Below are 57,671 nucleotides of genomic sequence, written 5' to 3' on the forward strand. Positions count from 1 at the left end.
CGCGGGCGAGAGCCCCGCCCGCCGATCGACGAAGGTTCGGAAACCTTGGGGTGGAGAACCCCGGGCGGCGCGGCGGGACCGCGACGCGCAGCCCGTGCGCCCACTCGCCGCCGCCTGGCGTGAGTCCCGCGGCCGGAGCGGCCCCGCCGGAGCGGCCCCGCCGGAGCGGCCCGCCGGGTCGGGCCCGCCGGTGCGTGCCCCGACGCGCTCCGGGACACCCGCTGACGTTCCGCTCACGTTTGGCTAACGCCCGTTCCCTTAGCGGAGGTTGCTACGGTCGGCGCCTCAGCCAGCAACCCACTTGCCACGTGCCCCCAGCCCTGTTTCCACGGGCGGGGCCGGGAGGGCAGTCACGTGTCACGTCAGATGCTCACCGTCTCCGCCGACGGCACAGGCGACTTCCGCACCATCGCGGAGGCGGTCGCCCGCGCGCGAACCGGAGCCGTCGTCAGCATCGAGCCCGGGCGGTACGAGGAGGCCCTGGTCGTCTCGGTCGCCATCACCCTCGTCGCCGCGGAAGGCCGTGGAACGGTCGAAGTCGCTCCGCGGCGCGGAGTGGCGCTGACCTTCACCGGGGACGCGCTGATGGTCAGCGACCTGGTCCTGCGCGGCCACGACGACGAACTGCCCGTGGTGGACGCCCCGCGCGGGCAGGTCGCCATGGACCGCTGCGACGTCCGCGGCTCGGCCTGGACGGCCCTGTTCGCGCGCGGCAGCGGCTCGCTGGCGCTGCGCCAGTGCCACGTCAGCAATCCGGCGGGTGCCGGTGTGGTGTCCACCTCTCCCGCGGAGACCTTCGTGGAGGACTGCTCCGTCGAGCACCTGGGCACCTCGGCGGTGGTGGCCGGTGAGCAGGGCCGCGTCACGGTGCGCGGCAGCCGGTTGCGTGACGCGCGCGGCAACGGTGTGCTGACGAACGGGCAGGCCGTCATGCACCTGGAGGACTGTGAGATCACGGGCACCGACAAGCCGGGTGTGGCCGTCGAGGAGGACAGCGCGGTCACCTTCACACGTGGCACCGTGCGCGAGGCGGTGGTGGGCGTGCTCGTCCACAGCACCAGGACCGCCGTCCTCGAGGACGTCACCGTGGTGGAGACCGGCGGCCACGGGTTCGTCGTGGGCGCGGGCAGCGCGCCCACCCTGATCCGATGCCGCGCCGAACGCACCTCCGGACACGGTCTGCTGGTGTCCGAGCGGGGCCGGGGAACGTACTCCGACTGCACGTTCACCGGGGCGAAGGACGCCGCGATCCGCGTCACCGGCTACGCGTCGCCGTCCCTCGCCGGGACGGTCGTCCAGGACGCGCAGACCGTCGGAGTGCTCCTCGACGAGGACTCCACGGCGGAGTTCGACCGCCTGCGCGTGCTCGACGCCAAGGGCGCGGGCATCGTGGTGCGCTCGGGTGCCAATCCTCTGTTGCGTCGCGCGACCGTGGCCCGCAGTGGAGGGCACGGTGTGGAGGTCACCAAGGACGGGCGCGGCCGTATGGAGGAGTGCGTCGTCGAGGAGAGCGGTGGATCCGCGGTGCACGTCTCCGGGCACGGCGCCCTGTACGTGGGCGGCGGTCGGCTGCGCGCCACCGGCGGCGCCGCCGCCCGGGTCGGGGCCCTGGGCGCGCTCACGCTGCGCGACACCGCCGTGGAGGAGTCGGGCGGGGCCGGAATCCACGTCGAGGCCGACGGTGAGCTGTCGGCCACGCGCGCCAGGGTCACCGGAGCCGCCGAGCACGGCGTGCTCCTCGCGCCCGGAGCCGAGGCCGTGCTGAACGCCTGCGAGGTCACCGGCTCGGGCGGCGACGGCGTACGCGTCGAAGGCACCGGCCCCGTCTCGCTCGCCGACTGTGCCGTCCGGAGCAACCGCGGCAGCGGGCTGCGCCAGACGGTGGCCGGAGAGCGGCTGGCCGTCGACGGTCTGACCAGTACGGACAACGGCGCCGCGGACGCGTGGGGGAGTGCGGCGGCCGCCGAGGCCGCGGGCGAGGGACGGCTGCCCGCGGGCGCGATGCCCCAGCCCGCCGAGGACAGCGGCCCGGTCGACGAACTGCGGACTCTGATCGGCCTCGAAGACGTGAAGCAGCAGGTGCTGACCCTGGTCAATCTCAACCGGCTCGCCCAGCGGCGCGCCAGCCTCGGGATGCCCGCCCCGCCCACCAGCCGCCACCTGGTCTTCGCGGGGCCGCCCGGCACCGGCAAGACGACCGTGGCCCGCCTGTACGGCTCGATCCTGGCCCAGCTCGGTGTGCTGCGCTCGGGCCACCTGGTGGAGGTCTCGCGTGCCGACCTGGTGGCACAGATCGTCGGCGGAACGGCCATCAAGACCACGGAGACGTTCAACAGGGCCTTGGGCGGCGTGCTGTTCGTCGACGAGGCGTACACGCTGCTGTCGGACGGCGGGGGTTCGGGTGCCGACTTCGGACGGGAGGCCATCGACACCCTGGTGAAGCTGATGGAGGACAACCGCGAGGACGTGGTGGTCATCGCGGCCGGCTATCCCGCCGAGATGGACGGCTTCCTCTCCTCCAATCCGGGACTTGCCTCACGCTTCACCCGGACCGTCGAGTTCACCGACTACACGTCCGAGGAACTGGTCACCATCGTCGAGCGGATGTGCGCCGGTCACCACTACGAGCTGAACCCCGCCGCCCGCACCGCCCTGCACGCACGCTTCGAGGCCATCCCGCGCGACGCGGTGTTCGGCAACGGCCGCACCGCACGCAAGGTCTTCGAGGAAATGGTCGACCGACAGGCCTCCCGCCTGGCCACGCTGACGGACGTGAGCGAGCAGGACCTGTCCCTGTTCGTCCCCGAGGACGTCGGCGTCCCGACCGCGTCCGGTGAAGACTCCGCCGGGAGCCCGCTGGAGCGCCTGGAGTCACTGGTGGGCCTGGCGAACGTCAAGCGCGAGGTGGGGGATCTCGTCAACCTGCTCGCGGCCGCCCGTCGCAGGGCCGCGGCGGGACTGCCCGCCCCGCGGCTGAGCAACCACCTGGTCTTCGCGGGACCGCCCGGCACCGGCAAGACGACCGTGGCCCGCCTGTACGGAGAGCTGCTGGTCTCCCTGGGGGTACTGCCGCGCGGGCAGTTGGTGGAGGTCTCACGCGCCGACCTGGTGGGCCGGTACGTCGGCCACACCGCGCGGTTGACGAAAGAGGTCTTCGAACGTGCCCTGGGCGGGGTGCTGTTCATCGACGAGGCGTACACCCTGACGCCTCCCGGTGGCAGTTCGTCGTCCGACTTCGGGCAGGAGGCGGTGGACACGCTGCTGAAGCTGATGGAGGACCACCGCGACGACGTCGTGGTGATCGCCGCGGGCTACACCGAGGAGATGACCCGCTTCCTCGGGTCCAACCCGGGCCTGGAGTCACGCTTCACCCGGCACGTCGAGTTCCCCGACTACACCTCCGGCGAGTTGGTCACCATCGTCCGTCGCCACGCCGCCGACAACGGCTACGACTGTGCCGGGGGCACCGAGGACGCGCTCCTGGCGTACTTCGACTCGCTGCCGCGCGGCCGGGCGTTCGGCAACGCCCGCCTGGCCCGCCAGACCCTGGAGAGGATGATGACCCGGCAGGCGGGCCGGCTGAGCACGATGGCCGCCCCCGGCCTGGACGACCTGCGGCTGCTGCTGCCACGGGACCTGTCCCTCTGACCCGCGATCCGCCACCGGCCGGTGCGCGACCGGCCATCCTCCCCACCTGGAACGAGGTGCGCCGTCCATGCGCCGCCGTACACCCCTGATCCTGTGCGCCGCGGCCCTGACCGTGGCCACCGTCCTGCCCGCGCACGCCGTCGGAACCGCGGACCCTCCGGTGGCGCTGCCGGGTATGCCCGAGCGCCTGGCGCCCGACCAGAAGTGCACGTCGTTCGCGGGACTTCCGCTCGTGGACGCGCCGTGGACACGGCGCGCGTTGGGGCTCGACCAGGTGTGGCAGTTGTCGCAGGGGCAGGGCGTGACGGTCGCGGTGGTCGGCACCGGCGTCAGCGAGGCCCCCGCCGTGCTCAAGGGACGCGTACGGGCACTGGGAGACGCCCACACCGACTGCGTGGGCAGGGGATCCTTCCTGGCGGGCATCGCCGCCGGGGCCACCGCGCCCGGACAGGGCTTCTCCGGCGTCGCGCCCCGGGCACAGATCCTGGCCGTACGGGGCACGGGCACCCGGGGTGAACCGGATCCCGCCCGCATGGCCGACGGGATCCGGGAGGCGGCGCGGGCGGGCGCGCACGTCATCGCCGTGAGCGTGCCCCTCGACGGGGCGGACCCGCGGGTGCGTTCGGCGATGGCCGACGCCGCACGGGCGGACGCGCTCGTCGTCGTCCCGGCGGCTGCCGACAGCGCGCCCGCGGGCGACGGCGGGGAGGCTCCGCCCGCGCCCGCTCCGCCGCGGCAGGCCCTGGCCGTCGTGGCCACCGGTCCCGACGGCGGCCCCGCCGACCGTGCGCCCCGCTTCACCCGGGCGGACCTGACCGCCCCCGGCAACGCGCTGGTGGGGCCGGGCCCTCGCGGCGACGGCAAGTGGACGGGTTCGGGTGCCTCGCTGGCCGCGGCGGTCACCGCGGGAACGGCGGCCCTGGTACGTGCCTACCACCCCGGGCTCGACGCGCGGCAGGTGCGGGAGCGGATGCTGAGGACGGCGTACCCGGGCGATCTCCCCGCTCTGGACCCGTACGGGGCGGTCGCGGGCACGGCGTCGGGGTCTGCGCCGACACCGCCCGCGAAGGCCGGTGCGGTACGGCTTCAGGAGGCCGAGGACGCGGGCCCGGCCCGGAACAAGGCGCTCCTCGTCGCGGGCGGATCGGCGGGGACGGTGCTTCTCGTGGCGTTCCTGGCGACGATCCTGCCGCGAGGGCGCCGGCGGGGCTGGCGGCCCGGGCGGATCGGAGAGCGGGGCGCGGACGGGGCCTGAGCGCGGCCCGGCGCGGGGCGGGACGGCCTCGCCCCGCCCCCCCCCACTTCGGCCGCGCTACTCCGACTCCTCGGCTTCCGTCTCCGTCGGCAGCGCGAGTTGCACCAGCGCGGCCTTGCGCCGTGCGATCCGCAGGGCACGGCCCGGCGGCAGGATGCGCGGGCGGACACCGTCGAAGACGTAGCCTTCCGAGGTCGGGCAGGACATCAGCAGACCGGCCGCGTTGACCTCCTGGAGCTTGCGGGTGAGCGGGTCCTGACGGGAGGCGCCGGTCGCCGCCCGGGCCAGGACCAGGTGCAGGCCGATCTCGTAACCGAGCGGCAGGTGCGGGATCAGCGGGTCGAAGGGCCCGTCGAACGGCGAGCCGACCATCTCGTAGTCGTCGACCAGGATGAAGAGCCGCGGCCCCGTCCACCAGTCCGCGCGGCGCATCCGGGCCGGTGAGATGTCCTCGGACGGCGTGCGGACGGCCATGGCGCGGGTGACGCCGTCGACGAGTTCGCGCAGCGGGTCGGCTGCGACGGCGTGCCCGAGGCGGTACTCGGGGGGCACGGCCTCCACCAGTTCGCGCCGGTAGTCGACGACCAGGATGCGTGCCTCGTCGGGACTGTGATGGGCGACGATCTGCTCGGCGAGCAGGCGCAGGGCACTGGTCTTGCCGCTCTCGGTGTCGCCGACGATCAGCAGGTGCGGGCTCTGGGCGAAGTCGTGGACGACGGGCGCGAGCGCGGCTTCGTCGACGCCCACGGGCAGCCGCAGCGGAGCTTCGGCAGGAGGCAGCTCACCGACGTCGAACCGGACGGGGAGCATCCGCACGGGCGGTGCGGGCGGCGCGTCCCAGTGCTGGGCGATCCGCTCGACGAGAGCGGTCAGGGCTTCGCTGAGGTCCTCGACGTCCTCGCCCCCGTCGATCCGCGGCAGGGCCGTGAGGAAGTGCAGCTTGTCGGGGCTCAGGCCGCGCCCGGGCCGCACGGGCACGGTGGCCGCCCTGCGGGTGTCGATCGCCGAGTCCATCGGGTCGCCCATGCGCAGTTCGAGACGGTTGCCGATCTGATCACGCAGTGCGCTGGACAGGTCCAGCCAGCGGGCGGTACTCACCATCAGGTGGACGCCGTAGTTGAGGCCGCGGGTGGCCAGGCCGTTGAAGACGGCCATGTCGTCGAACATGTCGCTGCGGACCGTCGACCAGCCGTCCACGACCAGGAACACGTCTCCGAACGGCTCGTCCGGGTACTGCCCGGCCGCGCGCCGCTTGCGGTACGTGGCCATGGAGTCGATGCCCTCCTCCTGGAAGAACGCCTCGCGCCGGTCGAGCAGCGCGGTGACCTCGGCCAGGGTGCGGGAGATCCTTTCGGCGTCCAGACGGCCGGCGACCCCGCCGACGTGCGGCAGACCGGTGAGGCCGAGGAGGGCGCCGCCGCCGAAGTCCAGGCAGTAGAACTGGACTTCCCGTGGAGTGTGGGTGAGGGCGAGCGCGGCGATGAGGGTGCGCAGCACCGTCGACTTGCCGCTCTGCGGGCCGCCGGCGACGGCGAAGTGCCCTCCCGCGCCGGAGAAGTCGATTGTGAGCGGCTCGCGTACCTGCTCGAAGGGCTTGTCGACGATGCCGACCGGCACCCGGAGGCGGCCCCGGTCGGGCGAGCCGGCTGTGGTCAGCCCGAGGTGCGGGGCGGGCTCCAGCGGCGGCAGGAGCGTGTCCAGGGTGGGCGCCGACTCCAGCGGCGGCAGCCACACCTGGTGCGCGGGCGGCCCGCTGTCCCGGAGCTTCTCCAGGGCGAGGCCGAGGAGGGCCTCGTCGCTGTCGGGCTCGGACGCGACCGGGTCGGGCGCGGCGGGCAGGGTGCGTGGTACGACCCAGGCCGTGCCCCAGGGCACCACCTGGCGGGCGATCCGGGCCTGCTGGACGCTGCCGCGCTTGACCGTGTAGGTGCCGGAGACGTACGCGGCACGGAACCGGGTCAGCGCCTCGACGCCGCTCTTGAGGTAGCCGCTGCCCGGAGTGGGCGGCAGGTGGTAGGCGTCGGGCACGCCGAGGACGCCGCGCGACTCCATGGCGGAGAAGGTGCGCAGACCGATGCGGTACGACAGGTGGGACTCCAGCTGGTGCATGCGGCCCTCCTCCAGCCGTTGGGAGGCGAGCAGCAGATGCACTCCGAGAGAGCGTCCGAGGCGGCCGATCATCACGAAGAGGTCCATGAAGTCGCGGTGCGCGGCCAGAAGCTCGGAGAACTCGTCGACGACAACGAACAGCGACGGCAGCGGGTCCAGCGGGGTCCCGGCGGCGCGGGCCTTCTCGTACTCGAGGACCGAGGAGTAGTTCCCGGCCCGGCGCAGCAGCTCCTGGCGTCGGATCAACTCGCCGTGCAGGGCGTCCTGCATGCGCGCGACGAGCGGGATCTCGTCGGCGAGGTTGGTGATGACGGCGGAGGTGTGCGGCAGGCCGTCCATGCCCAGGAAGGTGGCGCCGCCCTTGAAGTCGACCAGGACGAAGTTGAGGGTCTCGGAGGAGTGGGTGAGTGCCAGACCGAGGACGAGGGTGCGCAGGAGTTCGGACTTGCCCGAGCCGGTGGCACCGATGAGCATGCCGTGCGGGCCCATGCCGCCCTGCGCGGACTCCTTGATGTCCAGTTCGACGGGCATGCCGTCCTCGCCTACGGCGATGGGCACCCTCAGCCGCTCCCGGCTCTCCAGCGGACGGCCGAAGAGCTTGGCGGGGACGTGCCGGCGCAGGTCGGATATGCCCAGCAGGGAGGTCAGTTCGGTGTCTGAGGCGAAGGGCTCGGCGGCGACCGCGCCACCGCCCAGGCGGTACGGAGAGAGCCGCGTCGCCAGGGCGCGTGCCCCCTGCGGGCCCAGCATGTCCGGTTGTCCGAGGAGTTGGGCCTGTTCCTGGCGGTCGCGGTCGGTGCGCACCAGAAGGAGACCCTCTTCCGTCAGCCGCAGGCGCAGCGTGCCGCGCGCGGGCTTCCACGCGAAGTTCCCCGACAGGTCGAGCAACACGGTGTTGCGGTAGCCGGGCCCGGAGAGCCGGTGCCCGCCGGGGACGGCGCCGCCGTCGACGACGATCACCATGAACGGCTCCTCGCGGCTCGGTGCGGTGTCCGGATCGAACGGCGGGCGTTCGGTGAAGTCGGCGCCGAGCAGTTCCTCCAGCTCGGCGAGTCCGGCGGCGACGGTACGGGCCGCCCCCGCGCCGTCGCGCTGATAGGTGTGCTGGGCGTGCGGCAGCCACTTGACCCACTCCCAGTCGGCGCGCCGCTCGTCGGAGACGCAGAGCGCGACGGTCAGCTCCTCCGGCGCGTGGAACGTGGCGAGCTGGGCCACGAGCGCGCGCACCATCGCCCGGCCACGCTCCTCGTCGCCCTGGACGAGCACCCGCGACCAGGCGCGCAGGTACAGCGCGATCGGCTGGTCGGGCAGGGTGCCGTACGCCCGGATGAAACTGCGCAGAGCGTGGGCGGACAGCGGTTCGAGGTCCTCGACGGGCTTGGTGGAGAGCGGCGCCAGGCGGGTGCCGAGCTTCTGGTCGCCCACCGCGACGCGCACCTCGGCGAAGTCCTCGTCGGAGGGCCGGCGCTCCCACTGCCGGCTGGTGCCCACCAGCGCCCACAGCGCGGACGGGCCGGGGTGGCGCCAGGCGAGTGCCTTCTGCTGCTCGACCACGGTGCGCCGGATACCGCGCCGGGTCTGAGCCAGGTACCGCAGGTAGTCGCGGCGCTCTCCCTTGAGTTTGCGCTTGCGCTCCCCGGCGCTGCGCAGGAACTGCCCGACGATCATCACCACCGACGACAGCAGCATCATGCCGATGGCGAAGTAGCTGAAGGCGGTGACCTGCCCGGGCCTGATGAACATCATCAGCATCGCGAGCGAGGTGAGGCCCATCGGCAGGTACATCCACACGGCCGAGGAGTTCGGTTCCGCCTCGGGCAGGGTGGGCGGCTCCTGGAGGCTCAGCTCGCCGTCCGGCATGTCGGGGCCCCGCCGACGGGCAGGGCGACGGAACAGGACAGTGCTCAACCGGGATCTCCTCAGTCGCTCGCGCGTGAGGTCCGCGCGTGAGGCGCGCACCGGACGGCGCGCACGGAAGGGGCGGGGTGACCGCTGCGCCGGAGGGCGCACACGCCATACGTACCAGAGGCCACTAAAGGTCGAACGCCAGCACGACGTTAGTCACGCCTGCTCTACTTCGGCCTCCCGACTCCCGGCAAAGAGGTGTTGGCCCCCTGCCATGACTGACACATCGATCTCCGGACTGTGCCGGCTCACGGTCCGGACCCCCCGACGGCTCGTCGAACTCGCCGTGCCCGCTGACGTACCGGTCGCCGACCTGCTGCCCATCCTTCTCGACCACGCGGGCGAAGGGCTCGCGGAGGAGGGCATCGAGCACGACGGCTGGGTGCTGCAGCGGCTCGGCGGTCACCCGCTGGACGACGAGTCCACGCTGGAGGCTCTCGCGCTGCGCGACGGCGAGACCCTGCACCTGCGGCCCCGCTCGGAGACGCTGCCGCCGCTGCACTTCGACGACCTGGTGGACGCGGTCGCCACCACCATGCGCGAGCGCCCGTACGGTTGGGCCGAGCACACGAGCCGCTGGCTGCTGCGCACGGTCGCCGTCGCCCTGCTGGCCGCCGGCCTGGTGGTCCTGGCGCTGCCCGGTGGCGCGGCGCCGCTCCGGGCGGCGGTGGCAGCGGGCACCGCGCTGCTCGTCCTGTTCGGAGCCGCGTCGGCCAGCCGCGCGGTCGGCGACGCCGCCGCGGGGGCGGCGCTCGGCGCCCTCGTACCGCCCTATCTGGCCCTGGCGGGAGCCTTGTTGCCGGTGGGCGAGCCGAGCCCGCAGGTGGTCGGCGCGCGCCTGCTCGCCGGGTCGGCCGCCGCCGCGGGAGGCGCGGTCCTCGCGGTCGCCGCGGTCGCCGCCTTCGTACCGCTGCTGGTCGGCATCGCCGTCGTCGCGCTCATGGGTGTCGCCTGGGGCTGCCTGATGCTGCTCCTGGACGTGCCCGCCGCGCACGCGGCGAGCATCGTCGCGGTCTTGGCGGTGGCGTTCGGCGGTCTGGTTCCCGGGATGTCGTTCCGTCTCTCCGGCCTGAGGCTCCCGCCCCTGCCCACCAACGCCGAGCAACTGCAGGAAGGTATCGAGCCCCACCCCAACCAGCGGGTGGTGGACCGTACGGCGCTCGCCGAGGAGTGGATGACCGCCCTGTACGGGGCAACCGGCCTGGTGTGCGCGGGGGTGGTGACGGCGCTGGTCGTCGACCGCCCGAGCACCGCCGCGCTGGTCACCGCGGCGGTGCTGGGCGTCCTGCTGCTGTTGCACGCGCGTGGCGTCGGCCATGCGTGGCAGCGCCCGGCGCTGCTCCTGCCCGGCCTGTACGGGCTGGTGCTGCTGTCCGTACGTCTGGCCGGTGACCTCACCGTGGAGCGGCGCCCAGCCCTCGTCGCAGCGCTCCTCGCCCTCGCCGCGTCGGCGGCGATCGCCTCCTGGACGGTGCCGGGCCGGCGTGTGCTGCCGCACTGGGGCAGGGCGGCCGACATCCTGCACACGCTGTGCGCCGTCGCGCTGATCCCGCTGTCCCTGTGGGTCCTCGGCCTGTACTCCACGCTCCGCGGCGTCGGCGGATAGGGGCGGGAGACATGCAGTCGAAGCGAGACCAGGTCCAGGCCCACATGTTCGTGATGGGCCGGCTGACCAGCGGCATGCTGCGCAGCGATCCGGACGCGCCCGAGTCGCCCGTGGGCCGCACCAACCGCGGGCTGGTGTGGGGAATCGCCCTGGGCGTCGTGCTGGTCGTCGGGTTCCTCCTGTTCGGAATGATCTCCCCGTCCGGCACGAAGACGTGGCGCCAGGAGTCGGCCCTGATCGTCCAGAAGGACACCGGCACCCGCTATCTGTACCTGGACGGGGTCCTGCGCCCGATCCGCAACCACGCCTCGGCGAAACTGATCGCCGCGGACAGGCTCAAGCCGATCCAGGTGTCCGCCGCCTCGCTCGCGGGCGAACGGCACGGCCCCCCGGTCGGCATTCCCGGCGCGCCCGACGCCCTGCCGTCCCCCGCGGACCTGGAGCAGGGCGCCTGGCAGGTGTGCGCGAACCCACCGGCGCTGACCGGTGCCGACGGCTCGGAACGGCGCCCGGTGACGTCGCTTCGGCTGGGCCTGGGGACGTCGGGCCGCTCGCCGGCCGTCGGCCAGGGCGTCCTGGTCCAGGCTCCGGACGGCAGCCGCTTCCTGCTGTCGGGTGACCGCCGGCTGCGCCTGGGCGAGCACGGCGCGGCGCAGGCGCTCGGCTACGCGGGTACGGCTCCGCTTCCCGTGTCGGCGGCGTTCCTGGACAGCGTCCCGGCGGGTCCCGACCTGACGCCCCCCGAGGTGCCCGGACGCGGCGCCCCCGGCCCCACGATCGGCACCGGCCCGAGCCGCACCGGCCAGGTCTACGCGCTGACGTCCCCGGGCGCGGCGCCGCAGCACTACCTGCTGGAACGCGGCGGTCTGCGCCCGCTGAGCGAACTCGCCGCAGCTCTCGTCCTGGGGGACGACCGTACGGCGAGGACGGCCTACCCCGGTGCCACACCGACCGCCCTTCCGCTTGCCGCAGCGGATCTGACGCGACATCAGTCCGATGATTCCGGCAGGGATCCGGCGAACTGGCCGACACGGGTGCCGACGGTACGCGCGCCGGGCCCGGGAACATCGGTGTGCGCGCAGATCCAGCCGGAGGGCACGGCCCCACGCGTGGGCATCGCCCTGGTGCCCACCGGACCGGCCCTGTCGGCGCCCCCGGCGGGCCCGGACATCGCACCGGCGTGCCTGGCGGTGGACGCGCTGTCGGTACGGCCGGGAGGCGGCGCGCTCGTTCAGGCGCTCGGCGCGGGCGGGGCGGTGATCGGCGCCACCACGTACCTGGTGACGGACGTGGGCGTGAAGTACCGCCTTTCGGACGCCACTTCGATGGAGCGGCTGGGGTTGAAGGGCGGCCGCGCCCAGGCCGTGCCGTCACGGCTGCTCGACATGCTGCCGACGGGGCCGACGCTGGACGCGGTGGTGGCGCGGGGTGAGACCACGGCGCGGCCCGAGGTGTCGACGTGTCGCTGAGGGCTCGGCGGCGGGACGAGCGGGCGACGTGTGGCATACGTCACTGTGCCGCGTCGCGCGGGCGTCTCCGGCGGGGCCGACAGCACTTCGTTAGCCGGGCATTAGGCCGACCGTCGAGACTCGAAGACCTCGCCTCGAGGTACGCGTCGGTGAGCACCGCGCGCGTCCCCTCTCCCCTCCTCCACAGGAAGGCCTCGGTCATGGCCACCCCACCCGGGAACATCCAGAGTTCGTCCCAGTCCGAGAACCAGAGGGGCAACACCGCCCTCACCCAGGCCAGGACGCAGATCCTGCGGTCCCAGGACCACGTGAAGACGACGATGGGCTCGCTGGTGCGGTCCTACGGCGGTGCGGACGGCCTCGCCTACCGGCAGTTGCTCTCCGACTGGAGCGGCCAGGTCGACCTCATCGTCCGCAACATCGACCAGATGATCCAGAAGCTCCAGGAGACGGGCACGCACCAGTCCAAGCTGCAGGTGAACACCGGCGACCAGATCAGGAACGCGGGGCTCACCAACAACGCGTTCAACCAGCTGATGGGCTGATCGATCCCGGCCCCGTCGTACCCGTTCCCGTACCCGTACCCGTTCCCGTCCGCTCCACCGAAGGAGGACCGATGGCCACTCCCGCCGGCTACGACCACAGCAACAAGACCGACGGTCAGATCTACGTCGAGTACAAGTCCGTCGACCAGGCCGCTGACGACATGCGGCTGCAGACGGACCGCATCAAGCAGTTGGTGACCGCGCTCAACGAGGAGCTGACCGGCCTGTTCGGCGCCTGGCAGGGCGCGGACGCGGCGACGTACACCTCGATCCAGGGCCAGTGGAACAGCGCGGCGACCGCGCTGGGCACGATCCTGCAGAGCCACAGCGCGACGCTGAACGACATCACGGACCAGTACCGCCGGCACGAGGCGCAGACGAAGGACAACTGGGAGGGCGTGCGGATCGGCCGGTGAGCGGCACCGGAACCCCACACCCCGAGCACTCCCGGATGATTGCGAGAGACCGTGGCCGACCCCGCGAAGCCCCCTCCTGGTGAAACGAAGCTCACGCGACTGGACGTGCGGACGCTGCGCCGTTTCATCGACAACGACGTCGCCGCGTTCCTCCTGTGGCTGGGAGCCCTCCAGGAGGCGGGCGGGCGATACACCAAGAACGGGAACGGCTACGACATGGACTGGTCGGGTGTCCCGTCCATGGGCGGGCTGTCCGCCCAGCTCGAGAATCCCACGCTCTACAACAGCAAGGTGACGCTGCTCCTCGGAAAGCTCACGGCTCCCGGCAAGGACGACGGGCCGATGTCGGCGCATACGTTCCTCGCCTTCGTGAAGGCCGCGGCGTCGGAGCTGGCCGTCGTCGTGGACGACCAGAAGGACTTCTTCGACGACGTGAGGATGAACCTCGAAAGCGTTCTCACCACCATGACCGGCGCCCAGCAGAACAGTCTGGACCAGATCGACAGTCAGAAGTTCCTCGATCTCTTCCGGGACGTGGAGGCGGATCTCACCCAGTCCCGCAAGACCTGACGCCGGCCCCGATCTCGCGCACCCTTTCGGGCCGATCCCACCGACGAAGGAATCCGCTGCGCCATGGCCGAAGCGCCCAAGAACGGAAACGTCTCCACCCAGCCGGACTGGGAGGCCGTCATCAAGCAGTTCACGGGCTTCGACGGAGGAACCCGGGCCCAGGTGGCGGCCATTGGAGGGGCCGACACCAAGCAGGGAGACGGCAGTGAGTGGATGCGCATCAAGATCGATATCGGGGACAACTACCGGGCGACCACACCGAGCATCGAGGACGGTCCCGTCGACGGACGTGTGATCAAGCTCTACGCGGGTGGGGAGAAGCTCGGGGCGAGCGTCGCCGTGTACACGGTGACGCTGAGCGTGCCCTGGTCGGGTCCGGACGGTTCGCACTGGAACAACAACGGGGTCGCGGGAGCCTTCGACTGGGGCTACCGGGAGGCCATCGACCATCTGCTCACGAAGTACACGACCGATGGATTCGGTGGCGGGTACGACCCTCCGCGGGTGGTGGCCTTCGCGGACGCGCCCGATCTCAGAACGCTCCCGCCCATCGCCATGGCCTTCGACCGCGTCAGCCAGTTCTTCCGGGACCACAGCCCCAAACTGGAGCGGTGGGTCAAGGACCTCGGGGGAGAGGACGCCGCCTACCGCGGTTCGGGGGCGGACGTGTTCCGTGACCTCATCGGCGGGACCAGCGCGGGGTACAAGGACTTCCTGAGCCTTTTCGCGCTTCCCGCACCCCGGTCGGGGAAGTCGTCGAAGATCGACCCGGACTATCGGGCCGACTCCGTGGTCTCAGAACGCGTCATGGAGGCCGAGGAGACCTTTCTGTCCACCGCGAAACGATTGAAGGAGATCCACGAGGGGTGGATCGCCAGCAATCTGTGGTTGGGGACAGCGCTCCTGGACAAGCACGTCGACACCGCGGCGACCTGGCTGAACGAGAACAACATCGCGAAGATGAGGCAGTCCGGTCCCGGGGTCTCCCAGGTCGGGGAGGGCTTCAGCACCAAGCATCCGGTCTACGGGGACCTGTCCCAGGAATCCGGGTGGAAGGGCGTCTCGAAGCAGGCATGCGCCGAATGGATCGCCGCGATCAAGACCCATCTCGACGCACCCGCCGGAAACGTGGTCATCGACTTCAACAGCAAGATGCGCGCATTCGAGCGGCGCACTCCCCTCGCCTTCAAGGCGGGCATCACGAGTCTCAAGGACGCCAACGCCGCCGACAAGGCCAAGGCGGACGCGGACAAGGCGAAGGCCGACGCGGAGAAGGAGAAGGCGGACGCGCAGAAGGAGCTGGACAAGTACAAGAAGGGCGGCGGCGACAATCCTCCGCTCGGCCCGAACCCCACCGGGGGCGGCCTGGGCGACGGCAAGGGCGGACCGGGTCTCGGCGACGGCAGGGGCGGACCGGGTCTCGGCGACGGGAAAGGCGGTCCGGGTCTGGGTGACGGCAAGGGCGGACCCCCTCCCTTCACGGTTCCCCCGCTCGGCCCCAACCCCATCGGTGGCAACGGCTCCGGCGGACCCACCGGCGCAGGCCCCGGCAGCGTCGTCCGCAACCCCGACGGCTCGACCACGGTCACCACTCCGGACGGCCAACGGACCACCTACCCGCCCGGCGTGATTCCCCCGCCGCTCCCTCCCAACGGCATCGGCGGCGGCCTCACCCCCGGCGGCTCCCCCACCGTCGTCAAGACCACGAAGGGACCCGACGGGTCCACCACCTCGTACAACAGCGACGGATCCCGCACGACCACCCACAAGGACGGGACCACGACCACGGTCCGCCCCGACGGGACCACGGAGACGAGCAACCCCGACGGTTCGAAGACCGTGCTCAACAACGACGGCAGCCAGACCACCACCTACCAGGACGGCACGAGGACCACGGTCAAGCCCGACGGTACGACGACCACCCGCTACACCGACGGAACCGTCACCGTGCACGCGCCGGACGGCACGCTCACCACCACCGACGCCGAGGGCCGCAGCACCACCAGTCACCCGCAGCCCGGCCAGACCGTCCGCAACCCCGACGGCTCCAGCACCGTCTACGGCGACGACGGCGCCAGCACGACGACGTACCCCAACGGCACGAAGACCATCGTCACCGCCAACGGCACCGTCACCACCCTCGACCCGGACGGCACCAAGACCGTCTCGCACCTCGGCAAGGGCGTGTCGACGGTCCAGTACGCCGACGGGTCCGTCGCCCAGGTGGAACGCGACGGCACCGTCTCGACCACGTACAAGGACGGAAGCACCACCAAGCTGGGCCCGGACGGCACGTACACCACGGTGGACGCGAACGGGCACAGGACGACCGAGCACCTGAACGTGACGGGCGGCGCGGGCGGACCCCAGACCACGCACCACGCCGACGGATCGACGACGACGAAGTATCCGGACGGCACGGTCGACAAACGGCTCAAGGACGGCGGGCACCAGATCACGTACCCGGACGGGCGCACGGTGACCACCGACGCGTACGGGCGCACCACCGGAGGCAGCGGCCTGCTGCCGCCCAACAAGTCGGGCTCCACCGCCCCCGACCACAGCTACTACGACTTCCCGGACCGCAAGAAGGGCAACGAATCGCTCCTCGGGGGCAACCACGGAGGCGCGGGCGGTACAGGAGGCGCCGGTGGCCGGCTGCCGCCCCTTCCGTTGAACCAGGTCGGCGGGCCGGGCCTCACCGCGGGCGGCACGGGGAGCGCCGGCGTCGCCGCGGGCAGCGAGCGTCGTGCCCTTGCCATGACCGAGGTCTCGGCGGCTCGTAGCAGGGGGGTCCCCGCCGAGGCCGCGGTGCCGATGCGGCAGCCCAACACCATGTCGAGCGGCACGCCGATGATGCCGTTCATGGGGGGAGGTATGGGCGGCATGGGCGGTATGGGCGGCGGTATGGGCGGCAACACCCAGAGCGACGAGCGCGAGCGCTCGACCTGGGTGAGCGAGGACGAGGAGACATGGGGCACGGACGGCGCGGGTGTGTCCGGCGCCATCGGCCGCTGACCCCTCTCTCCCGACACCACACACGGCCACACACGGCCACCACGGCCACACACAGTCACGTACGAGGACGACAGGACCAAGGGCATGGGCATGGGCATGGAAGAGCGACTCGCCGAGGCGCTGGCGGAGTTCGAGGAGACACGCGCCAAGCTGGCCGACGCGGCGGCGGCCGCCTCGCGTGTCTCCGCCACGGTGACGGCGAAGGACCGCTCCGTGGCGGTGACCATGGGCCCGCAGGGCGAGCTGACGCAGATACGTTTCCCGACGAACGCCTACCGCACCATGCCGCCGGCGCAGCTCGCCGCCGCACTGATGTCCACGATCGGCCTGGCACGCAAGCAGGCGGCGGGGCAACTCGCCGAGATCTACCGGCCGTTCGGCCCGATCCCGGTCCTGTCGTCGGACGCTCCTGACGGCGTCGTGGAGATGGACTGGGAGGCGATGTTCGCTCCGGCCCGTGAGGAAGGCATCCCTGTGCCACCGGTCGAGGCGCCGCCCCGGGGCTCGTCGGGAGCGCTCCTCGACGAGCTGGTGGAGGACGAGGAGGCGGCCGGTGATGCGGTGCGGCAGGCGGGTGATCGGCTGTGAGTGACGACAGCCTCGACGTCGACCCGGACGGCCTGGACAAGAGCGGCCAGAACATGGGTGACGTGGCCGACAAGATCAAACTGATCCGGGACGAGTACCTGGACAAGCTCACGTCGTACCACGGGTGCTGGGGCGACGGGGAGTTCGGGGAGGCGTTCGCGAAGAAGTACGTGCCCGCCGAGAAGGACCTCAGGACGGGCGTGACCGGACTGGCCGACGGGCTGTCGGGGAGCGCCCAGAGCCAGCAGGACGCCGGCAAGAGGTTCCGGGGGCTGTCGGACGACATCGACACCCGTCTTCGGCACGGAAGGTAGAACCGCACGGTGTCCCTGGAGTTCCCGCCCGAGTGCGCCTGGCTGTTCGCGGCCCTCACGGGGGAGGTACCCCCGAACGGCGACGAGGACAAGCTGTTCGCGCTGGCCGAGTTGCACAAGGACCTCCACGGCAAGCTGACGAACGACCTGAAGCAGCAGATCTCGGAGGCGCTGGGCTTCACCCATGACGCCTTCAAGGGCAACGCCGCCGAGATGTACCAAGCGGCGATGAAGAGCTTCATCGGCGAAGAGGGGCTCAACTACTTCGACGAGGTGGCCAACCAGGCCAAGCTCCTTGCCGAGTTCAGCCGCAAGGGTGGGACGCAGCTCCAGTACACCAAGTACATGATCATCGCCCAGCTGGTGGAACTGCTGGTCGAGGCGATCGTCGCGGCTGCCACCTCCTTCTTCTTCGGGGTCTCGCTCCAGGCGTACTTCGCCAAGGTGGCGTTCGTGCGGTGGCTCATCAGGTTCCGGCTCGGCCGGCTCGTGCTGATGCTGATCTCCCATCAGATCATCAACGTGGGGATGGGCGTCGCGATGGACGCCCTCGTCCAGTGGGCCCAGCTCAACCAGGGCACCCGTGACCAGTGGGACACGGAGCTCACCAAGCAGGCGGCGCTGTCCGGCATGATCCAGGGCCTGCTCGCAGGCCCGTTCCAGTTCCTCGGCGACAGGTTCGGCAAGGGGCTCGCCAACCTGTTCGGCAAGAACAGCGGCAAGGACATCGGCAACCGGCTCGACGAGGTGTTCGTACCCAAGAAGCCGGATCTGCCCGGTCCGAAGAAGCCCGACGTGCCCGGTCCGGAGGCACCCCGGTCCTTCGGCGGCGACCTCGCCAAGAACTTCGGCGACCACATCCCGAAGACCGCGGGACCGAAGGCGGTCTCGGACAAGGCGGCCAAGGACTTCGTCAGGTCCGTCGGCGACACGTTCGACAAGCACCTCAAACGGGACGGCGCGCGCGAGGCGGGAGAGAACTGGGCGCGGACCCTGCTCAGGGACACGGGCAAGAAGGACCTGCCGCTCAACCTGGAGAACAGCCTCAAGCCGCTCGGCAAGGAACTGAGCCCGGACGTCACCAAGGTGCTCACCCGTGGCACCGCCGATGCCATGGGCCAGAGCATCCTGCGCCACATGTCGCAGTTCGGCGCCCACCACCTGGGCAAGGGCCTGTTCGAGGGCGCGCACGCCGCCGTGTCCGAGGGCATGTACAACCTGATCTTCTCCGACGAGCACACCTTCAAGACCTCCGGCCTCACCTTCGCCTCCGGCATGGTCGAAGGCCGCGTCAGCAACGGCATGGAGCTGGCCGGCGAGCGCTTGGGCAACAACATGCGCCACCAGCTCCTCAACGGCGGCATGGACACGTCCGGTGGCCTGGTGTCCGGCGGCGCCGACGACTCCTCCGGGTCCACCGCACCCGGCAGTTCCGGCGGGGCGACGCCGTCCGGCGAGTCCAGTGACACGCCGGGCCCGGGGACCGTCTCCCAGGACGGCACGGACGGCACGGACGGCACGGACGACGGAGACGCCGACACGCACACCGAACCGGATTCCGGTGGCACCAACGAGTCACCGACCCCACTGAACCTGCGGACCGAGTCGGAGGACCACTCCTCCGGCAGCGGCGCGGAGACACCGGTCACGATCAGCGCCCCGCAGTCGGCGCCCTCTCCCCAGCCCGGCGGAGCGCCCGCCGGCACGTCGGGTCCCTCGGCCTCGGCCTCCGCGTCGGCAAGTTCGCCGCAACCGAACCCGGCGAACGCGAACCCGGCGAACGCGAACCCGGCGAACGCGAACCAGCCGAACGCGAACCAGTCGAACGCCGGCCAGCCGTCCAACGCCCGCAAGGACACGGCCGCCTCGGCCCCGGCCGGCCAACCCTCCCAGAGCGTCGCCACGGCCAGCAGCGCGGACGGCGCGTCCTCCCCTTCCTCCGACTCGTCCACCTCCGTCCAGACGCCCGGGAGCACCGAGTCGGAGGCCTCGACGGGGCCCGGGGACGAAGCCCTCACCCCCGCGACACCGGACCAGGCGGCAATCGCCACGGTCGGCGAAGGCGATGTCGTCGTCGACGACGACGATCTTCAGTACCTCGAGCCGTGGACCGGAGACGAGCCGACGGCAACGCCTCAGGAGCAGGTCACGGAGACCGAGCCCCGTGACCTGGACGACGGTGCCGAGCCCCCGCGCACGGCTCCGGAGCATCCTGCCCACACGGACACGGACACGGACACGGACACGGACCCGGACCACGAACCGGGGGCCGAATCGCGGCTGGCCCCCGACACCCCCCTCGTCGGCCCGTCGAGCAAGGCGCCGGTCGTCCCGTCCGGGACGACCGGTGCGTCCGCCCGTGACGGCCTGCTGTCCCGGCACCTGCCACGGGAGCGGTGGACGGCCCTGCTGTCCGACCCCAGCACGGCGGACCTGCTCGCCGAAGTGACGGAGACCCGGCGTTCCCCGGGCGACGCCTGGCACACGATGGACGCGAGGACGTACCTGGAGCTGCGGAACCGGTCGCTCGGGAAGGAGGGGAACGACCTGCCGACCGAGACCGTCGAGGACGCCTTCTCGGTCTACCCGCCCGAAGTCCCCTCCGGCATCGGCCGCCTGGAAGCCGTCGTGACCCTGATCCGGGAGCTGCACACCGACGCGCAGGAGGGGCCGCTGACGCCGGACGTCCAGATCCTGCTGCAGCGCCTGCTCCTGGACCAGGGCTTCCCGCCGGCCCGGCTCCCCGCCGAGGCCCGCACCACGACGTTCTGGAAGGAGAACACGACGGGCTTCCTGGCGGCCGAGCTGACCCTCGGCATGGCCGACGTCACGGACGCGGGGACCGCTCCCCTCACCGGCGATCTCGCGCTCGCACCGGCGGCGACGCCGTCCGACGAGGCTCTGTCGGAGCTGTTCCAGGACGCGGACGAGAACCAGAAGGCCCTGCTCCGCGAGCTGCTGGAAGGCGCGCACCGCCCGGAGAGTCCCTGGCACACCCTGGGCAGCGAGGCGTACCTCACTCTGCGCGCCCGGGTCGAGGGCGATTCGCTCGGCGATCCCGACACACAGGTACGGGAGACCCTCGACCACATCTTCAGGGAGTACGGGGAGGCCCTGAAGGGGGCCACCACCCGGGTGGACCAGCTGAAGGCCGTCGCCGACACGGTCCTGAAGCTGCACGCGACCGGCGGCCTCACCGGCTCGCCGGAGAAGGCGCTGACCGCCCACTCCCGGTTCCTGGTCCCGCGCATGCTCCTGGACCTCGGCATCACTCCGGTACCCCTTCCGGCCAGGCTCCACGCCGAGCCTGCCTGGCAGCCGCCCAGGATGGCCAGAATGAGGAGCACGCGCGTCCTGGCCTTCGCGACCTCCGTCGCCCATGCCGTCATGGACGCCCGTCCCTCATGGTCCCGCCCGCTCACCTCCGCCCCCGCGGACGGCGACACGACGTCGGGAGACAGGGCGACCGTCACCGCCGCCCAGGCGCCCCCCGGCACGCCCGTCGCCACGCAGACCCCCGCGCCGCAGGACGGCCCCGCTCCCGACGGGTACGGGGACGAGACGCCCGAGCCGAGGGACTGGCGGAAGGAACTGGACGCCCTCGGCACACGCACGGGCGAGGAGACCACCGCCTATCTGGTGCTCCCGGAGTCCCCGCTCGGACTGGTGGGCCGGGCCGACCGGCTGCTGCGCACCGACGACCGGCCGTACACCACCCTCACCATGGACCTCCCGCCCGGTACGGAGCACTGGCTGGCGGTACGGGTCCCCGCCGGGCACGCCGTCGACACGGGGGACGGACGGCTGCTGGTCGGCAAGGACCGGCTGGGGGCGGTGACGCTCACCGGCCCGGCCGACGCGATCGGCTCCCTCCAGGATCTCGAACGGCGTCTGCGACCCCCGCACAGCCCGGAACAGCCCCTCCCGCTCGCCGTGCTGAGCCGCGTCGGGCAGGCGCTGTACGCCAACCCGGGCCACGACGAGCACCACACCGTCGTCCGGACGGCGGTCCGTCTGGCGTACGCGGAGGCATCGCGCGACGCCGAGCGCGCCCTCGGCGAGTACCTCACCCGGCGGGAGGACGTCCGACGACAGGTGCGGGCGCTGGTGAAGGCGGCCTGGGACAACCTGTCGACCGACGAGCGCCGCAGGCTCGGCACCGCGCAGAACACCGGCAGCGGGTCCGTCGGCAACGACCTGAGGACGCTGGAGGAGGTCGTCGAGCACGGGAACATCCGCGAGCAGATGCACCTGCTCGTCACCGGCGTCCACGGCCCCGTCAGGGAGCGGCTGAAGCTGAAGAAGCCCGAACCGGAGATCCTCACGCGTGAGCGGAGCGGGAACGGCACACCGGAGGCCCAGAGGATCCAGCAGGACGCCGACACCGTCCAGAACATCAGGCGGGAACAGGAGAGGTTGCGGACGGAGGAGGCGGACAACCCCGACCTGGCGACGCTGCTGCGTGCCCAGGAGCACCGCAGGCGCACCGAGTTGCGGCCTGAGGAGGCCGTTCCGCCCCTCAGCGAGCGGGAGCGCCGCCACGCGCTGGAGGAAGACCGGCTGACCTGGGAACCGGGCGAGCGGCACCGCCAGATCGCCCTGCGGACCACGAGCCAGGTGACGGCCGAGGCGACCGGTGGTCTGATGAGCGCGGGCACGTCCAACACGACGTACTTCACGCTGACGGTCGTCCATGCCATGGCCGAGAAGTGGAATGTCCCCGTCGACTTCCAGCTGGTGCGGCTCGCCCTGATGGCGGACATGCTCCCGATCGGCCACCACACCTTCCACGAGGTGATGACGGCCTCCGAGGCGTTCGAGCGGGACGTGCTGGCCCGGCAGCCGCGGCCCGCCGGCGCCCCGCCGTACGCCGACGTCCTGTCGTACACCGACGACTGGGGAAGGTTCCGCTCGCTCGCGCCGCTGACGGAGAACACGCTGCGGGAGGCCATGCCCGGCGGGAGGTTCCCGGACGAGGTCGCCCTCGGGCTCGAAGCCCACGAGCGGACGCCGGACGTGCTTCCCTCACCGCCCCCGGTACGGCGCACTCTCCGCGCGCTCCCCGAAAGCGAGCTGAAGGCGCTCCTGGACAGGACGCCCGGTCTGACCGACCACGCGGCCATGCTGCTGCGGGAGGCGCTCGGCGACGGCGGGAACACCAGCCGCGACTGGCGCAGGCTGAACGCCGACTCCTACCTGGACCTGTGCGAGCGCGTCACTCGACCGGACCACGACGTTCAGGACCCGCAGACGGGCGTGTGGGACGAACTCGAATCCATCATGGAGCGCTGGTACGGCCAGGCCCCGGGCGTCCCCGCGCCCGACCCCCTGCGGCGGACCCTCGACGCCGCCTTCGACGCGTACTACGCCGCCCAGACCGGGGGCCCGGACGACGGAACCCGCCTGACGGCCCTCGCCGAGCTCCTCCTGAAGCTCAGGAAGGCCGAGAACCTTCTACCGTCGGACACCGACGTCTCCAGCGCCCTCGGGGTCGTGGCCCAGCGCCTCCTGGTGGATCAGGGCCGTCCGCCCGCGCTGTGGGGCGAGGACGTCCGCGCACCGGACTTCTGGCCGAACGAGGCTCCCGCGCTGGTGCGGAAGCTGGAGACGGCCATCGGCGAGTTCACCCGTCTGCAGCCCGGTCGGCAGACCCCCGCCGGCACCGCCGTCGGGCTCTCCCCGGGCGATGCCGGGCCCACGACGGACGCGAGGACGCACGGCGAAGGCGGAGCCGAAACACGGCTGCCCCGCGACGACGGCCCCGTCACCGGCCCGTCGAGCAAGGCGCCCCACGCCACATCCCCGACGACCGGTGCGTCCTCCGGAACCGACTCCACACAGCCGCTCTCCCCGTATGTGGAGAACTTCGGGACCGACGCCCACGAGGGCTTCGGAGGCATTCACCTGACGCCCATCGCGCCCGACGTCGCCACCCGACTCCAGAAGCATGCCTACGACCAGTTGCCCGCGGCATTCCACAAGCCCGAGGTGGAGAGGCAACTCGCCGCTCTGCTCGATCCTCAGGTCCTGTTCGACAACCGCCTGATGCTGTTCGGCCCCGACGGCCACACCCTCACGGTGAGGGACGGGCGGAGTACGCACTCCCTCGACGTCAGGCTCCGGCTGGAGCGCCCCACGCGGTCCACCATGTTCGAGACCGGCGGTCACGCCGCGCCGCACAACAACGAGCAGCGCCAGACCGCCGCGTTCGACAACACCTCCCAGGCCTCCACGTCGACGGTGCGCACCGTCTCCGTCAAGCCCTTCTCCGGTGTCCTCGACCTCGTCCGGGGCCACCTGACCCATGTGTCCTTCCAGCTCAACGTGACCGGCGCGCATCAGCAGCGCACACTGGCGACGACGGTGACGAGCGGGGGGAACTCCACGACCCTGCTGCGCAGTTCGGAACCCGCGACGCCGTACGAGTACGTCGCCCACGGTGACGTCCGCACCACACCGGACGCCGGGACGGAGGGGACGGCGTGGGCCCGGCCGACGGACCCCCTGGGTACCGTCACCGCGTGGTTCCCCGAGCACCTCCGCCGACCGCCCGCCACGACTCCGGGCGCCACCCCGAACACCGCGACGTTCTCCTCGGGCTTCCATGACAATCTGAACCGCTCCCGCGTCTGGGGCATGGATTCGATGACGGATCCGGGCGTGCTGCTCCGGGAGGCGCTGCCTCACTTCTCCGGCCCGCTCGCCACGCTCTCGGCGCGGTCCAGGGAGTCACTGAGAAGGTTCCTCAGTGGTGAGTACCTGCTCGGTGCCCTGCCACTCCAGCGGATTCCAGGGCCTTCGGCGGATCAGGGCGACCACACGGCCGGTCACCTCCAGGGCCCGGGCGCCGAGCTCGACGCCCGCCTCCGGACCACCGATGCGGGCACCTGGTCGCCCGTGCTCCTCGACGACGACGGAAACCCCGTCGGCATGTTCCGGGTCACGGCGGAGGTGAACCCGCGGCCGGACGACGCGTCCGGAGAAGAGACCAGGATCAACACGAACTTCCTGCTGGAGCGTTACCAGGACCGGGTCCTGAAGGTCGACGCGACGTCGAAGGTCTCACAGGCGTCCGGCGCCGACGCGTCCGGCGCAGTGGTGTTCAACCGGATGCCGGCGGTCGTCGACAAGGCCTTCCGTGCCTTCCACCTCAACGGCTCGCTGACCCCCAAGGGAGCCTTCGGCAAGCAGTCCGACCGCACGCTCGGCGCGGGGTCGACACACAACGTCATGCACAACCTGCGCGCCGGGTCGCACATCCTCGTCCCCGCCGAGGTCACGTACCACGTGGAGTTCATCGGGGCGGACAGTACCGCCCGGAAGACCGCCCCGGTGTCCACGACGCCCTCCCGTATCCGGATCCGGGCGCTGGAACCTCCGGCGCGGAACGCGTCCACGGCGCCGACCGCGATCCACCGAACCGCCCCGGTGGAACTCGCGCGCTTCACGAGCATCGGCCTGTCCACCACGCCCCTGAGCATCCAGGGTGCGGGCGTGGACACGGTCTTCGCCCGGGCCCGCGAACAGCTGGTGACCGAGGGGTACCTGCCGCGCACCGGGCCCGACGCCGTGACGCCCAAGGACACGCGCACGGTCCGGATGCAGCTCGAGAACCTGCGCAAGTTCGAGACGTACCGGTCACGCAGTGGCCTTCTCACCACCATGGACGAGCTGGCGGACGGCGGACTGAGGCTCTTCTTCGCCAAACCGAGCGCGGGCGGGGGAGTGGACCGCGTCCAACTCCGGCTCACCCTGGACCGGGAGGACGGCACCGACGAGCCGGTCGAGCACGTGGAGACGCTGGCCAACCTCCACATGCCCAACCTCAGTGGGTTCAACGTCCCCGGCACCACGCAGCAGGCGTCCGGGAACACCCGCAGCGGCACGGTGGGCGCCGAGCTGGGCGGACTCGTCGCCGGACACGCGCACATGAGCCTGGGAGCCGAGGCCAAGGGCACGTGGCAGACGACCGAGACCAGGACGGTGGGCGCTGGGCAGTCCTACAGTCAGCTGCTCGTGGCCGGCCGTCAGCCCACCGAGGTCTACCGGATCCCCGTCCGGCTGCGCGCACAGTTGTCCACGGATACGGTTCCGGACTCCACCGGCCCCGACGCCGTCGGCCCGCCGGATCCTGAGAACTCCGCGGTCGTGCACGTGGAACTCGCCGTGCCCCAGAGCCGTACGGACGTGTCAGCCGTCCCGCAGGCCACAGGGGACGGGGGCGCCCCCAGCACGTTCCTCCTGCCGGACAGCACGCTGGTCGACGTCCTGCAGGGCGGTGGTCAGCTGCGCGACACGCTCGACCGCCTCCTCTCGGAGATCTCCCAGGACCTGAGGGAGAACGGCACGGAACCCGGTGCGCGGGACCGGCGTCTTCCGGACGACGACGAAGACTTCGCAGGTGACGGCGTGGGAGATCTCCCCCGTCCCGCCACGGCCGGGCCCGCGGCGCCGCCCCGCGGCTCGGGCCTGAGCGCGCTCACGTCGTCCGTTCGCGGGGCCTGGTTGTCGTCGACGTCGGTCCTGGGGGCCTGGTCGTCGTCGCTTCTGGGGGCCTGGTCGAAGGTGGAGCAGGCCACCCGCTTCGAGCAGTACGCCGACCAGGGCACGCTGCTGCACGAGGTGGCCCACGCCCAGCTCTCGCCGGCCGCCCTGCTGTCGCGGGCGCACCAGATGTCCAAGGGCACGTACGTCATCGACGGCCTGTTCGTCCCGGGCGCGTTCGGCGGTACGGACCTCGTGGTGGAGGTACGGGTCGAACTCGGCAACCCGCGCGCACTCGGTACGCCGACGACGCAGTACAGCGAGACGGACATCGCCTCGACCGACAGCGCCTCGTTCCAGGTGACCGCCTCCAGCGCGTACGAGGGCGGGGGCGGGCCGGCGGCGAAGTACGGACAGAGCCGCCCCGAGGCCGAGGCGGCCCAGGCGCAGCAGCAGGAACCCCCCTCGCAGAAGGCGCCCGGACCCGTCACCGGTGGTGCCGGGGTGAAGGGGTCGTGGGGCCGGGGCGAGGTTCGTACGACGACGACGTCCGCGACGACCAACCTGACCCGCGTGGCGACGGAGAGCGGCGAGCAGCTCCGGGTCCGGGCCGACGTGACGTACCACGTGACGGTCCATCACGGCCTGCGCAGTGTCACCCCGCTGAACCGCCCCGGCGGGTCCCGGACGGCCGCCTTCACCGTCCCGGACGGCATGGTCTTCCTCGCCACGCAGGACCAGTTGCGACGGGGAGGCGAGACGCTCACCGCGCTGGCCGACGCGCAGGGCTTCGCCCCGGCCCCCGCTCCGGCGTCCTCGACTCCGCCACCTGCCCTGCCCTACCGGTTCCTGCAGTACCGTGCCCTGGGTCTGGCAGCGGTGCTGGAGGCGACCCCGCTTGCCGAGGCCCTCACCCCGCCGGAAGCGGCCCCCGGGAGCCCGCAGGCGGAAGACGGGGTCGAGCACCATGCGGTCCCGGATGCCCAGGGCTCCCGTGTCCTGCACGACAGGCTGGTCGAGCTGGTGACGCGGCACCTGCCCGGAAGCCTCACCCCGGGCCACGCGTCCTACGTGCCCGGGCTGCGCCAGCGCCTCGCCGACCTCACCTCCCCCACCGCGCTCGCCACGCTCCCGGCGCGCGGCGGGAGCACGGAGGCTGACGACGGGGCGCGCGGCAACTCCCTGGCCTTCTCCTTCGCGTCCATGGAGGGCTTGCGGACGAGGGAGACCACCGTGCGCCTGTACGGAAGGTTCCCCTGGACCGACGAGCAGATGCGACGGGTGGAGGGCCGCCCCGCCGCGCCCGGGGGCGGGGTGGAGAACTACTCCGCACACGCTCCCGCCAACCTCTCCGAGTCCAGGAGTCGCACGACACGCTCGGCCGTCTCGGTGCCGGGCAACCTGACCGCCCCCGCGGCCGACGGGACGTCGGGGAAGTGGACGGTCAGTCCGACCGCCACGGGCGCCACCACCCGTACCGAGACGGTCAGCACGACGCGTACGGCCGAGGACAGGACCTGGCAGCGCACGGAGGGCGGGAACGAGTTCACGCTCGCCTACGAGTTCCACGCCGAGATCGAGGTCGAGGGCAAGGGCACGCACCGGCTGGAACACCCGGTGCCCGGACGGGTGACCCTCCGGTTCGCCGGCGACGGTGACCTGCGGGACACGCCCCTGCCCCGCGAGGAGCAGGGCGCGCCGGCGCCGGCCGGGCCGCGTGCTCTCCGCATGACCGGGCAGGAGGTCGTCTACCGGATCTCCAATCACCGGGAGGTCCTGGAGGCCGTTCACCGACTCGCCCCGGAACTGAAGGGCGAGGGCCCGGCCACCGCAAGCTCCACGGACGCGACCTCCGTCCGCTTCATGGAGCAGCTCCTCGGCGGGTCGATGGTCCTGGACTCCGCCCGGATGGGCGCCGGAATGGGCGGCACGGTGACGTCGCCCTCGTCCGGGACTCCGGTGCGGGTCTCCACCGAGGTCTTCAACCCACGGTTGATCAGCGGCACCAGGGGCGTGACCGTCGACCGTCTGCGGATCACGGGATCCAGCACGTCCTCCAACTCCTCGGCGTCCCGCAGTTCGGCCGCCACCGTCGGCGTGTCCCGCTCCTACGGCAAGGACGGCCGGTACACCGCCGGTCTGACCCCGACCGTGTTCGCCAACCAGGCGACCCCCGGCGGACAGGGCGGCGGGATCTCCGAGGTGGGCAGGCTCTGGGGCAAGGACGGAAGGCCCGGTGTGCCGACCGCGACGGAGGGCCTGCGGACGTACGAGGTCGAGGTCGACACCGTCGTCACGGTGAGCCGCGAGGGCGCCGCCCCGGTGTCCGTGCCGGGCGGCACCGCCCTGATGCGGGTGTCGGAACGTGACCTGATCGGGCTGGGTGTCTTCACGGAGCCGGACCGGGGCGGCGGGGTGTGGGACCTCTCCGCGGGCGGCCTGTACGAGCGCGACAGGCAGGCCGTCGCCGACACGATCCGCGCGGGTGCCGCGGACGCCGTACCGAGGCTCTGGTTGGACCTGAACACGGTGAACACCCGGATGGCCACCGCCGGTGCCGGGGTCACGGACCGCGACGTCATGGACTGGACCGCCGGGGTGGCCGACCGTCTGGGCGCCCCGGTCGAACTCGCGCTGAAGGACGACGACGGCGTGCGCCTGATCGTGCTGGCCCCGAACGACACGCCGCCTTCACGGCGTGAAGTGGTACGCGACGAGGCCGGAGAGGCGGCGGCTCGGGCTCAGGACGAACTGGCGAGGTTCGAGGCGGACAACCCCGGCCTGAACGACGGAGCCGGCGCCGGGGCGGACCTCGGCGTCACCGAGACGGAGACCAGGGTCGAGAAGGCGCAGAACGACTCCGAGGACGCACGGAAGCGTCTCGCCGGCGCGGAGGAGGCGCTCGAACAGTCCCGCCTCCGTGTCGAAAAGGCCGGCCGACGGCTCGAAGAGGCCGAGAAGGGGCACAGCGATGCCGCCCAGGACCTGGTGGTGAGACAGCGACGCGCCCTCGAATCCGAGAAGGAGCGCAAGGCGGCGGAGGATGCTCTCGCCCTTCACAACGAACGTGTGACGGCACTGGAGCGGACGAGGGAGCAGATCGCGGAGCAGAAGGCTCTGGCGGAGTCCCGACATGAGAACGCCTCCTCCCAGGAGGAGCGAACAAGCGCGGCCCGGGACATCGCGAGGTACAACGAAGAGCTGTCGCTCTTCGATCGTCAGGACCAACTCGCGGGCGTGCAGCAGGAGAAGACGCTGGAGCACGAACGCCGTCAGAGCGCCGTGAAGAAGGCAGAAGCCACGCTTCACTCCGCGGACGAGCGCCTGACGGAGAGACGGCGTGTGTTCGGCGAAGAGGCAGAGCGGCACGCGCGTCTGGAGGAGACCCGGGAGGTGCGTGCCGGGGAGCTGGACCTGGCCCAAAGGCGGCTCGAAGGAGCCGAGTTGCTCCACGCGCACGTCCGTGCACAGGCGCAGCGCCGTGACGCCGAGGAGCAGTACCGCCGGGTGGCCGTCGGGGCGACGGCTCCCGTCACCCAGTCCCTCGCCGCCCTCCCGTCCCCCTGGCTCGCCTCCCGCGCTCCCGCCGGCCCCGACCCCGGCAGCACGGCCGCCCCGACACGTACCCGGGGCGAGCGGGTGCCGCGGCCCGTACGCCCCGACGAGATGCGGGTCTTCCGCGGCACGCGCACGGCCGAGGTGAACACCGAACGCTTCGATCCCAGGATGAGCCAGGAGTGGCGCGGGGGGCGGATGGCGGGTGCCGGGGGCCGGCTGAACGGTTCGTGGACGCAGATCCGCCACCACGTGCGCCGGGGCCGGCTGTCCGACGGCCGGACGGTGCGCCAGTTCTTCGTCACGCTGCCGTTCAGGCTGATGGACGGCCTGTCGTCGGCCGACCTCGCCGAGCTTCGGGTACGGGTCCAGAAGGCCTTGGACACCCATGTCAACGTCGGCTACCGACTGCCGGATTCCGGAGACCAGTTGCATGTGACCGTCGAGTTCGTGGAGCGGCCTCACCATGGCGAGAAGGTCACGCTCACACGTACGGCGCCCGCCGACGGCACCGACCAGGACCACTGGGGAGTCCAGGACGACGACGGCGTCCTGGTCCACGAGGTCCTGCATTACCTGGGGCTGCCGGACGAGTACTCCGACGGGGGGAGGAACAGGGAGGACCGGCACCTCTTCCGCCGGCACGACGACGCGAGCGGGGTCCGCTCCAGCGGCCTGATGGTGGACGCGCGGTTGAACGACCTGGCACACCTTCCCAAGGACTACCTCGCGATCATCGAGAGGGTGAGCGAGAACGCCGTCGTTCCGCTGCACCGCGTTCCCGATTCCGCTGCCGCTGCCGCCGGGCTCGCCGGCTCACGCGGCCCTTCCACGGACGGAGGGCTTCCGTCGAGCGACGCCCAGGACCGTCAGGTCCGGACGAGCGCCGCCGCGGAGCCCGTGCCCAAGTGGGCGAAGTACCCGCCGGCCGGACCGAAACTGCTCAAGCACCCGAGTCACGCTTCCGGTGACATGTTCTCGGTCGCCGCGTTCCTGATCGGCGATCCGAACCTGACCGTCTTCATCACCCATGACGATGACGGCAGGACCCTGTCGCATGCGAGGAACATCCAGAAGTTCTACATGGATGCCGGGATACCGGGAGATCGTGTGCCGGTCGTCCCTGCTGGTCATTTCAACCAGCGGCGCGACGAGTTCTGCGCGGAGAAGCGGATTCCCAAGAAGCAGCTCCTGGGGTTGAACGACGCCACCTACTTCGTGGCCCGGGAGTTCACGCAACAGCTTCGCGAAGGGATCCGCGACCACTGGCGGGTCAACTGGACGGACGAGGCATCCGCCGAGACGGCGACCAGCGACGGCGTACCGGAAACCAGGCCGTGGGGATCCCGTCAGATAGAGCACTGGCTTGCCTCGCGGGGGCTGACCCTGACCAAGGACGACAAGGTCGCAGTTCTGTGGACGCGTTTCAGCGGTAAGAACGGCGAGGTTCACATCGAGCACGACACGAGCTACTTCGGGATATCCCAGATCATCGAGAGACTCGGCGACTTCAAGGCCGTGGTGATCGTCGGCGACTCCGGGTACTCGAAAGATGGCGAGGGGCATCCGCATCGAAAGTTCGAGGAGATCGCCACGTTCTTCGACACGGGAGAGGGGGACTTGTCACGATACGGAATGGAGCAGAGGCCCGAAGGCTTCTCCGCGCGGGTCCTGGATCTCACCGAGTTCTGGCGGGATGAATCGGTGGTGCAACTCGGGGGCAACGGGCGCCTTGCACAGTTCCGCCTCTTCGAGTACCTGCATCGTTCGTCCACGGCCCGCCACATCGGATTCCGCAGTGGCAACCTGGAGGCGATGGCTCTGATGGGGTACAGCGTCAGATACCTCGAGGAACCCGACAGCGGCGCCGCCGACCGAATGGCGACCTGGCACGACACCGAATACACAAGGAAATGGCGACCGGACGACTGGACCGCTCCCGGCTATGGCCGGATCATTTCCAGTCGCCCTCCCACACGGTCGGGCCAGTACCAGAAGTCCCTCCCGACCGACGATCGGAAGGGCGGGCAGAAGCATGCGGCCTGGCACAGGGAAGCCAAGGAGGTGAAGAACGGCCTGCGCCGCGACAAGGGCTTCGGGTCGGAGGATCTGGCGTCGATCACGGAATTCCTGAGCACCGGTGACCCGGGGGCCTCCCTTCCCGAGGGTCTGAAGCTGAAGATGCTCGACCTCGACAACAAGGCATTCCCGCACCTGCACACCCTGGGTGACAACAAGACACCCGCAAGGGCCCTCGTCGACGGCCTGAGGGAATTCCGGAGGCTGTTCAGCTCGAACGAGGGCTACACGCATGAACAGATCCTGCGTGCCCGGAATCTGTACGCCCAGCCCGTTGCGCACTTTCTCAGCGGTCCGGAAGGGACGGCTGAAGGGGCGTCGGACAGCCGTCTCTCCAGCAGCGGTTCTTTCGCAGGGCCGAGCAGCGGAGCGCCCGGCACGGGACTCCCGGGCGACTCCGTCGGCCCGGAAGGCGAGGGTTCAGGACAGACCTCCGTCGCCGACGACGTCATGCGCCAGCTCCTCGGCGGCCGCGACGTCCGTCCGCCGGCGGACCAGCTCACGACGACGATCGAAGCGGGCACCGTCCAAGGAAGGTCGAGGCAGTCCGGGCGCCACACCGAAACGATGAACGTCAGCTTCAGCAGATCCCATGCCGACGAGCGTACGCAGCAGTCGCTCCGGCATCTCTCCATCCGTCTCATGAACTGCATCGAGCATCTGCAGGGCCAATTGATCGAGCAGAGTGAGCAGGGGAACGAGGCGGACGACGAACTCGCCGAGTCCTCGACACGGAAGAAGACCCAGAAGCGCGAGCAAGAGGTGCAGGCGGCCGTGTTGAACAACCGGCTGATCTTCGCCACGAACCACAACCGATCCGTGGACCTGCTCATGCAGTTCGTCGGCGAAGTCGACGAGGGAGGAAACCGCCGGAACCTCAATGACGTACTGAACCTTCGGACCATCGACAAGATCCCCTACGAGAACCTCGCCGACGGCCTCGGATCGGACAGAGAGCGTCTGTACCGCAACGAGAACGCTCGACTCAAGACCCGGAACAGGCTTGACGCACCGGACCAGCAGAACCGCACCATCGTTGCCCTGGCCGAACACCTCGAGCGGAACACGCCCGTCACCAAGGTGGACCTGAGGACCGCATCCTCCGACGACCTCAAGGCCCTGCTCACGTCACCCGACGAGAGGGGCGCGGTGATCCTGCTTCAGAACACGGAGGGCGACAACCCTTCGCTCGACCGGCCCATCCATGCCGAGCAGAAGATTCTTCAGCTGCTTCACAAGGCGAACCTGAGGCCTTCCGACCTCGTCGACAGCCCCGTGGCCATTCGCGGTAAGAAGCGCCCGTGCTTCTCGTGCTGGATGGCGCTCCACACCTTCCACGCTGTCCCGCTGTCGTACAACGATCACCCCGGGCGGTTCTGGAAGGAACCGACGGAAAGCATCGCGAAGCATCTTCCGCATCTCCTCAGCGAGATGTACCCCGTCAACGACGGTACGCCGGTGCTCCTTGAGAGCATCACGAGGAAGCTCGCAGACCGTATGTACGCGACCGTTCCCTCCACGGTGACTCCGGCCGACGGACCGTCGAGCGACGCGGGCGTGGTCCCGAGGACCGTGTCCGGCTGGGAGACCGGTTCGGACAGCGACGCGGGCAGCGGCGACGAACTCACCTCGCCCATGGCGAGGATCGCGCTCACGGAACCGAGGGGCCCGGAGGTCACGCGTGTGGACGGGCCGCCCGAGGAGGGCGGTGGAAGAGAGTTCCTTCCTCGGGACCTCACAGCGGTCCAGCAGAGCGAATTCCTTGCTGCGATGTCGGACAGGGACAGAGGAATCAGGTCGACCCGTGCCGAGAACACGGCGGCGAACGCCGGTTACAGTCAGGCCACCGTCGGTCACGCCTTGCGGCTCATCAACTCGGGCCGGGCGAGCCAGGCGGCTGTCGCCCGTTTTCTGGGAGTCAGTGAGGTCGCCGTCGGAAAATACAGGAAGCGTGTCGGCGGCGATGAGGATGTTCCCGCTCCGGATCCCTCCGCTGACGGACGCCCCGTCAAGGACGTACTCGTCGAGGCGAAGGCCGAGTTCCTGAGCAGGCTTGAGAGCCACCCTGCGCCGAAGAAGCGCAGGACAGGAGCGCCCGCTGCGGAACCCGAGGGGCCGCCCCGACTTCCCGGGCCGAACACGACGACCGGAGAAGGCTTCTGGACCCCGGAAGTCAGGGCGGCCTTCCTGCGCGCGATCACAGAGGGCTGGACGCTCAAGGACCTCGCTGAATGGCTGGGCGTGCCGCCGAAGACCATCAGCAACTGGAAGAAGAACCTGACCGCATAGGCGTTGGAGCAACGCCCCCCCACCCCCCTCATCACCCTCGGAAGGTCACCCATGGCAACCAGCAAGGTGAACGGCACGGCATCCGCCACCTCCTCATCCGGCGCCGGCCTCGAAGAGGCAGCCACGTCCGAAGTGCTCCCGCAGGCCGCGGCAGAGGGGGAGCGGGGCGAGTCGGAGAAGGCCGAAGGGGCGCGGACGAAGCCCGCGGTCGTGCCCACCGGATCCCCTGCCACCAGTACCGGCGAGGCTTCCGCTTCGGGTACCGCCGCGGCCCCCGGCTCGGAGACGCGGCAGAGGGCCGAATCCCCGGCCGCATCCGAGGCGCAACCCGGAACCGGGGTACGCACCGAAACGGCGACCGCGGCCCAGATCGCCCCGACGACCGGGTCCGGCCCCGACGCCGCCCGCCCCCTCGGCCGTCCCACCAGGCCGATGACGGCCGCCGCCGTGGTCGGCGGGCTCCTCCTCATCGGCATTCCCTTCCTCGTCTCCGGCCTCTCCGGACCGGACGACGCGCCACCCTCCGCCTCCGGCCGGGGGCCGGTCGGAAGCCTCATCACACCGGACGGCTCCGGGCCCGGAGTGGTGCCCGGGCAGCAGAACGCGCCCGACACCGGCCGCGTCGGCAGCCCCGCTCCCGGTGGGCCGCGCGAGGCCGGCGCGGTGAGGCCGGGAGCGGTCAAGGGCGGTGCGGCCGGTGGGCTGCACGAAGGCGACGGCGCCCCGCACGAGGGCTCCGGCACCCAGCCTGAGCCGACCGTCGCAGGCTCCCGGGGCACGGGCACCGGGACCGCCCCCACGCAGAGGCCGTCCAGCGGGACCGGGGCATCGGGGGGCACAGGCGGAGAGGGGACCCAGACGGTCCGGCAGCCCGCCCCCGTCACGTACGCGCACTTCATCGGGCCCGGCTGCGACACCCCCGGCTTCGCCACCTCGGACCGCTACACGGATGGTACGAAGGGCTGGCGCGGCAGCTGGGAGAGTCAGAAGGCCTACGGCTGCAACGGCCTCTTCTACAGCCTCCCGCTGTCCAACAGCACCTCCCGGCCCAGCGGCGCCTACGCCCACTGGCGCTTCCCCACCGGCAAGGTCACGCAGGGGAGGTGCGCGGTGGAGGTCTTCATCCCGAACGTCAAGGACATCTCCTACGTCGGCGGCAACCCTGCCCACTACACCGTGTACCGCTCCTTCCGACCCCAGTCGAGCACGAAGGTCGGCACCTTCGAGATCAACCAGACGGCACACCTGGGACAGTGGGTGTCCGCCGGTACCTACCGCGTGGACCAGGGACGTCTGTCCGTCATCCTCGACAACCGGGGCACGACCTCCGGCAACCGGCACGTCGCGGCCGCCCCGGTCAGGATCAACTGCACCGCGTAGGAGGCGGCGTGCGTGTCACGATGGCCCCACGCGCAGAACACACGCTCGTCGGGCCATGACCGAAGGGTGATCACACCATCGCGCGCCCGGCCCAGCGCGCCCGCTGCTCCTTCCCCCGCGTGACGCCCTCCTTGAAGCCCAGGCGCGCCGCGTCCGCCAGCGCCACCCGAGCGCAGGCCGCGGCCTCGTCCCGTTCCCCCAGGGCGTGCAGCGCCTCGCCCCGGGTCAGACGAACCATCACGTGGCGCATCGCCGGCAGCCCTGGGCGGTCGGCCAGCACCGTGAGCGCGTACGCCGTGCACCGGACCGCGTCCTCCAGGTCGCCGTTCACCAGGTACAGGCGTGACTTCAGTTCGAGTGCGAGCAGTTCCGTCAGGGGGTCGCTCGCCCTGCGCGCCAGTTCGACGGCGCGGCTCGTGTGGGCGATCGACGTGTGCACATCGCCGTGGCGTTCCAGTGCGAGCGACAGGTTGACCAGAGCCGTCGCCTCGCTCGACGGGTCTCCGGTCCGTGCCGCCAGCGCCGGAGCCGGCTCCAGCTGGAGGAGGGCCTCCGGCAGCCGGCCCTCTTCCAGGAGGACCCAGCCCAGCAGCGCCCGTACGCGGGTCTCGGCGTCCGGGTCGTCCAGCAGTACGGCTGCTTCCAGGGCTTGTTCGAGCAGGGGCACCCAGCCGTCGCGGACGTTCCAGGTGATGTATGGCCATTGCAGGACGGCCAAGCGCCACGCCCGCTCGTCATGACCGGCGGCTCGGGCCGCCGTGACGGCGGCGGCGAGGTTCTCCCGTTCGGCCGCGTACCAGCGCAGGGATTCCTGACGATCCGCGAACTCCCGCCCGGCCGGTGGTACGTACGCCCCCTCGGGCATCGTGCAGCACGGCTGGTCGTCCGGTACCGACGCGGCCGTGGCCCGGAGCGCCGTCGCGATGTGGTGGTCGAGCACCCGCAGCAGCGCGGGCCGGTCGTTGGACAGGCCGCGTGCGTAGAGGCGGACCAGCTCGTGCAGCGAGTACCGGCCTGGTACGTACTCGGTGACGAGGTGTGCTCCGGTCAGCCGGTCGAGGGCTTCGCCCGCCGCCACCGGGTCGCAGTCGGACAGCGCCGCCGCCGTGTACCGGTCCAGGTCGGTGCCGGGCAGCGTGCCGAGCAGCGCGAAGAGCCGTGCCGTCTCGGGCGGCAGGCCCTGCACCGTGAGCCCCAGTGCTGCCGCGACCCCCGCGTCGCCGCTGTCGTCCAGGGAGAGGAGCGACAGCCTGCGCTGCTCGTCGGCGAGTTCGGCGGCCAGATCGGCGAGCCTCCACGTCGGCCGGGTGGCGAGCTGGGCGGCCGTGATGCGCAGCGCGAGAGGCAACCCGTCACAGAGTCTCCCGAGCCGGGCGGCGGCCTCGGGCTCCGCCGCCACCCGTTTCTCGCCGACCGCCGAGGCCAGCAGGGCGACGGCGTCGTCCAGGTCGAGGAGGTCCAGTGGCACGGGTCGGGCGAGTTCCTCGACGATCAGCCCGCTCAGCCGCAGCCGCGAGGTCACCAGGGTGGCCGACCGGGTCCCCGAAGGCAGCAGTCGTCGGACCTGATCGGCGTTGCGGACGTTGTCGAGGACGACCAGCAGCTCCCGGTCCGCCGTCAGTTCCCGGTACAGCGCGGTGGCACCCGGGGCGGACTCGGGCAGTGCCCGGGGCTTGATGCCCAGGGCGATCAGGAACTCCCGTATCACCTCGTCCGGTTGCACGGGGTCGTCGCCGAAGCCGCGCAGGTCAGCGAAGAGCGCTCCGTCCGGGAAGCGGTGCTGGTGCTGATGGGCCCACTGCAGTGCGAGCGCGGTCTTGCCGACGCCGGCGGCGCCGGTGACCAGCGCGATGGCGTCCTCGCCCGTGGCCCGGTCGAGTGCCGCCAGCTCCTCACCCCGTCCGTGGAAGCCCCGCGCGCCACGGGGCAGAAGGCGCGGTACCGGGCGGTCGGCGGGGTCTACCGCGCGCAGGGCACGGGGCGGCGCGGAGCGCTCGGCGGGCCCGTCGGACGGTGCCTCCGCCCGGTGCGGCGGCTCGTCGTGCCGCACCGCCGCGCGGGTGTGACCGATGCCGTCCGTCCGGGCGGGCGTACCCGGCCGGACAGCCTCCGCGGTCTGTGTCACCCGCGCGGCCTGGGCCGTGGGGCCGGGGAGGCTCGCACCCGGAGGTCTGTACCCGCTCGTCGTTCCACTCGTAGGCCGGCTTCGGCGCGGCTCCCCGCGCGAGGACTCGACGACGAGGCCCCGAGGCATGGCGGCCGACGGCCGGTCGCCGAGCAGATCCCCGCGGAGTATCCCCTCGTACGCCGCGCACATGGCGGGGCCAGGGCTGATGCCGAGTTCCTCGGCGAGCAGGCCCCGGGTGCGGTGGTACCGGTCGAGGGCGTCGGACTGACGGCCCGCCCGGTACAGCATGACCATCAACGCCGTGGTCAGGGACTCGCGCAGCGGGTAGGCCGCCGCCTCCGCCTTCAGCAGCGCGACGGCCTGCGGGAAGTCGCCGAGCACGCCGTACACCTCCGCGAGCTGCTCGACGGTCGACAGCCGGGTCTCCTCGAGAGCCTGGGCGGCGGCGGCCAGCGACGTGCTGGGCACGGTCCCGGTCAGGGCGGGCCCGCGCCACAGCCCGAGGGCTTCCCGCAGAAGGGCCGCCGTCTCCTCAGGACCCTTCTCGTGCTGTCCGCGTCGGACCAGCTCCTCGAAGCGGTGTACGTCGAGGAGCCCGTCCGGCATCTCCATCACATAGGCCGACCCGTGCGTGGCCAGCCGTACCTCGTACTCCTCCACACAGGCTTCGGCGAACAGCACGCGCAGCCGCGAGACATGTCCCTGGACGACGGTTCGGGCGTGGGCCGGGGGCGCCTCCTCCCAGACCGCGTCTATCAGCTGCGCCATCGGCACGGCCGAATTGGACCGCAGCAGAAGCGTGGCCAGCACGCTGCGCCTCTTGGCAGGTCCGAGCGCCAGCTTCCCCGTGCGGGTCGCCACCCCGACCCCGCCGAGCAGCCGAAATTCCACGAGGTTCCCCCATGTCGCGCGAATGATCGACATCCGGTCAGGCTGCCTGCCCCAGGTGTGACACGCGGCGATGTCCCGACGCCTCGAAACCGTGCATGCGCGGGCTCGCCTCCCGAGGCGGCGGTCAGGACCTCCACCTCCGAGCCGGACCCGCGTCCTGGAAGATGCGGACGCGGCCCCACCCGTTCCACTCGTGAGGAAAGAAGGGCGGATCCGTGAAGACCGGCCGGGGAAGCCACCCCACCTCATGGAGTGGAAGAGGTGTCGGGGGAGTCGCGGTCACACCGGCAGTCTGTACCACCCGGTCCAGTTGCCGCCCCGGTCGCGGGAGCGTCCCCACCACTTTCCGTCCGTCCCCTTGACGGCCATCTCGAACTCCCAGCCGTCCGCACTGCTGCGGGGGATCGAGACCTGGCTCCGGGCGACGCCGCCCATCGACTGCCACCTGCTCCACGAACCGTTCGCGTAGGACCAGCGCGTCCACACCGCGTCGTCCAGGCCGATGACGAAGACCTGCTGTGTCCCGTCGCCGAAGGACTGGGTGGTCCGGTGGTACTCGCACCGGTACTGGATGCCGCCGTGCTTGCACGTGCTCGCCTCGGCAGGTGTCGCGGCGAGGCCGATACCCGCGACCACGGCCGCCGCGAGGACCGCGGCCTTGAACCTCTTCATGACTCTCCTTCGGTCGGCGGCGCTCGCCGCACGCGGACCGGTCCACCGACCGCCGGGCCGCTTTCGGTGCACATGGTGTCGACCGGCGCTCACGTCGCACCTACGTTTCGCTAACGCCCCCGCCGACCCGGCCGGTATCGATCGGCGTCTGACCTTCCGTCAGATTGAAACGTGTTCTAGTCTGCGCCTCATGGGCATCGGAATCACGCAAGAGCAGCGGGAGTTGGCCCGGTCCGTGCGCGGCTGGCTCGGCCGGGCCGTACCGTCCGAGGAGGTGCGCAAGCTCCTGGACGCCCCGGCCGACACCGTCACCGGACGTCCCGCCCACTGGGAGGGGCTCGCCGGACAGGGGCTCCTCGGGATCCATCTGGACGAGGAGTACGGGGGAGGGGGCGGCGACCTCGTCGACCTGGCCGTCGTGCTGGAGGAGGCTGCGCGGGCGCTGCTGCCGGGGCCGCACCTCCCCACCGTGCTCGCGGCCGAGATCCTGGCCCGTGCCGGGCAGCGGGAGCTGACCACCGCCCTCGCCGCAGGGGAGCGGATCGGGGCGGTCGCCCTCGGCGCCGGTGGGCTGACCGCCGTCGAGACCGAGGACGGACTGCTGCTCGACGGCGCGGCCCCGCCCGTCCTCGGCGGCGCCCAGGCCGATCTGCTCATCCTGGCCGCGAGCACCGCGCGCGGTGTCGTCTGGACCGCCGTGGACGCCGGCACCCTCTCCGTCCGCCCGCACGAGAGCGCCGACCCCACCCGGCCGACCGCCCGGGTCGCCGCCGACGGGACGCACGTGCCCGCCCACCGGATCCTGGACGTCGACCCCGCCCTCGTACCGGACCTCGCCGCCGTGCTGTACGCCGCCGACGCCTGCGGGAACGCCGCCCGGGCGCTGGAGACGGCGAGCGAGTACGCGAGGACGCGCGAGCAGTTCGGGCGGCCCATCGGGCGGTTCCAGGGGGTCAAGCACCTCTGCGCCGACATGCTCGTACGGGTCGAACAGGCTCGCGCGCTCACCTGGGACGCCGCCCGGTCCACCGAGGACGCGGCGCGCTCCCTGACCGCCGCGCTCGCCGCCGCCACCGCCCTCGACGCCGCCTACAGCTGCGCCAAGGACTCCATCCAGATCCTCGGCGGCATCGGCTTCACCTGGGAGCACGACGCCCATCTCTCGCTGCGCCGCGCCCTCGTCGCCCGTCAGCTCCTCGGCGCGGGCGACACCCACCGCGCGCACGCCGTGCGGCTCGCGGCGGAAGGTGTCCGGCGCGAGCTGAGGCTCGAACTGCCCCCGGAGGCCGACGCCTTCCGCGCCGCGGCGCGGAAGGCGATCGCACCCGCCGCCGGGCTCGACCCGGGGGCCGCCCGCCGCGCCCTCGCCGCCACCGGCTACGCCGCCCCGCACCTGCCCGCGCCGTACGGTCTCGGTGCAGGGCCGCTTCAACAGCTCGCAGTGCAGAGCGAGTTGGATGCGGCCGGCATCGCGCTCGGCGGGCTCGGGATCGCCACCTGGGTCGTCCCCACCCTCCTCGCGTACGGAACGGCCGAGCAGCAGGAACGCCACCTCGCCGCCACCCTCCGGGGGGAGCTGCTCTGGTGCCAGCTCTTCTCCGAGCCCGGCGCCGGATCCGACCTCGCGTCACTGCGCACCAGAGCGGAACGTACCGAGGACGGCCGCTGGCGGATCAACGGACAGAAGGTGTGGACGAGCGCCGCCCAAGAGGCCGACCACGGCATCCTGCTCGCCCGTACCGACCCCGACGCCCCCAAGCACAAGGGGCTCACGTACTTCCTCGTCGACATGAGGAACACGCCCGGGATCGACATCCGCGCGCTCAAGGAGATCACCGGCGACTCGCTCTTCAACGAGGTGTTCTTCGACGACGTGCTCCTGCCGGCCGACTCCGTCGTCGGCGAGGTGAACGACGGCTGGCGCGTCGCCCGCAACACGCTCGGCAACGAACGCGTCCACATGGCCGACCAGGTCGCGTTCGACTCCGGCCTCGAAGCGCTGATCGAGCGGGCGGCCGACGCCGACAGCTCCGTACGCGTACGGATCGGGGCCCTGGCGGCCGAGGCGCACGCGCTCGCCTGCATCGGCCTGCGGACCACGATGCTCCAGGTCTCGGGCCTGGAACCGGGCGCCGGGGCCAGCGTCCGCAAGCTCGTCCAGACCGTCCATCAGCAGAAGCTCGCCGAGCTCACGCTCGAAGTCCTCGGTCCCGAGGGCGCGGTACGGGAGGGGCCGGGGGAGCGGGCGGTCCACGGCCTGCTGATGTCCCGCTGCCTCACGATCGCGGGCGGCACCACACAGGTCCAGCTCAATGTCGTCGCCGAGCGCCTGCTCGGCCTGCCGAGAGACTGAGGGGCAAGGAAGATGGGGAAGGCGTACATCGTCGGCGTCGGGATGACGAGGTTCGAGAAGCCCGAGACACGCGACTGGCAGTACTGGGACATGGCGCGCGAGGCGGGGACGGCGGCGCTCGCCGACGCCGGAGTCTCCTACGACAAGGTCGAGCAGGTCCCCGTCGGCTACTGCTTCCAGGCCTCGACCGCCGGGCAGCGCGCCGCGTACGAACTCGGCCTGACCGGCGTACCCGTCTACAACGTCAACAACAACTGCGCGACGGCCTCGACGGCCCTGATGATGGCCCGGCAGTTCGTCGTGGGAGGGGTGAGCGACTGCGTCCTCGCGCTCGGCTTCGAGAAGATGGCGCGCGGGGCGCTCGGGGGAGGCTCCGGCGGCGGGGCCCGGGGCGGAGCCGACGTCGGGGGCAGGACGTCGCCGGTGGCCCGGCATTACGGGATCATGGCCGCCGGCCACGGCTTCGAGACGAGCCCGCCGACCGCGCAGATCTTCGGCAATGCGGCCCGCGAGCACATGGAGCGGTACGGGACGACGGAGGTCCAGCTCGCGGCCGTCGGAGCCAAGAACCACCGGCACTCGGCGAACAACCCCAACGCCCAGTTCCAGGACGTGTACTCGGTCGACGAGATCCTCGCCGCCAGGACGATCCACCGGCCCCTCACGAAGCTCCAGTGCTCGCCCACCTCCGACGGCTCGGCGGCGGCGGTCGTCGTCTCGGAGCGGTTCGTCGTCGAGCACGGACTGCACGACAGGGCCGTCGAGATCGTGGCCCAGGCGATGACCACGGACACGGAGGAGTCCTTCGCCTCCGGCTCGTGCATCGACGCCGTCGGCCGCCCGATGTCGCGCGCCGCGGCCCGGCAGGTGTACGAGACGTCGGGCCTCGGCATCGAGGACGTCGACGTGGTCGAGCTGCACGACTGCTTCTCCATCAACGAGCTGCTCACCTACGAGGCTCTCGGCATGTGCGAGGAGGGCGCCTCGGGGAAGCTCGTCGAGTCGGGCGCGACGACGTACGGCGGGCGATGGGTCGTGAACCCGTCCGGCGGACTGATCTCGAAGGGGCATCCGCTGGGCGCCACCGGACTCGCCCAGAGCGCCGAACTGGTCTGGCAGCTCCGCGGCGAGGCGGGCCCGCGCCAGGTCGAGGGAGCCCGCGTCGGCCTCGCGCACAACATAGGGCTCGGCGGGGCGGCGGTCGTCACCCTGCTCCGGAGGTCGTAGCGGCCCTCACCCCGCTCCGGAGGTCGTAGCGGTCGTCATTCCGCTCCGGAGGCGGCGGGAGGACACGCCCCGCCGTGGCGTGATCTTGCCCACACGGTGCGGCGACGTATCGGCAGTCACGCTTGGTGCCCCATCCGGATTGTGATGATCCGCTTGAGGGGGCACCCGAGGGTGCGGCGCGGTGGACGGATGACTCGCCGGTGGCATATTCCGGGGGTCTGTCGGGGAACGTGCGCCCTCCGCCTCCGCGTGCGGGGGGCCGTCGGCCCTCACGCTCCGTGACAGCGCGGCCTTTCCGTGAACGGCGCCACCCTTCGACCTGTGCGCGTTTCGCTGCTCATGGGGGGTTCTGGGCCGATCGCCGTGTCGATCACCCTTGACTACGCGAAGCGCGATGCCGTTGGGTGACCCACCTGCTGAGTTCTTTGCGTAACTAGGGGTGGGGATGGTGAAGAGGCAGTGGGCGCGTCAGCGTGCCCGCAGCTCGACGATTGCCTTGTCGGCACTCGTCATGGCGCTGGGTCTTCCAGCGCCGGTGGTACAGGCGAACGAGCCGTCGGCACAGGCGCCGACGGCACAGAACACCAAGCTCGACGAAGGCCACCGCGCGCTCGCGGAAGCCAGGAAGTCGGGCAGACGCGTGGAGGTCCAGGGAGAACGCACCGAGCGGGGCACGGTGTTCGCCAACCCCGACGGCTCCACCTTCACGCTCGAACAGTCCACGGTCCCGGTCCGGGTCGCCAAGCCCGGCGGAGGCTGGCAGACGCCGGACCCGACGCTCGTCCGCCGCTCCGACGGCTCGATCGGTCCCAAGGCCGCCTCGGCCGTCATGACCTTCTCGGGCGGCGGCTCCGCGGAACCGCTCGTCAGCATCGAGGAGCAGGGGCGCTCGCTGGAGCTCGGCTGGCAGCAGGGCAAGCTGCCCGCACCCGTCATCGACGGAAGCAGCGCCCTCTACCGTGAGGTGCTTCCGGACGTCGACCTGAAGGTCACCGCCACCGTCGAGAGCTTCCAGCACGTCCTGGTGGTCAAGACACCGAAGGCGGCCGCCAACCCGAAGCTGAAGAAACTCACCTTCGGCCTCAAGGCCAAGGGCCTGGACGTCCGCAAGGGCGCCGCGGGCAACCTCAGCGCCGTCGACGGGACCGGGAAGACGATCTTCCGCGCGCCGCCGGCACAGATGTGGAACTCGGCCGGTTCGTCCGTCGAGACGACGGCGACGCCGAAGCGTTCCGCCGGGACCGCGGCGAAGCGGAAGTCCGCGTCGCCCGCTGCCCCCGCGTCACCCTCGTCGTCGGCCGCCCCCGCCGCGTCCGCCTCGGCCGGTGCCACGCCTCCCGGCACACTGGCCGACCCGTCCGAGACGAGTCCGTCCGGCAAGGGGCTCGCCCCCGGCCAGGGCGACAAGGTCAAGCGGATGCAGGTCAAGCTCGCCAAGGGCACGCTGTCCGTCGTACCGGACGCCGCCATGCTCGCCACGACCGACACCTCGGCGTACCCGCTCTTCATCGACCCGACGGTGACCTGGGGCGAGTCGGAGCGGACGCAGCTGCGCAGCGACGGCTACGAGTCGTACGGCTGGGGCAACGGCTCGAACGACCAGGGCCAGGGCGTCGGCAAGTGCGGTACCTGGAACGGGTACTACTGCGGACCGGGGTACGTGCAGCGGCTCTACTTCGAGTTCGCGCCCGACCAGCTCAAGGGCAAGCGCGTCCTCGACGCCACCTTCGCGGTGACCGAGCCGTGGGCGTTCCAGTGCGATCTGCGCCTGGTGGACCTCGTCCGTACGGACAACATCTCCTCCGCCACGACCTGGGCCTCGCGGCCCAAGGAGCTGGACTGGATGGTCGACCGATGGGTCTCGGCCGGACGCGGCTCGCTCTGCGACCCCGACTCCCCCGACGCGCCGATCGAGTTCAACGACAACCCGGAGGAGCCCAACGAGAACCTCACGCCGACCGTACGCGACTTCGCGGCCGGCAAGTTCTCCCGGCTCACGCTGCAACTGCGCGCCAACAACGAGTCGGACACCTCGGCCTGGAAGCGGTTCAGGAACGACGCCGTGCTCCGGGTCGACTACGTCGCCCTGCCCGCGTCGCCGACCGGTGTCGGCATCGTGGGCGGATCCGGCACGGTCTGCAGCACCAACGCCGCCGACCCGACGATCGTCTCCGACCCGACCCCCACGCTGACCTCGACGCCGCAGACCGCCGCCGGCGGTGAGGCGGGCGCCAAGCTGAAGGCGTGGTTCCGTGTCGAGAAGCAGGCCGCGGACGGCACCTGGACACAATCCGGGGTCCCCATCCCCAGTGGCGCCAACTTCGTCGGCGACAACGTCAAGGTCACGCACTCCTGGGGCACCACCCTCGCCGAGGGTCCGCTCCACCGGTACACCACGCTGACCCAGGTGTTCTACGACAGCGGCTCCCACGCGGGGTCCTCGGCCTACATGCCGCACTGCTACTTCAAGGTCGACGCGACCGCGCCCAAGGCCCCCACGGTGGCGTTCAACGGTCCGTACCTCGAGTGCCTGCCCAACGCCTGCACGGCCGCCGGCGCCCCCGGCGTGGCCGGTGACTTCACCTTCGGCCCCGCCGCCGGTGACACCAACAAGCAGTACGAGTACCGGCTGGCCCCCGCCACCACATGGACCACGCTCGCCCCCGGAGTCCTGAAGGCGACCGTCAAGCCGCCGGCCTCGGGGACGTACATCCTGGAGGTACGGGCCAAGGACAGCCTGGGCCGCGCCGGCTCCACCAAGGCGGTCTCGTTCAAGGTCGCGACCGGCGCCGACCCCGTCGGCCGCTGGCACTTCGCCGAGAGTTCCGGCGCCGCCGTGGACAGCGCCCCGACGGGCGGTACCTCCAACGCCACGCTGACCGGCGGGGTGAGCAGGGACGACCGTGGCCGCCGCGGCCTGATCACCCACGACGACCAGGGCGCGCCGCTGGCGACCCCGGTCACGGACAAGGGGCTCGGCTACGACGGCACCAACGGCTACGCCGCCACCGACGGCCCCGTCGTCGGCACCGGTTCGTCGTACACCGTCTCCACCTGGGTACGTCTGGAGGACGGCACTCGCACCAGCACGGCCCTGAGCCAGGACGGAAGCATGACGCCCGCCTGGTACAGCGCCTTCTACCTCGGCTACCGGTCGGACTCGAAGAAGTGGGAGCTGCGCACCTCGCCGAAGGACGCGACGGACGGTGACATCAGCAACCAGATCGTTCGGTCCAAGGGCCCGGCGGTACTCGGCGTCTGGACGCATCTGGCCGCCGTCTACGACAACGACGCGAAGGTGATCAAGCTCTACGTCAACGGTGAGCTCCAGGGCACGGACACCGTCGCCCAGTCCTGGACGTCCACCGGCCGGCTCCAGGTCGGCCGCGTCTGGTGGCGCGGTGGGTACTACGACTACTGGAAGGGCTCGATCGACGAGGTCGCAGCCTGGCAGCGCACCCTCAACGACTCCGAGATCGCCGAGGAGGCCCGGCTGACGCTGCCCAGCGGCATGACCGGCGTGGAACTGGTCGCCGGCTGGTCCGCCGCAGGCGCCTCCGGTACCACCGTCGCCGACACCACGTCGGGCTACGGCCGGGCGCTGACCCTGGCGGGCGGCGCGGCCGTGTCCGGCGAGGAGATCGTCCTCGACGGCGTGGACGACGCGGCGACCGCCGCGGGCCCGATCGTCGACGACATGGGTTCGTTCACGGTGTCGACGCAGGTCGCGGTCGACCGTGACAAGGCGCTGGGGAAGGCCGACGGCTACGTCGGCCAGGTGGTCGGCCAGCGCACGGCGGACGGCTCCGCCTGGGGTCTGTGGTTCAAGAAGACCGGCAGCAAGACGGTCCTCAACGAGGACACCATGGAGGAGGAGACCGTCCCGGTCGGCTACTGGTTCTTCGGCCGGCTGAACACCGACGGCACCTTCTCGGCGGTGCAGTCGGACTCCGAGGCGGTCCTCGGGGCCACCGTCCGTCTGACGGGCGTCTTCGACGCCCAGAACGGGGAGATCGCGCTCCGCGTCGGCACCTCGCAGAACGGCGACTGGAAGGCGTACACCGCCCAGGCCGGCACCGGCGAACTCGCCGTCGGCAAGGGCATGACCGGCGCGGCGTGGAAGCACTTCCTGCCGGCCAAGGTCGCCGACGTACGGATCTGGGTCGGCGCCATGAACAACGAGAACCAGATCGAGGCCCAGATCGGCTCCTGACCGGAACCGGCCTCGTCGGGCCGGGCACCACCGCACGCGCGGTGGTGCCCGGCACGACCCGTCTCACGGGTCGGGCGCCCCGCAGACCTACCAGCCGCTGTCGCACGTCAGCACGTGGGCACGGCTCACCGCTTCCCGCCCGCCTCGCCCCGGCACGGAAACTGACATTACGTCAGGCACGGCTTCCTGAGGGGCTTCTCAACTCACCCCCGCTCGGCTATACATGAGGATCACCGACCTAGAACGCGTTCTAGAACGGGGCGTGTACGGGACGGTCCCGCACGGCCTCGGTGTGGCCGACGGTGCGGACGGCCGCACCGAGGTCTTCCACTCGTCGAGGATCCTCGCGGATCTCCAAGGAGCAGCATCCCCATGCCCATTGATGCCGCCAAGGCCGTCGCCGCCGAGCCCCGCAGCGCCGAGATCGCCTGGGGCCACAAGGACGTCCAGCTCTACCACCTGGGACTGGGCGCCGGCACCCCGGCGACCGACCCCGGCGAGCTCCGCTACACCCTCGAATCCAGGCTCCACGTCCTGCCCAGCTTCGCCACCGTCGCAGGCGCCGGCATGGGGGTCGTCGGCGGGCTCTCCGCGCCCGGCATCGAGGTGAACCTCGCCGCCGTCCTCCACGGCGGGCAGTCGATCACCCTCCACCGGCCGCTCCCGGCGCAGGGCAGGGCGGTCACCACCTCCCACGTCGCCGCCGTCCACGACAAGGGCAAGGCGGCCGTCCTCGTACTGCGCTCCGAGGTCGCCGACGACGACGGCCCGCTGTGGACCAGCGACGCGCAGATCTTCGTACGGGGAGAGGGCGGCTGGGGCGGCGACCGTGGTCCCTCCGAGCGCCTCGCACTCCCCGACCGCGACCCCGACAAGACCGTCGAGCGGCCCGTACGTGAGGACCAGGCGCTGCTCTACCGGCTCTCCGGCGACTGGAACCCCCTCCACGCCGACCCCGAGTTCGCCGAGCGCGCCGGCTTCGACCGGCCGATCCTCCACGGACTCTGCACGTACGGCATGACCCTCAAGGCGGTGGTGGACACGGTGCTCGGCGGCGACGTCGCCCGCGTCCGCTCGTACCGCACCCGATTCGCCGGGATCGTCTTTCCCGGCGAAACCCTGCGTATCCGGATGTGGACCGGGGACGGCCGCGTCCAGGTGTCGGTCACCGCCGTGGAGCGCGAGGACGCTCCCGTGCTCGCCGACACCCTCGTCGAACATTCGTGATTGGAGCCCGCACCATGCGCGCAGCCGTACTGCACGAGATCGGCCAGGACAAACTGGAGGTCCTCGACGACGTCGAGGCGGTGGGCTTCGGCCCCGGCAAGGTGAAGATACGGGTCAGGGCGACCGGACTGTGCCACTCCGACGTCTCCGCCATGAGCGGCGTGCTCCCGCAGCCCGCTCCGTTCATCCCCGGACACGAGGGCGCGGGCGAGATCGTCGACGTCGGCGAGGGAGTCACCGGGCTGGGCGAAGGGCAGCGGGTACTGCTCTGCTGGCTGCCCGCCTGCGGGGTGTGTCCCGCCTGCAAGCGCGGCCAGACCCAGCTCTGCCTGGCCGGGTTCATGAACGCCGGCACCCCCAACTTCCGCAGGCCCGGAGGGGAGGTCTTCGGCTTCGCGGGGACCGGCACGTTCACCGAGGAGGTCGTCGTCGACGCCGGCTGCGCCGTCCCGATCCCGGACGACGTGCCCTTCGACATCGCCGCCCTCATCGGCTGCGGAGTCACCACCGGACTCGGCGCGGCCATCAACACCGCGAAGGTGGAAGCCGGTTCCTCGGTCGCCGTCATCGGCTGCGGCGGCGTCGGGATCTCCGCGATCCAGGGCGCCAAGCTCCAGGGAGCCGCCCAGATCGTCGCCGTCGACCCGGTCGAGTCCCGGCGCGAGGCCGCCCTGCGCTTCGGCGCGACAGAGGCCGTCGCCCCCGACGCCCTCGCCGACGCCAAGCAGCGCGTCACCGCAGGCGAGGGCTTCGACTACGTCTTCGAGGTCGTCGGCAGGTCCGCGACCGCCCGGACCGCGTACGAGACGACCCGGCGCGGCGGCACGCTCTGCGTCGTCGGCGCGGGCGCGCTCGACGACTTCCTGCAGCTCAACATGTTCGAGCTGTTCTTCGACGAGAAGCGGATCCTGCCGTCGATGTACGGGGGCGGTGACGTGCTGCGCTCGTACGAGCGGGCCATCGCGCTCTGGCGGGCCGGCCGGATCGACCTGGAATCCCTGATCACCCACCGGGTGCCGCTCTCCGGGATCAACGAGGCCCTGGAGCAGATGCGTACGGGTGTCGCGCTGCGCACCTGCATCGAGATCTGAGAGGACGCGAACCGATGTCACTCCCTCTTGAGGGGCTGTCCGCGATCGTCACCGGCGCCGGCCGGGGTCTGGGCCGCGCCGAGGCGCTGGAGCTCGCCCGGCTGGGCGCGGCCGTCGTCGTCAACGACTACGGGCAGCCGGGGCGCGACGGCTCCGGCGAGGCCTCCGCCACCCCCGCCGAGGAGGTCGCCGCGGAGATCCGCGCGGCGGGCGGCCGGGCGGTCGCGCACCTCGGCGACGTCGCCGACTTCGAGGCGGCGCGGGGTCTGGTGGACCTGGCGGTGGGCGAGTTCGGGAAGCTGGACATCCTGGTCAACAACGCGGGCATCCTGCGGGACCGGATGGTCTTCTCGATGAGCGAGGACGAGTGGGACTCGGTGATCCGGGTCCATCTGAAGGGCCACTTCAACACCACACGCTTCGCTGCGGTGCACTGGAGGGGGCGGGCGAAGGCGGGGGAGGCCGGCGTGTACGGCCGGATCGTCAACACCTCGTCGGAGGCGTTCCTCGCCGGTTCCGCGGGGCAGCCGAACTACGCGGCGGCCAAGGGCGGGATCGTGGGCCTCACGACGTCGACCGCGCTCGCGCTCGCGAAGTACGGCGTGACGGTGAACGCGATCTGCCCGCGGGCGCGGACCCGGATGACGGAGGACGTCTTCGCGGGCTTCGCGGAGCCGACGGAGGGTGAGCTGGACGCGCTGGCGCCCGAACACGTCGCACCGGTCGTGGGCTATCTGGCGTCCCCGGCGGCGGCCGCCGTCAACGGCCAACTGCTCGTCGTGCACGGCGGGATGGTGGCTGTCGTCGAACGCCCCAGGGTGGCGGCGAAGTTCGACACCGCGAAGGACGCGTTCACGTACGAGGAACTGGACGGGCTGCTGTCCCCGCACTACGCGTCGCGCCCGGTGGGCGAGACGTTCGCGGCGGCGGAGGTGCTGGGCCTGAAGCGGGGCTGAGGGGTGGGAGACGCCGAACAGCCCCGGGAGATCACCCGGGGCTGTTCGACGTGGTCGCGATGACTGCTCGGCACGTACCGCTACGCGCGTACCGCTCGGCGTGTACCGCTCCGCGACCACTGCTCCGCGTTCGACTACTGCTCCGCGTCGCGGCGGTGGCGGCCGTGAGGGGAGGACGTGGAGTCCTCCGACGGCGCCGCCTCGCCGCGGTGCCTTCCGGAGCCCTGCGGCTCCGTGCCGTCCGTACGCGCTTCCGACATGGTGGAACTCACCCCGTAATGATCGCTGTTGTCGTGCGGCCGAGAGTCTAACCAGCGGCCTTACGGTCTGCGAGGGGTGCCTGCTGGAGCGGGACCGGGCGGCATACGCGCGGCTCGACGCCGACCGTGACCGCGGCCGGCTCGGGGTCCGGCGGGATGTCGAGACCGGCGAGTCCGCAGGGCGTCTCGGAGGTCGTGTACGGAAGCCTCAGCACGCCCTCCGCGGTCCACACCCCCGACCCCGCCAGCCAGCCCACCGGAGCCGCGAGCTGGTGCATCCGGCGCTCCGCCGGACGCCACATCCCCACCCAGCTACCGGCCGCCGCGTCGATCCTCAGCGCGACCGAACAGCTCTCCGGCAGCAGTATCTGTCCCGGCTGTACGGCGAAGGGGGTCACCGCCGCGTCGTCGAGCCGCAGGCACTCGGGGAACCGGACCGGCAGCAGACTGCCGAGGACGCCCCAGCCGAGCCGCTCGTGGCCGGGGGAGGGGGCGTCGGAGCGGATGAGGAGCAGTCCGCTGTCCGGATCCGCCGTCAGCAGCCGGTCGTTGCTCTCCTCGGTGATCTGGAGCAGCGGCGTCACCTCGCCCCCGCGCTCCAGGTCGACCGCCACCGCCTTCACGGGTCCGTCGTCGAGGCTGCGGTCGAGGGCGAGCATCCGTCCCGTACGGTCCAGCCAGACGCCGCCCGTGCAACGGCCCCTGACCTCCGCGACCTGCTCAGGACCGAACGCCCCGCCCGCCACCAGCCAGATCGTGGTGGTGTCCGCGCCGACGCACATCGCGTACCCGCAGATGCCGTCCGGGGAGGGCGGCAGGAGGACCAGTTCGTCGGACTCGACCGCCCCCAGGGGAAGTTGCCCCGTCCCGGGGCCCGTCGGGTACAGCAGGGAGAAGGTATGGCGGCGGCCGTCCACCCGGCGGCCGATCAACACCCGTCCGTCCGCGAGCGGAAGCAGCTGGGTGTGGGACTCCTCGGGCTGGTCGAGCGGCAGCGGTACGGCGTAGGGCTCCGGCCCGTCCAGCGTCCAACGCTCCGCGTACAGGGCGTCCCCCGTGCCGGCGAGCCGCGCCGCGTACGCCCCGTTCGCCGTGATCGTGAACCGCGCCGGCCGCACCGCGCCGCCGTCGTCCGTCGTTGCCTCGATGGCACAGGCTGTCATCGACTCGTCACCTCCGGCCACCGAAGCTAGTTTTCGCACTTCCTGCCGAACAACACGAGCCCGGTCACTTCACACATAAGGGTGGCCGTGAATCGATTCTGCTGAGGGCAGGGGGCCGGTTGTGCTGGAGAGACGACGGGTGCGCGAGGTAAGGCGATCCTGAGTGGAGCCTGTGGCTCCGGGTACGGGGCCCGTTCTGCACCGGTCCCGGACGCTCGCGTCGCGGTTCGGGACCGGCCTGCGCGGCGGTCCGCGGCCGGCTCGCACGCCGGTCGCGCGCAGGATCCACCGCGGGTCCGAGCCGCCGTCCCCGTACCCGTACCGGAGAAGCCCCATGTCCCTCCGCCGCCGTGGCACTCGCCGCCGCGCTCTCCCTCGCGGCCTGCGGAAACGGGGACGCCGCCTCGGGGTGCGGCCCGGGGTGTCGCCTCGGGGAAGGAGGAGGGCGCCGCCGGGAAGGACGTCGCCGCGGGCGGCAAGGACTGCGGTGACGCGGCCGCCAAGACGCCGGCCATGGGCAGGGACGCCAGGCCCGGCCAGTGCCGGCGCACCCCCACCCACGCGCTCGGCACGACCGAGATCGTCGCCGCCCCGAAGCGGGTCGTCGTACTCGGCGTCGGCGAGGACGACGACGTCGTCCCGCTCGGCCGGAAGCCCGAGGGATACGCCCTCTGTGGGGGAGGACGATGGCATTCCCACGTATCCGAGGACGCCGGAGCCCCCGAGTCCGTCGCCACCATCGACAGCCTCGACCTCACCTCCGAGGCGACCGCGAACCTGGAGCCCGCCCCGACCCTCGGCAGCCGGCCGCGGACACGTACCACGAGCTGTCGTACGGCGAGCTGTCGAAGCCCGTCCCCACCGTCTTCTCCATCCGCCCGCCTTGGCCCGGAAGGGAGAACCACCTCCTCGACGCCGCGGCCCTGGACAGGACCGCCGACGCGAAGGCGAGGGCTCGCCGCGTCCGAGACCAGGGCGAAGCAGTCGGGCACGGACACCGGCCCGGACGAGCCGTCCCACTCGATGGTCCGTCACCTGCCGGGCAGGACCCGCCTCTCGCCAAGGCGTCCTTCGTCGGCACCATCCGTGAGGACGCGGGACTGCGCCAACCCAGGAGCCGGCGGATCGACGATCCCACAGCCGAGATCGGCCCGGAGAGGATCGAGCCGGCCGACGCCGACCGGATCGTCACCGGCGTCCACGGCGACCCGAAGGCCGCCAAGCGCGACACCGCGCAGGCCGACCCGCTGTGGAAGAACCTCACGGGCGGTCGAGGCCGGCCGCGCCGAGGACGTCCCGGACGAGACCTGGTACCCGGGCATCGGTGTGACGGCGGCGAACAGCGTCCCCGACGACCTGCGCGCCGACCTCGTCGGGAAGCGGCGACGCGACCTCGCGCAGACGGAACGACGCGAACGCGCGACGACGGGTCGCGGTGGCCGGTCGCGGTTGTCCACAGGCAGGACGGCGCGGCACGCAGGCCAGGTAGCCTTGCCCCCGTGCCCCGTCTGTCTGAAGTCATCGCCGCGCTCGACGCTCTCTGGCCGCCCGAGCGGGCGGAGCAGTGGGACGCCGTCGGCACGGTCTGCGGCGCCCCCGACGCCGAGGTCGCCCGCGTCCTCTTCGCGGTCGACCCCGTCCAGGAGATCGCCGACGAGGCGATCGCGCTCGGCGCCGATCTGATCGTCACCCACCACCCCCTCTATCTGCGGGGTACGACGACGGTCGCGGCCTCGCACTTCAAGGGCCGCGTCGTGCACACGCTGATCAAGCACGACATCGCCCTGCACGTGGCGCACACCAACGCCGACACCGCCGACCCCGGAGTCTCGGACGCCCTCGCCGGCGCCCTCGACCTGCGGATCACCGGCCCCCTGGTCCCCGAGAGCAACCTCGGCCGGATCTGCGAGCTGGACCACCCCGAGACGCTGGCCGAGTTCGCGGCCCGCGCCGCGAAGCGGCTGCCCGCCACCGCGCAGGGCATCCGGGTCGCCGGAGACCCGGGGATGACCGTCCGCCGGGTCGCGGTCAGCGGCGGCTCGGGCGACAGCCTCTTCGACGCCGTACGGGCCGCGGGCGTGGACGCCTTCCTCACCGCCGACCTGCGCCACCACCCGGTGTCCGAGGCCACCCAGCACGCGCCGATCGGCCTGGTCGACGCCGCCCACTGGGCCACCGAGTGGCCCTGGTGCGAGCAGGCGGCCGCCCAGCTCGACGAGATTTCCGACCGCCATGGCTGGGACCTGCGTGTCCACGTCTCGAAGACGGTCACCGACCCCTGGTCCTCCCATCACACCTCCCCTGGAGCCCCCAACTGAACGCCGCGCCCGCCGACCAGATCCGACTCCTCGACGTCCAGGCCCTAGACGTCCGTCTCCAGCAGCTCGCCCACAAGCGCAGGTCGCTGCCCGAGCACGCCGAGATCGAGTCGCTGAACAAGGACCTCACGCAGCTGCGCGACCTGCTCGTCGCCGCGCAGACCGAGGAGAGCGACTGCGCCCGCGAGCAGACCAAGGCCGAGCAGGACGTCGACCAGGTCCGCCAGCGCGCCGCGCGGGACCAGCAGCGGCTGGACTCCGGAGCCGTCTCCTCCCCGAAGGACCTGGAGAACCTCCAGCGCGAGATCACCTCGCTCGCCAAGCGCCAGGGCGACCTGGAGGACATCGTCCTCGAGGTCATGGAGCGCCGTGAGTCGGCGGCCGAGCGGGTCGCCGAGCTGACCGAGCGGGCCACCGCCGTCCAGGCCAAGGCCGACGACGCGACCGCCCGCCGCGACGCGGCGCAGGGCGAGCTGGACAGCGAGGCGGCGTCGGTCGGCAAGGAGCGTGAGCTCGTCGCCGGTTCCGTCCCGGCCGACCTGCTGAAGCTCTACGAGAAGCTGCGCGAGCAGCAGGGCGGTGTCGGCGCGGCGCGGCTGTACCAGCGCAAGTGCGAGGGCTGCCACATCGAGCTGAACATCACCGAGCTGAACGAGGTCCGGGCGGCCGCCGCGGACACGGTCGTGCGGTGTGAGAACTGCCGTCGGATCCTGGTTCGCACGTCGGAGTCCGGCCTGTAATGACGGCCGTCAGGGAAGTCGTCGTCGAGGCCGACGGGGGATCCCGGGGGAACCCGGGGCCCGCCGGATACGGCGCGGTCGTCCTGGACCCGGTGACCGGCGAGACGCTCGCGGAGCGTGCCGAGTACATCGGGGTCGCCACGAACAACGTCGCCGAGTACAAGGGCCTGGTGGCCGGGCTCAAGGCGGCGCGTGAGCTGTTCCCGGACGCCTCGGTGCACGTCCGGATGGACTCCAAGCTGGTCGTCGAGCAGATGTCCGGCCGCTGGAAGATCAAGCACCCGGACATGAAGCCGCTCGCGGCGGAGGCGGCCCGGGTCTTCCCCGCGCGCCAGGTCCGGTACGAGTGGATCCCGCGCGAGAAGAACAAGCACGCGGACCGGCTCGCGAACGAGGCGATGGACGCGGGCAAGCGCGGCAGGCAGTGGGAGCCGTCGGCGTCCTCCGCGGCCCTGGACGCCTCGGCGGCGACCTCGGGCCCTCCCGGCGACGCGACGGCGGGCGCGGCCCGCGCGAGGGCGGCGCTCGTCGGTACGGGTTCCGGTCCGGGTACGTCCGTCGGCGCGCGTGGGGGCTCCGGTTCCGGCGCGGGCGCGTCCTCCGGTCCGGGCGCGTCCTCCGGCGCGGGTAGGCGTTCCGGTGGCGTGGGTGGTCCGGCCGGTGACGGTCTGTTCGCGGCCGACGAGACGATCGCGGCGCAGGCCCGCGCATCCCTCGCGGCGGCCGCCACGGCCGAGCGCGAGTCCGCGGCGAGCGGCGACTTCGAGGCCGAGGCCGGTGTCCGGGGCCACGAGCCCGCGCCGGCCGCGCCCGCCGCGCCCGGCTGGGGGGCGCCCGACATGGGAGCGCCGGCCACGTTCGTGCTGCTCCGGCACGGCGAGACCGCGCTCACACCCGAGAAGCGGTTCTCCGGGAGCGGCGGTTCCGACCCCGAGCTGTCCGCCGCCGGGCTGCGTCAGGCCGACGCCGTCGCCGCCGCGCTCGCCGCGCGCGGCACGATCCAGGACATCGTCAGCTCGCCGCTCAGGCGGTGCCGGCAGACCGCCGAGGCCGTCGCCGCCCGGCTCGGACTCGACGTACGGATCGAGGACGGGCTGCGCGAGACCGACTTCGGGGCCTGGGAAGGACTGACCTTCGCCGAGGTGCGGGAGCGGCACGCCGACGACCTGGACGCCTGGCTCGCCTCGCCCAAGGCCGCCCCGACCGGCGGCGGCGAGAGCTTCGCGACCGTCGCGCGGCGCGTCTCGGCGACCCGGGACCGGCTGACCGCCGCGTACGCGGGCCGCACCGTCCTCCTCGTCACCCACGTCACGCCCGTCAAGACGCTGGTGCGGCTCGCCCTCGGCGCCCCGCCGGAGTCGCTCTTCCGGATGGAGCTCTCGGCGGCCTCACTGTCGGCCGTGGCGTACTACGCGGACGGCAACGCCTCCGTACGGCTCCTGAACGACACCTCGCACCTGAGGTGACCTGAAGCGCCTGAGGCGACCCGAACCGGGGGCGGGGACACGGACGAACGTGACCCCGCCCCCGTCGCGTTCCCCAGCGCCCTGCCGCCCGCCCCGTCAGCTCGCCCGCAGCTGCGCCGCCTCGCGCGCCAGGGACTCCACCCGTGCCCAGTCGCGGGCCGCGAGGGCGTCGGCGGGCAGCATCCACGTACCCCCGACACACCCCACGTTGGGAAGCGACAGGTACGACGGGGCCGAGATCGGGGAGATGCCGCCGGTCGGGCAGAACCGGGCCTGGGGGAGCGGGCCGGAGAGCGACTTCAGGTACGGGACGCCGCCCGCCGCCTCCGCCGGGAAGAACTTCATCTCGCGCACCCCGAGCTCCAGCAGTGCCACGACCTCCGAGGTGGTCGACACCCCCGGCAGGAACGGCACACCCGAAGACCGCATGGCGCCCAGCAGGCTCTCCGTCCAGCCGGGGCTCACCAGGAAGCGCGCCCCCGCGCCGACCGCGTCCGCGACGCCGACAGGGGAGACGACGGTGCCCGCGCCGACGACGGCGTCCGGGACCTCGGCCGCGATCGCGCGGACGGCGTCGAGCGCGGCGGGGGTCCGCAGGGTCACCTCGATCGCGGGCAGACCACCCGAGACCAGGGCACGAGCCAGCGGTACGGCGTCGGATGCGTCCTCGATCACCACCACCGGGACGACAGGGGCGAGGCCGAGGACCGAGGGCAGCGCGGAGGTCATGGACGTCATCCTGCCCGCCCGCGACAACCTGCACAACGAGCGTTGCGCTATATGCAACGACGGGCGTCGGCCCTAGTGGATCTCGTCCACCAGCACGTCCAGCACCCCCGCCTTGCCCTCCTCCACCACGTACGTGAGATCCCGCAGCGCCTCCACCAACTCCACCGGGTCCTTCGGCGCCGCGCCGGCCTCCAGCAGGCTGCGCACGATCCGCCCCTTGGTCGCCTTGTTGAAGTGGCTGACCACCTTCCGCGTCGGCGCGTGCAGCACCCGGACCGTCGCCGTCCGCGCCGCCACCTCGCCCTTCGGGCGCCACGCGGACGTGTACGCCGAGGACCGCAGGTCCAGGACGAGCCCTTCCCCCGCCGCCTCCGGCATGACGGACGCCATCGCGCCCCGCCAGTGCGTGCCGAGCGCCCCGAGCCCCGGCAGCTTCACGCCCATCGAGCAGCGGTACGACGGAATCCGGTCGTCCACCCGCACCGCGCCCCACAGCCCCGAGAACACCAGGAGCGACGCCCGCGCCCGCTTCCGGGCCGCGGCGTCCAGCGTGGCCAGGCCGAGCGCGTCGTACAGCACCCCGGTGTAGATCTCGCCGGCCGGCCGGGCGCCCGCCGTGCGCAGCTCCACGTTCTTGGCGATCTCGCCGCGGAGCCCCTCGCTCAGCCCGAGCACCTCGCGCGCCTTCTCCTCGTCGGCGGCGCACAGCTCGACCAGCTCGTCCAGGACCGCCGCCCGTGCCTCGGCCAGGCCCGGCAGGGACAGGGACTCCGGCTTGAGCGGCGCCCCGCGCCCCGACGCGGCCTTACCCTCCGACGGCGGCAACAGCACGAGCACGGTGGTTCTCCTTCGTACGTTCAGGGGCTGGGGGTGCGGCCCCAGAGCGTTCAGCCTACAAAGTGCCGGTCCCCGCCCCCCCGCCATACGCTCGGTCCATGCCCCGCCGCCACATCCACGTGACCGGCGCAGCCGAGGCTCCGCTGCGGGCCGCGCTGCGCGCACTCCGT

General features: G+C 71.8%; 29 protein-coding genes (1 of these 29 only partly in view). 22 read left to right on the plus strand and 7 right to left on the minus strand.

The annotated features are described in order from the left end of the window. Positions 1-366 precede the first annotated feature (366 nt). Both ACFUJR_RS01245 and ACFUJR_RS01250 read left to right on the plus strand, forming a co-directional pair. A complete protein-coding gene (locus ACFUJR_RS01245) occupies positions 367-3,648 on the plus strand; it encodes a right-handed parallel beta-helix repeat-containing protein (protein WP_383168869.1) in 3,282 nt (1,093 codons plus the stop codon). A 67-nt stretch (positions 3,649-3,715) separates the two neighbouring features. Next, positions 3,716-4,903, plus strand: a complete 1,188-nt coding sequence (locus ACFUJR_RS01250; RefSeq protein ID WP_383168863.1) for a S8 family serine peptidase — start codon at positions 3,716-3,718, stop codon at positions 4,901-4,903. Positions 4,904-4,960: 57 nt separating this feature from the next. On the opposite strand, the gene eccCa is transcribed toward ACFUJR_RS01250, so the two are convergent. After that, entirely contained in the window at positions 4,961-8,920 is a 3,960-nt protein-coding gene (eccCa, locus tag ACFUJR_RS01255) for a type VII secretion protein EccCa (RefSeq protein ID WP_383168861.1), read from the minus strand. A 211-nt stretch (positions 8,921-9,131) separates the two neighbouring features. On the opposite strand from eccCa, the gene eccD reads away from it, so the two are divergent. The 10 genes from eccD to ACFUJR_RS01305 all read left to right on the plus strand — a co-directional run bounded on the left by eccD (position 9,132) and on the right by ACFUJR_RS01305 (position 35,230). Further along, positions 9,132-10,523 (plus strand): type VII secretion integral membrane protein EccD, encoded by a 1,392-nt coding sequence (gene eccD / locus ACFUJR_RS01260; protein WP_383168858.1) that lies wholly within the window; start codon positions 9,132-9,134, stop codon positions 10,521-10,523. A gap of 11 nt (positions 10,524-10,534) precedes the next feature. Continuing rightward, positions 10,535-11,992 (plus strand): type VII secretion protein EccB, encoded by a 1,458-nt coding sequence (eccB, locus tag ACFUJR_RS01265; RefSeq protein WP_383168855.1) that lies wholly within the window; start codon positions 10,535-10,537, stop codon positions 11,990-11,992. Positions 11,993-12,192: 200 nt separating this feature from the next. Beyond that, on the plus strand, positions 12,193-12,537 hold the full coding sequence (locus tag ACFUJR_RS01270; RefSeq protein WP_383450171.1) for a hypothetical protein: 345 nt from the start codon (positions 12,193-12,195) through the stop codon (positions 12,535-12,537). A 71-nt stretch (positions 12,538-12,608) separates the two neighbouring features. Then, on the plus strand, positions 12,609-12,953 hold the full coding sequence (locus tag ACFUJR_RS01275) for a WXG100 family type VII secretion target (protein WP_383168850.1): 345 nt from the start codon (positions 12,609-12,611) through the stop codon (positions 12,951-12,953). 39 nt (positions 12,954-12,992) lie between these two features. Beyond that, positions 12,993-13,523 (plus strand): type VII secretion system-associated protein, encoded by a 531-nt coding sequence (locus tag ACFUJR_RS01280; protein ID WP_383450172.1) that lies wholly within the window; start codon positions 12,993-12,995, stop codon positions 13,521-13,523. A gap of 63 nt (positions 13,524-13,586) precedes the next feature. Continuing rightward, positions 13,587-16,541, plus strand: a complete 2,955-nt coding sequence (locus ACFUJR_RS01285) for an AAWKG family protein (protein WP_383168844.1) — start codon at positions 13,587-13,589, stop codon at positions 16,539-16,541. 96 nt (positions 16,542-16,637) lie between these two features. Then, the gene (locus tag ACFUJR_RS01290; protein ID WP_383450174.1) at positions 16,638-17,129 is read left to right on the plus strand and encodes a YbaB/EbfC family nucleoid-associated protein; all 492 of its coding nucleotides are present in this window, start codon (positions 16,638-16,640) and stop codon (positions 17,127-17,129) included. After that, complete coding sequence (locus tag ACFUJR_RS01295) at positions 17,126-17,443, plus strand: WXG100 family type VII secretion target (RefSeq protein WP_383168839.1); 318 nt, start codon at positions 17,126-17,128, stop codon at positions 17,441-17,443. The genes ACFUJR_RS01290 and ACFUJR_RS01295 overlap by 4 nt, the downstream gene beginning before the upstream one ends. A 9-nt stretch (positions 17,444-17,452) precedes the next feature. Beyond that, positions 17,453-33,850, plus strand: a complete 16,398-nt coding sequence (locus tag ACFUJR_RS01300) for a hypothetical protein (RefSeq protein ID WP_383450176.1) — start codon at positions 17,453-17,455, stop codon at positions 33,848-33,850. 51 nt (positions 33,851-33,901) lie between these two features. After that, positions 33,902-35,230 (plus strand): hypothetical protein, encoded by a 1,329-nt coding sequence (locus tag ACFUJR_RS01305; RefSeq protein ID WP_383168832.1) that lies wholly within the window; start codon positions 33,902-33,904, stop codon positions 35,228-35,230. A 70-nt stretch (positions 35,231-35,300) separates the two neighbouring features. Here ACFUJR_RS01305 and ACFUJR_RS01310 read toward each other — a convergent pair whose 3' ends face one another. Continuing rightward, entirely contained in the window at positions 35,301-38,282 is a 2,982-nt protein-coding gene (locus ACFUJR_RS01310) for a BTAD domain-containing putative transcriptional regulator (protein WP_383168829.1), read from the minus strand. A gap of 246 nt (positions 38,283-38,528) precedes the next feature. After that, positions 38,529-38,921, minus strand: a complete 393-nt coding sequence (locus tag ACFUJR_RS01315; protein WP_383168826.1) for a hypothetical protein — start codon at positions 38,919-38,921, stop codon at positions 38,529-38,531. A gap of 190 nt (positions 38,922-39,111) precedes the next feature. Here ACFUJR_RS01315 and ACFUJR_RS01320 point away from each other — a divergent pair, with 190 nt between their 5' ends. The 6 genes from ACFUJR_RS01320 to ACFUJR_RS01345 all read left to right on the plus strand — a co-directional run bounded on the left by ACFUJR_RS01320 (position 39,112) and on the right by ACFUJR_RS01345 (position 49,988). Then, positions 39,112-41,274: an acyl-CoA dehydrogenase gene (locus ACFUJR_RS01320; RefSeq protein WP_383168823.1), complete on the plus strand. Its 2,163-nt coding sequence runs from the start codon at positions 39,112-39,114 to the stop codon at positions 41,272-41,274. 12 nt (positions 41,275-41,286) lie between these two features. Continuing rightward, on the plus strand, positions 41,287-42,501 hold the full coding sequence (locus tag ACFUJR_RS01325; protein WP_383168821.1) for a lipid-transfer protein: 1,215 nt from the start codon (positions 41,287-41,289) through the stop codon (positions 42,499-42,501). Positions 42,502-43,012: 511 nt separating this feature from the next. Next, entirely contained in the window at positions 43,013-46,714 is a 3,702-nt protein-coding gene (locus ACFUJR_RS01330; RefSeq protein ID WP_383168866.1) for a LamG-like jellyroll fold domain-containing protein, read from the plus strand. Positions 46,715-47,086: 372 nt separating this feature from the next. After that, on the plus strand, positions 47,087-47,941 hold the full coding sequence (locus ACFUJR_RS01335) for a MaoC/PaaZ C-terminal domain-containing protein (protein WP_383170069.1): 855 nt from the start codon (positions 47,087-47,089) through the stop codon (positions 47,939-47,941). A gap of 14 nt (positions 47,942-47,955) precedes the next feature. Then, entirely contained in the window at positions 47,956-49,032 is a 1,077-nt protein-coding gene (locus tag ACFUJR_RS01340) for a Zn-dependent alcohol dehydrogenase (RefSeq protein ID WP_383170068.1), read from the plus strand. A gap of 14 nt (positions 49,033-49,046) precedes the next feature. After that, entirely contained in the window at positions 49,047-49,988 is a 942-nt protein-coding gene (locus tag ACFUJR_RS01345) for a 3-oxoacyl-ACP reductase (RefSeq protein WP_383170066.1), read from the plus strand. A 134-nt stretch (positions 49,989-50,122) separates the two neighbouring features. Here ACFUJR_RS01345 and ACFUJR_RS01350 read toward each other — a convergent pair whose 3' ends face one another. Both ACFUJR_RS01350 and ACFUJR_RS01355 read right to left on the minus strand, forming a co-directional pair. Beyond that, a complete protein-coding gene (locus ACFUJR_RS01350) occupies positions 50,123-50,260 on the minus strand; it encodes a hypothetical protein (RefSeq protein ID WP_383170064.1) in 138 nt (45 codons plus the stop codon). A gap of 35 nt (positions 50,261-50,295) precedes the next feature. Continuing rightward, positions 50,296-51,411 (minus strand): hypothetical protein, encoded by a 1,116-nt coding sequence (locus tag ACFUJR_RS01355; RefSeq protein WP_383170062.1) that lies wholly within the window; start codon positions 51,409-51,411, stop codon positions 50,296-50,298. A gap of 1,499 nt (positions 51,412-52,910) precedes the next feature. On the opposite strand from ACFUJR_RS01355, the gene ACFUJR_RS01360 reads away from it, so the two are divergent. From ACFUJR_RS01360 to ACFUJR_RS01370, 3 genes are read left to right on the plus strand one after another with little or no spacing between them, the layout of a single operon-like run. Beyond that, entirely contained in the window at positions 52,911-53,729 is an 819-nt protein-coding gene (locus tag ACFUJR_RS01360; RefSeq protein WP_383170060.1) for a Nif3-like dinuclear metal center hexameric protein, read from the plus strand. Continuing rightward, complete coding sequence (locus ACFUJR_RS01365) at positions 53,726-54,469, plus strand: zinc ribbon domain-containing protein (protein ID WP_383170071.1); 744 nt, start codon at positions 53,726-53,728, stop codon at positions 54,467-54,469. The genes ACFUJR_RS01360 and ACFUJR_RS01365 overlap by 4 nt, the downstream gene beginning before the upstream one ends. Beyond that, positions 54,469-55,935, plus strand: a complete 1,467-nt coding sequence (locus tag ACFUJR_RS01370; protein WP_383170058.1) for a bifunctional RNase H/acid phosphatase — start codon at positions 54,469-54,471, stop codon at positions 55,933-55,935. Before ACFUJR_RS01365 ends, ACFUJR_RS01370 begins: the two co-directional genes overlap by 1 nt. A 96-nt stretch (positions 55,936-56,031) precedes the next feature. On the opposite strand, the gene ACFUJR_RS01375 is transcribed toward ACFUJR_RS01370, so the two are convergent. Beyond that, complete coding sequence (locus ACFUJR_RS01375; RefSeq protein ID WP_383170056.1) at positions 56,032-56,664, minus strand: bifunctional 4-hydroxy-2-oxoglutarate aldolase/2-dehydro-3-deoxy-phosphogluconate aldolase; 633 nt, start codon at positions 56,662-56,664, stop codon at positions 56,032-56,034. Between the two features lie 72 nt (positions 56,665-56,736). Next, on the minus strand, positions 56,737-57,501 hold the full coding sequence (gene yaaA / locus ACFUJR_RS01380) for a peroxide stress protein YaaA (protein ID WP_383170054.1): 765 nt from the start codon (positions 57,499-57,501) through the stop codon (positions 56,737-56,739). A gap of 98 nt (positions 57,502-57,599) precedes the next feature. On the opposite strand from yaaA, the gene ACFUJR_RS01385 reads away from it, so the two are divergent. Then, positions 57,600-57,671, plus strand: the beginning of a protein-coding gene (locus tag ACFUJR_RS01385; protein WP_383170053.1) for an RNB domain-containing ribonuclease. Its footprint extends 1,371 nt past the window's final position; 72 of the gene's 1,443 nt are visible here — the first part of the coding sequence; its start codon is at positions 57,600-57,602; its stop codon lies off the right edge, out of view.

This window comes from Streptomyces sp. NPDC057271, from assembly GCF_042668715.1.
In the GTDB taxonomy this organism is placed as follows: Bacteria; Actinomycetota; Actinomycetes; order Streptomycetales; family Streptomycetaceae; genus Streptomyces.

Bases quoted from the DNA above. Each gene is read 5' to 3' on its own strand.
- ACFUJR_RS01245 (WP_383168869.1), top strand. From the start codon at position 367: ATGCTCACCGTCTCCGCCGACGGCACAGGCGACTTCCGCACCATCGCG.
- ACFUJR_RS01250 (WP_383168863.1), top strand. From the start codon at position 3,716: ATGCGCCGCCGTACACCCCTGATCCTGTGCGCCGCGGCCCTGACCGTG.
- eccD (WP_383168858.1), top strand. From the start codon at position 9,132: ATGACTGACACATCGATCTCCGGACTGTGCCGGCTCACGGTCCGGACC.
- eccB (WP_383168855.1), top strand. From the start codon at position 10,535: ATGCAGTCGAAGCGAGACCAGGTCCAGGCCCACATGTTCGTGATGGGC.
- ACFUJR_RS01270 (WP_383450171.1), top strand. From the start codon at position 12,193: ATGGCCACCCCACCCGGGAACATCCAGAGTTCGTCCCAGTCCGAGAAC.
- ACFUJR_RS01275 (WP_383168850.1), top strand. From the start codon at position 12,609: ATGGCCACTCCCGCCGGCTACGACCACAGCAACAAGACCGACGGTCAG.
- ACFUJR_RS01285 (WP_383168844.1), top strand. From the start codon at position 13,587: ATGGCCGAAGCGCCCAAGAACGGAAACGTCTCCACCCAGCCGGACTGG.
- ACFUJR_RS01290 (WP_383450174.1), top strand. From the start codon at position 16,638: ATGGAAGAGCGACTCGCCGAGGCGCTGGCGGAGTTCGAGGAGACACGC.
- ACFUJR_RS01305 (WP_383168832.1), top strand. From the start codon at position 33,902: ATGGCAACCAGCAAGGTGAACGGCACGGCATCCGCCACCTCCTCATCC.
- ACFUJR_RS01310 (WP_383168829.1), bottom strand. From the start codon at position 38,282: ATGTCGATCATTCGCGCGACATGGGGGAACCTCGTGGAATTTCGGCTG.
- ACFUJR_RS01315 (WP_383168826.1), bottom strand. From the start codon at position 38,921: ATGAAGAGGTTCAAGGCCGCGGTCCTCGCGGCGGCCGTGGTCGCGGGT.
- ACFUJR_RS01320 (WP_383168823.1), top strand. From the start codon at position 39,112: ATGGGCATCGGAATCACGCAAGAGCAGCGGGAGTTGGCCCGGTCCGTG.
- ACFUJR_RS01325 (WP_383168821.1), top strand. From the start codon at position 41,287: ATGGGGAAGGCGTACATCGTCGGCGTCGGGATGACGAGGTTCGAGAAG.
- ACFUJR_RS01330 (WP_383168866.1), top strand. From the start codon at position 43,013: ATGGCGCTGGGTCTTCCAGCGCCGGTGGTACAGGCGAACGAGCCGTCG.
- ACFUJR_RS01335 (WP_383170069.1), top strand. From the start codon at position 47,087: ATGCCCATTGATGCCGCCAAGGCCGTCGCCGCCGAGCCCCGCAGCGCC.
- ACFUJR_RS01340 (WP_383170068.1), top strand. From the start codon at position 47,956: ATGCGCGCAGCCGTACTGCACGAGATCGGCCAGGACAAACTGGAGGTC.
- ACFUJR_RS01345 (WP_383170066.1), top strand. From the start codon at position 49,047: ATGTCACTCCCTCTTGAGGGGCTGTCCGCGATCGTCACCGGCGCCGGC.
- ACFUJR_RS01355 (WP_383170062.1), bottom strand. From the start codon at position 51,411: ATGACAGCCTGTGCCATCGAGGCAACGACGGACGACGGCGGCGCGGTG.
- ACFUJR_RS01370 (WP_383170058.1), top strand. From the start codon at position 54,469: ATGACGGCCGTCAGGGAAGTCGTCGTCGAGGCCGACGGGGGATCCCGG.
- ACFUJR_RS01375 (WP_383170056.1), bottom strand. From the start codon at position 56,664: ATGACCTCCGCGCTGCCCTCGGTCCTCGGCCTCGCCCCTGTCGTCCCG.